Raw genomic sequence first — 54844 nt, forward strand, 5'->3', positions numbered from 1 at the left:
ACCCGTCCTCCCGTTCGTTCGTCGTCAGCCGATCAGACCAGCACCATGCCGTCTTCCGGCGTGGCGTCGGACGGGCTGTCGTCCGGACCGAACAGGATCTCGTTGTGGGCCTTGCCGCCCGGGATCATCGGGAAGCAGTTTTCCTTCGGATCGACGGCGATATCGATGATGCAGGGGCGGTCGGTGACCGTCAGCATCTTCTCGATCACCTGATCGACCTCGGCCACCGTGGTGGCGCGCAGGCCGACGCAGCCCCAGGATTCCGCCAGCTTCACGAAGTCCGGCAGGGCTTCCGAGTAGCTCTGGGAGTAGCGCGAGCCGTGCAGCAGTTCCTGCCACTGGCGCACCATGCCCATATACTGGTTGTTCAGGATGAAGATCTTGACCGGCGCGCGGTACTGCACGGCGGTGCCGATCTCCTGCATGTTCATCAGGAAGCTGGCCTCGCCCGACACGTCCACCACGATGGCGTCCGGGTGGGCCAGCTGGGCGCCGATGGCGGCCGGCAGGCCGTAACCCATGGTGCCGAGGCCGCCCGAGGTCATCCAGCGGTTCGGCTCGTCGAAGGGCAGGAACTGGGCCGCCCACATCTGGTGCTGGCCGACTTCCGTCGTGATGTAATGGTCCTTGCCGCGCAGGGCCTCGCGCAGGCGCTCCAGCGCGTACTGCGGCTTGATGACCGATTCGGTGCGGTTGTAGTTCAGGCAGTTGCGGGCGCGCCAGCCGTCGATCTTGCCCCACCACTCCTTCAGCGCGGCCTTGTCCGGCGACTTGGCGCGCGCCTTCCAGATGCGCAGCATGTCTTCCAGCACGGCACCGCAGTCACCGACGATCGGAATGTCGACGGCGACATTCTTGTTGATCGAGCTGGGGTCGATATCGACATGGATCTTCTTGGAGCCCGGCGAGAAGGCCGACAGCTTGCCGGTGACGCGGTCGTCGAAGCGGGCGCCGATGTTGATCATCACGTCGCATTCGTACATGGCGAGATTCGCCTCGTACGTGCCATGCATGCCGAGCATGCCCAGCCACTGGCTTTCGGACGCCGGGAAGGCGCCCAGCCCCATCAGGGTCGAGGTGATCGGGAAGCCGGTGGCCTTGACGAACTGGGTCAGCAGCTTGGCCGCGAAGGGACCGGCATTGATCACGCCGCCGCCGGTGTAGAAGACCGGCCGCTTGGCGTTGGCGATCAGTTCCACCGCCTCTTCGATGCGGGCCAACTCCGGCTTCACCTGCGGCCGGTAGGTCTTGTGCTTGACCTCCGCCGGCGGGACGTAGGTGCCGTCGGCAAACTGCACGTCCTTCGGGATATCGACCAGCACCGGGCCGGGACGGCCGCTGCGCGCGACATAGAAGGCCTCATGCAGGGTGCGGGCCAGATTGTCGACGTCCTTGACCAAGTAATTGTGCTTGGTGCAGGGACGGGTGATGCCGGTGGTGTCGGCTTCCTGGAAGGCATCGTTGCCGATCAGGTGGGTCGGCACCTGGCCCGACAGGCAGACCAGCGGGATGCTGTCGCACAGGGCGTCCAGCAGGCCGGTCACCGCGTTGGTGGCGCCAGGGCCGGAGGTCACCAGCACGCAGCCGACCTTGCCGGTCGAGCGCGCATAGCCCTCCGCCGCGTGAACCGCGGCCTGCTCGTGGCGTACAAGGACATGCTTGAGGTCGTTCTGCTGGAACAGCGCGTCGTAAATGGGAAGTACGGCGCCGCCGGGATAGCCGAAGATGATGTCAACGCCCTGATCCTTCAGGGCCTTGATGACGATCTGGGCGCCGGTCAGCTTCTGTTCGGACATCGCTCACGACCTTCTCATGTGGGCGCCTCCTCTAAGGCACCCGGTTCCTTGGACTTGTCACCGGCCATGGCTGCTGGGCTATGCCGCCGGAACAACGGCTTAGCCCCGATGGCAGGGGCCGGGAGCGGCAAATTAGTCAAAAGCCCGGTCGCAGGTCAACCCATTTTGCGAATGTTCGCAAAGTTTTTTTGCCGCAGTTTTTCCAAATGTTGCGCATTGGCTTTGCAACATCGGCTCTGCGCCGCTTGGCCCCACCGGATACGGAAACGGCGGCCGCACCGAAGCGCGGCCGCCGTTCCGAAGAGACGACGATCGGGAAAGCCGAAGCCGTCAGGCGGCGGTCTTCAGCAGCCCGCACAGCCGGCGAATGCCCTCGCGGATCTGGGCCGGCTTGGTGACGGAGAAGGCCAGACGCAGCGTGTTCCTGCCCGAGCGGTCGGCGTGGAAGGCCGAACCGGGGACGAAGGCGACATTCGCCTCCTTGATGGCACGGGCCAGCAGTTCGGTGCCGTCGACGCCCTCCGGCGCCTCGATCCAGACGAACAGGCCGCCTTCCGGCTTGGTCCAGGTCACGCCCGGCGGAGCGAACTCGTCCAGCGCCGCCAGCATGGCGTCGCGGCGTTCCTTGTACTGGGTGCGCAGCAGCTTGATGTGGCTGTCGAAGATCTGCGAGACGACGTCATGCATGACGATCTGGTTGATCGTGCTGGCATGCAGATCGGCCGCCTGCTTCATCAGCACCAGCCGGTTCACCACCTCGGGCGCCGCGTTGACCCAGCCGACGCGCATCGCCGGCACCATCGTCTTGGAGAAGGTGCCGCCGAAGATGACGTTGGTCAGCTTGCCGCCGTTGCGCTCGCAATCCAGCGCCGCCAGCAGAGGCAGATGTTCGCCGTCATAGCGCAGCTCGCAATAGGCGGTGTCCTCGATCACCGGCACGCCGGCGGCCTCGCAGGCGTCCAGGATGGCGTGGCGGCGGGCCAGCGTCACCGTGGTGCCGTTCGGGTTCTGGAAGTCGGGGACGAGGTAGAAGAACTTCGGCTTCTGCGCCAGCGCCTCGGTCAGAGCCGTCATCTCCGGCCCTTCCTCGTCCATCGGGATCGAGAGGTAGGTCGGCTCGTAGGGCGAGAAGGCCTGGAGCGCGCCGAGATAGGTCGGCCGGGTCACCACGATCTTGTCGCCGGGGCCGATCAGCAGCTTGCCGACGAACTCCAGAACCTGCTGCGATCCGTTGGTGATGAGAACGCCGTCCAGCCCGACGTTGACGCCCTTGCCGCCCATGTAATCGCAGATCCATTCCCGCAGCGGCGTGTAGCCTTCGGTGATGGAGTATTGCAGGGCGGCGCCGGCACCGGAATTGGATTGGAAGATCTTCTCATAGGCACGTGCGATGGCGGCGTTCGGGAACAGGTCCGGATCGGGAATGCCACCGGCGAAGGAGATGATCTCCGGACGGTCGATCAGCTTCAGCAGTTCCCGGATTTCGGACGCCGTCATGCCGCCCACGCGGCCCGCGAACACATGGCCCCAATCAACCGACACGGTGCTTCTCCTTCGGATCAGTAATTTAGTATCGTTCTCAGGCGGTCGAGCATTGCATTTCGTACCGCGAGGGAACAAGGCAGCTCGATGGTATGACAGCTATGCTGTCCTGTATGACTTACCAGCATATCGGGTGTTTTGCCAACAATCTGATGACGGAACCACGTCACCTGCCGTTTGGCATAGCGGCGGGTCGATTGCTGGGCCAGCGCAATGGCCTCGGCGAGTGGGATTTCACCATGCAGGACGCGGCGCAGTTCGGGCACTCCCAAGGCTTTCAGCACCGGGAGGTCGGCGGCGAGCCCCTGCTCCCGGGCGAGGGCGTCCAATCGCCGCACCTCCTCCAGCGCCCCCTGCTCCATCATCAGGTGGAAGCGCCTGTCGCACTGGGCGTACAGGTCGGATCGCGGCGGATCGAGCACCAGAATGGTGAAGCGCAGATCCTCCGGAGCGCCCTGGGCGGTCCGGCTCTGCCAATGCGACAGTGGATGGCCGGTGGCCTCCAGCACCTCCCAGGCCCGGGTCAGCCGGGTGGTGTCGCCGGGGTTCAGCTTGGCGGAGGTCGGATCGCGGGCGACCAGCTCGGCACGGAACACCTCGCCGCCGATGGCCGTCAGCCGGGCATGGGCGGCGGTGCGCACCTCGCCCGGGATGGGCGGCACCTCGCTCAACCCCTGCATCAGGGCACGCAGATAGAGGCCGGTGCCGCCGACCACCACGGGCAGCCTGCCCTCTGCCTTGGCCTCGGCGATTTCCGCCAGCGCCATCTCGCGCCAGCGTGCCGCTGACCCGCGTTCCGCCGCCGGGAGCACGCCATAGAGGCGGTGGGGCGCCCGCGCCAGGTCCTCGGCCGGCGGCCGGGCAGTCAGCACGTCGAGGTCGGCGTAGAGTTGCATGCTGTCGGCATTGATGACGGTGCCGTCGAACGTCTCGGCGATGGCAAGCGCCAGCCCCGATTTGCCCGACGCGGTCGGGCCGCCGATGACAACGACATCGGTGACGGGAGGGGGGAGGGGGGTGGTGAGGCCGCTCATCCCCCTTCCATGGCGTCGCGGCGTCCGTATTGCAACTCCCATCCGCGCGCCGACGCCGAAGCTTCGTTGGACCCGGCCCCGCGCCTGTGGTAGGCAGCGCGCAAAGGCCCTCTTTTCCTCGGGATACCCGCCGATGAACGCCGTCGCCACGCTGATCGCCCCCCGCACCGCCACGCTCGACGAGACCGCCGTCCAGACCGCCAAGGCGGCGCTGGTCGGGTTGGGCGCCGATGCCGGGGCACCGGACTGGCTGGCGCCGGGCACTGCCTGCGACCTGCCCTTCGGCAATCTGGCGCCGGAACAGGCGGAGGCGGCGATCCGCCATGCCCTGAGCGGGGCCGCCCTGGACATCATCGCCCAGCCGGCGGCGACGCGGCGCAAGCGGCTGCTGGTCGCCGACATGGAATCGACGATCATCGAGCAGGAGATGCTGGACGAGCTGGGCGACTATGTCGGGCTGAAGGACCACATCGCCGCCATCACCGCCCGCGCCATGAACGGCGAGATCGACTTCAAGGAGGCGGTGCGCGAGCGGGTCGCCCTGCTGAAGGGCCTAAGGGAAACGGTGATCGACGAGGTGTGGCAGCGCGCCACCCTGATGCCGGGCGCGGCCCAACTGATCGGCACGATGCGCGCCAACGGCGCCGTCTGCGTCCTGGTGTCGGGCGGCTTCCGCTGCTTCACCGGCCGGGTGCGCAACTGGATCGGCTTCGACGACGACCGTGGCAACGAGCTGGAGGTGGAAGACGGCGTGATGACCGGCAAGGTGATCGAGCCGATCCTCGACAAGGACAGCAAGCTCCAGGCTCTGATGGCCTATGCCGGCGAGCATCGCGTCCCGGTGACGGAAACCATGGCGGTCGGCGATGGCGCGAACGATCTGCCGATGCTGCTGGCCGCCGGGCTGGGCGTTGCCTTCCATGCCAAGGCGGTGGTGGCCGCCGAAGCCCGCGCCCGCATCGACCATGGCGACCTGACCGCCCTGCTCTACGCCCAGGGCTATCGGGCGACGGAGTTCGTCGGATGAGCGACCGTCCCCATTCTCACGCCCACACGCCACGCACGTAAGGCGTCAGCTGCGTGTCCATCAGGATGATGTGGCGGACCAGCCAGTCGGCAGTGAATTTGTAAAGCTGCGCGGCGTTCTCGTGGGTTGGGTCGATGGAGAAGCGGTTGGAAAGTTCGCTGACCATCCTGACCGCGGAGCGGTGCATGGCGACATGCTCCTCGAATTTCGGATAGCGGACGATCTGCATGATCCGCTCTTCGCGGGCGAAATGCTCCTTGGTGTATTCCAGCAGCTTGACCAGAATCTTGGCGACGCGCACCGGCTGGAACCGCTCGGCAGCCAGCGCTGCGTCGAGTTCATTCAGATACTCGATCAGGTGCTTATGATCGTCGTCGATGGACGGTTGGCCGACGCTCAGCTGCCGTCGCCATGTGATGGCGCCCATGACCCTGCCGCCTCCCCCCTTGCCGGCACCTTGTTAGCCCGGATTATGGCTGGTGTTACCATTGCGCCAAAACGGCCGGCGGCGTCACACGGCAATATGACGCACCCGCAGGAGGCAGACCGGAACGAAACAGGGCGGATGCGTCGCCGCACCCGCCCCCTCCGCAACCGTAACTCAGCTGGCTCGAGGCCAAAGCCGGATGCCGCCGGCCTCAGCCGACGATCGAATAGCCGCAATCGACATAAGTGGTGTCGCCGGTGATGCCCTTGGCGCCGTCGGTCGCCAGGAAGGCGGTGGTGTAGCCGACCTCCTCGATCGTGACCAGACGGCCTTCGGGGGCGCGCTCGGCGGCCTTGTTCATCAGCTCGTCGAAATGGGCGATGCCGGAGGCGGCGCGGGTCTTGATCGGGCCGGGGGAGATGGCATGAACGCGGATGCCCTTCGGGCCCAGTTCCGCCGCCAGATAGCGCACGCTGGCCTCCAGCGCGGCCTTGACCGGGCCCATGACGCCGTAATTGTCGATGACACGGTTGGCGCCGAAATAGGACATGGTGAACAGCGATCCGCCGTCCTTCATCAGCGGCTCTGCATATTTGGCCATGCGGATGAAGGAGTGGCAGGACACGTCCATCGCCTGCTGGAAGCCTTCGCGCGAGCAGTCGACGACGCGGCCGTGCAGATCCTCCTTCGGAGCGAAGGCGATGCTGTGCAGCGCAAAGTCGAGCTTGCCCCACTTCTCGCCGATCTTGTCGAACATGGCCTTAAGCTGGCCTTCGCCGGTGACGTCCACCGGCTCGAAGATTTCGGCCTCCAGCTGCTGGGCCAGCGGCTCGACGAACTTCTTGGCCTTGTCGTTCAGATAGCTGACCGCAAGGTCGGCACCCAGCGCGCGGAAGGCGCGGGCGCAGCCCCAGGCGATCGACTGGTCGTTGGCGATGCCAAGGACGAGCCCCTTCTTGCCTTCAAGCGTGGCGGCGGCGGGAATGATCGTGGTCATGGCGGACTGTCCTGCGGTCGATGTGACGGGAGGAGCGGCCGCAACCGTGGCGGCCTTTCGCCGGGCTGGGGGACGCGGCGTTCCTTGTGCAGTGCACCATAAACGAATTACCCCGGGTCCGCAACGTGCATTGGGCGCGATCCCCGCATGCATCCCAATCATTGCGCAACATTGCCTTAGGCACGGTCAGTAAAAGCCGAAGTCACCAGAATTCTGTCTTTCATTGATCCACATCAAAACGGCCCGACAGCGCGGGACTGGCGGACCGTTTCTTGATGACATTTCCGTTATGGCATCAGGCCGCTTGCCCGATTGCCCGTTTAACGCGCAACCCCGGGCGTGAAGGAGGGCGGGTCGCTCGCCGGGAAGGATTCCTGGGAGGCTTCATCAACGATCTCCTCCTCGCAGGCTTCCTTGTAGATGTCGCCGGGATGGCGGGAATAGGGATCGATGCCATGTTCGACATCCTGCGCCGGGATCGCCGCCCGGTCATTGTGCGACCAGTCGGCCAGCATCGACTTGCCAGGGCAATAGCCGGTCAGGCCGCGCGCCACCAGCGCACCGCCCGCCAGCGCCATGACCGCGCCGGTCCAGTTGGGACGGCGCAGGCCCAGAACCGCCAGCACCGCGCCGCCAGCCAGCGAGGCAAGCCGTTCGTTGTGGCCGACATTGATCCCGTAGCCGCCGCCGGGGCCCCCATCGGACCAATGGATGCGGTCGTTGAGGCCGCGCAGATTGCGCCGAGCCGTGTCGGTGATGGAAGAGAGTTCCATGTCGGTCCTCCTTGAATGCGGGTCCCGGTCGGGGATCGTCCGCCATCGGATCGTTATCGCGTCACTGTTGGGAAACCGGCGGCTGGGAGGTGCCGTTCCCCGACGGCGTCTGCGAACTGCTGTCCGGCATCGCCGACGAGGCCCCACCCTGCCCCATTCCGGCACCGGACGTGGCGCCGCTGGAGCCGGCGGCGCCGCGCGCCTGCTGCAATTCCTGGTTCAGTCGCGCCACCTCCTGCGACAGGCGTTGCACTTCCTGGCGCAGCGGTGCGGCCGAAGCGTCGCCGTTTCCACCGACCGAGCCGGCAATGGCGGCCAGCGTCGCCGAATCCCGCATCCAATAGGGGGCGACACCGTAATAGGTGTGCACCGCCATCGCCCATTGGCGATCGTTCATGTTCGGGCGGTTCTTGTCGTCGAAACGCGGCGCATTGGTCAGCTTGTCCTTCGGCACATTGAGGACATAGCCGTCGCCCGATGGGGTGAACAGAGCCCACGGAACCGCAAAGTCGGCCTCGCCGATCCCGAGGAAGCCACCCAGCTCGACCACGGCATAGGCGACCCGGCCGGTGCCGGGATCGATGATCAGTTCCGAGATGCTGCCGAGATCCTTGCCGTCCGGGCTGCGCAGCTTGGCGTTCTCAAGATCGTCGGCGGCAATCGCGCGCGGGTGGGCGATGGAATCCTGCAACGCCGCCGCTTCGCCCAGGATGACCTGACAGGCAGGGGCGTTGCCCTTCTGTGCGGCTGATTGCGCCGCCTGCTGCAACGCGCGGAGCTGTGCGATTTCCTGCGGGGTCACCGGAGCGGCGGAGCCGGGGCCGGCAGCCTCGAGAGCCGCCGCCTGCTGTCCCAGCCGGTCGAGCCCGGCCGCGCAGTCGTCGGCCGCCAGCGCGGGCGCGGCGAAGGACAGGGTTCCCAGCGCGGCCAGCAGCAGGGCCGTTGCGGGGGTGGGGCGCGTCATAAGGCATCCTCCGGCTTGAATCGTCTCATGCTGCATGAACAGCATGGTCAAGCCGGAGGTTCCCAAAGCGTTCCTCGGCTCGTCAGCCCGGAAGGGGCAATCCGCCGCGCTGGACGATAAAGGACTGGATGGCGTCCAACCCCTCGCCCGCCTTGACGTTGGCGAAGACGAAGGGACGGTCGCCGCGCATCCTGCGGGCGTCGCGGTCCATCACCTCCAGGCTGGCGCCGACCATCGGGGCGAGGTCGGTCTTGTTGATGACCAGCAGGTCCGACCGGGTGATGCCCGGCCCGCCCTTGCGCGGGATCTTGTCGCCGGCCGACACGTCGATGACGTAGATGGTGAGGTCCGCCAGTTCCGGCGAGAAGGTCGCCGCGAGGTTGTCGCCACCCGATTCGATGAAGATCAGGTCGAGGTCAGGAAACTTGGCGTTCATCTGGTCGACGGCGGCGAGGTTGATCGAGGCGTCCTCGCGGATCGCGGTGTGCGGGCAGCCCCCGGTCTCCACCCCCATGATCCGTTCCGGCTTCAAAGCACCGGAGCGGGTGAGGAACTCCGCATCCTCCTTGGTGTAGATGTCGTTGGTGATCGCCGCGACCTCCCAATCGTCGCGCATGCGCTTGCACAGCGCGTCGGTCAGCGCGGTCTTGCCGGAGCCGACGGGACCGCCGATGCCGACGCGAAGCGGACCGGCGTGGCTCTTTTCGATAGCGGGGAGAGCGCTCATGAGCGGAACAGCCTCGTATATTGGGTTTCGTGGATCATCGAGGTCCAGTCGACGGCCATCGCCCGGCCGCCGAGATCGTCGAGCGGGGCCGTCAGCGCCGCGTCTGCCGCCAGGTGCGTGATGGGGTCGAGGGCGGCCAGCGCCCGCTGCCCGTCGGTCTGACCGAGCGGGACCAGACGGACGCCGGCCGATACGAGGTTGGCGGCGAAGGCATGCAGATAGGCGGTCAGCGCCGGCCCCTCCGCCACACCGATCAGCGCGGCGGCCAGCGCCACCGCGACCGCGTAGGCGACCGGCCGTCCGGTGGCGGCGATCACCGCATCCCAGCGCGCCAGCCCGTCGAGCGGCCATGCGGCGCGGATCGCCAGCAGGAAGGCCTGCCCCTGTGCCCGCGATTCGAGCGCGGTCTCGGCGGAGGCGCGCAGGATGTCGGCCCGCTCCACCGCCCAGGCGAAACCGGCCTCGTCGCCCGCCAGAACCGCACGATGGGCGGCGGCGAACTGCATGCCGTCGGTCCGCCCGGCACCATGGCGCAGGATGCCGTCGAGCCAGACGATCAGCGTCGTGCGGTCCCGCACCAGCCCCTGCTCCACCGCCGCCTCGATGCCATGGCTGTAGGAGAAGCCGCCGACCGGGAAACTGGGCGACAGCCACGCCAGCAGGCGCGTCAGGGCATGGGTGGAAACGCAGTTCAACTCAGTGCGAATGACCATGCCCGCCGCCATGCGAATGACCGCCATAGGCGCCGCCTTCCGGCATGAAGGGTGCCATCACATCGCGCACCTCCGCTCCCAGTCCGCGCAGCATGTCCTCGATCACATGATCGCGGCGCAGGCGGATGGTGTCGCCGGCGATCTGCACCGGAAGATGACGGTTGCCGAGATGCCAGGCAACGCGGGCGAAGGCCTCGACCGGGCCGGGCACGCGGACTTCCATCAGCTCCTCGGGTGCGGCGACCACGCGCAGAAAGTTTCCGTCGGTCAGTTCCAGCCCATCGCCGTCGTCCAGCGCCACCGCGCGCGGCAGGTCGAGCAGGAAGGCGCCGCCGGCATCGTCGGTCATCGCCATGCGGCGGCGGAAGCGGTCGTCGAAGGCGAGCGTCACGGTGCCGGCCGCCTGCTCGACCGGCCAATGGCCACGGGCATGCACTCGGGTGGCGCGGCGGGTGGGGTCGGTCATCAGCTAAGCCGTTCGAAGGGGGTCGGGTGGCCGAAGAAGCGGCCGGCCAGTTCGCTGACCAGAACCGCGTCCCCGGTGGTGAAGAAGCGCAAGCCCCGCTCGGCCGGATCCGGGCGATATTCGGGGTGGCGGTCGAAATACTGCTCCAGCGAGCGGGCGGTCAGCGTCGGCTGGGACAGGATCTCGACCCCCGGCGGCAAGGCGCGGGCGAACAGGTGGCGGACCAGCGGATAATGGGTGCAGCCCAGCACCACCGTGTCCAGCGGCTGGCTGCCCATCTTGTCCAGCAGCACGCGGACATAGCCGGCCACCGCCGGCTCGATCTCTTCGTCCGACGCGCCGCGCTCGATCAGCGGCACCAGATCGGGGCAGGCCTGCTGCACGACGCGGACCGAGGGGGCGCGTTTGCCGATCTCCCGTGGGAAGGAGCCGGAATTGACCGTCGCCGCCGTGGCGAAGATGCCGACGCTGCGCGGCTCGGCGAGATGGTCGGGCGGGACGGTGTCGATCATCCACGCCACGCGGGTGATCGCCTCCACCATCGGCACCAGCACGCCCAGCACGTTGCGACCGGGATGGGCCGACGGCAGCCATTCCTGCTGCAACCGGCGCAGCGCCACCGCCGCAGCGGTGTTGCAGGCGATGACGACCAGCCGGCAACCCTGGGCAAACAGCCGGTCCATCCCAGCGATGGTCAGCCGGTAGATGTCGTCCTCGCTGCGCGGGCCGTAGGGAGCGGCGGCATGGTCGCCGAGATAGACGAAGGGCCGGTCGGGTGCGGCGTCCACCAGGGCGCGCAGCACCGTCAATCCGCCATGTCCTGAGTCGAATACACCGATCACGAATAGACCCTGCCTAAGACTCCTTCTCCCCCCTGGGGAGAAGGGTGGGATGAGGGGGTTCGGCGCAGCCGAAGAAGCCTCCGCCACGCATCCCCCTCACCCTAACCCTCTCCCCGGGGGGAGAGGGGATTAAAAACGTGCCTCAGAACAGGAAATACCGCTGCGCCATCGGCAGGACGTCCGCCGGCTCGCAGGTCAGCAGCTGCCCGTCCGCGCGCACCTCGTAGGTTTCCGGATCCACCTCGATGTGCGGGGTGGCGTCGTTGTGGATCATGTCCTTCTTGCCGACGGTGCGGGTACCCTGCACGGCGATCAGCTCGCGGTGCAGGCCGAGCTGGCGGCCGACCTCCAGCTCCAGCGCCTTGGCGCTGACGAAGGTCACGCTGCTGGCCTGCATCGCCCGGCCGAAGGCGCCGAACATCGGGCGGTAATGCACCGGCTGCGGCGTCGGGATCGAGGCGTTGGGATCGCCCATCAGTGCCGCGGCGATGGTGCCGCACTTGATGACCATGTCCGGCTTCACCCCGAAGAAGGCCGGCGACCACACCACCAGATCGGCCAGCTTGCCGACCTCGACCGAGCCGACGACATGGCCGATGCCATGCGACAGCGCCGGGTTGATGGTGTATTTGGCGATGTAGCGCTTCACACGGAAATTGTCGTTGTCGCCGGTCTCCTGCGGCAGCCGGCCACGCTGGAGCTTCATCTTGTGCGCGGTCTGCCAGGTGCGGATCACCACCTCGCCCAGTCGTCCCATCGCCTGGCTGTCCGACGAGATCATCGAGAAGACACCGAGGTCGTGCAGGATGTCCTCCGCCGCGATGGTCTCGCGCCGGATGCGGCTTTCGGCGAAGGCGACGTCTTCCGGGATCCGCGGGCTGAGGTGGTGGCACACCATCAGCATGTCGAGATGCTCGTCCACCGTGTTGATGGTGAAAGGCCGCGTCGGGTTGGTCGAGCTGGGCAGGACATTGGCGAGGCTGGCCACCCGGATGATGTCCGGCGCATGGCCGCCGCCGGCCCCTTCGGTGTGGAAGGTGTGGATGGTGCGGCCCTTGAACGCCGCGATGGTGTCCTCGACGAAGCCCGATTCGTTCAGCGTGTCGGTGTGGATCGCCACCTGGACGTCGAGCTGGTCGGCGACGGTCAGGCAGGTGTCGATGGCGTCCGGCGTGGTGCCCCAATCCTCGTGCAGCTTCAGCCCGCAGGCACCGGCGGCGATCTGCTCCAGCAGCGCGTCAGGACGGCTGGTGTTGCCCTTGCCGAAGAAACCGAGGTTGATCGGCAGCCCTTCGGCGGCCTGGAGCATCCGCTCCATGTGCCAGGGACCGGGCGTGCAGGTGGTGGCCGAGGTGCCGGCGGCCGGGCCGGTGCCGCCGCCCAGCATGGTGGTGACGCCGCTGTTCAGCGCCTCGTCGACCTGCTGCGGGCAGATGAAGTGGATGTGAGCGTCGATGCCGCCGGCGGTGACGATCTTGCCCTCGCCCGCGATCACCTCGGTTCCCGGACCGACGATGATGTCGACGCCGGGCTGGATGTCGGGGTTGCCGGCCTTGCCGATGGCGGCGATGCGCCCGCCGGTGATGCCGATATCGGCCTTTACGATGCCCCAGTGGTCGATGATGAGGGCGTTGGTGATGACGGTGTCGACGGCTCCCTGGTGACGCGAGCGCTGGGACTGCCCCATGCCGTCGCGGATCACCTTGCCGCCACCGAACTTCACCTCCTCGCCATAGACGGTGTGGTCGCGCTCGACCTCCACGATCAGGTCGGTGTCGGCCAGCCGGATGCGGTCGCCGGTGGTCGGGCCGTAGAGGGCCGCATATTCGGCCCGGTCGATGCGGTGCGCCATGTTCCTTCGCCCTTCCTGTCGGCCCGTCAGAGGGCGCCGTTGACCTTGCGGTTGAAGCCGATCACCACCCGGTCGCCGCCATAGGCGACGAGCTTCACAGGACGGGTCTGGCCAGGCTCGAAACGCACCGCCGTCCCGGCCGGAATGTCGAGCCGGAAGCCGCGCGCCTTCTCGCGGTCGAAGGTCAGCGCGCTGTTGGTCTCGTAGAAATGGAAGTGCGAGCCGACCTGGATCGGCCGGTCGCCGGCATTGGCGACGTCCAGTTCGATGGTCTCGCGGCCGTCGTTCAGCACGATCTCGCCGGCCGCCGGGAAGATTTCACCGGGTTTCATGGGCTGTTCCCCTCAACGGATCGGCTGGTGGACGGTGACGAGCTTGGTGCCGTCGGGGAAGGTCGCCTCGACCTGGATGTCGTGGATCATGTCGGCCACGCCGTCCATCACCTGCTCGCGGGTCAGCACGGTGGCGCCGTCGCGCATCAGCTCGGCGACTGTGCGGCCGTCACGCGCGCCCTCCACCACGTAATCGGTGATGAGGGCCACCGCCTCCGGATGGTTCAGCTTGACGCCGCGCTCCAGCCGCCGCCGCGCCACCATCGCCGCCATCGCGACGAGCAGCTTGTCCTTCTCGCGCCCTGTCAGGTTCATCGGGGGATTGCCCTTTCGCCACCCTGTTCTTTGCCGGCGATTATGCCACGCCGGAACGGCACGCCAAGTGCGTCGTATGACGTAGAGGGTTGAAAGTGCTTGCGGCATGGCTTGAACGCCGCGGTCAGACCTCCCACAACCGCGGCAGGCGGGTGGGCAATCCCGCCGCTTCGGCACGAAGGCCGGACCACAGAGCGGCATAGGCGCGGCGGACCGCACGGGCCTCGCCGCCGAGAATGCGGACGATCAGCAGGCCATCCAGCGCGGTGGCGCCGATGCGGGCACCTTCCGCCGGCTGGGCCAGCGGCTCGGCCAGCACACGGACGGCGTCGAGGTGACGCGCGGCATCGGGGGCGGCATGCAGCAGGGTGGCGCAGGCGGCGGCTCCGCCGAAGCCGGCGGGGTGGGCCAGCGCCTCGGCAATGTCGTCCTCCAGATGCAGGGCGTCGGCCCAGATCAGGCGGCCGTCGCGGGCGACCTCCCAGGCGTCGCGGATCAGGCCACGGGTGACCGTCTCACCGAAGGCGGCGCGGCCGAAGACCAGCATCTCGCCGGCGATGGCGCGGCCGTCGCCCGACAGGTCGATCCGGGTCAGGCGGCGCAGGCGGGAGCCCTCGAAGACGATCGCCTCCTGCGGCATCCATTCCAGCCAGCCGCCCTCCTCCACCGACAGGACGGTGTCGATGCGGCAATCGGCGCCGGTGGAGCGGTAGACCTTCTCGGCCGCCTGGGTGGTGACCAGGGCCCTGGCACCCGGCCCGACCGACAGGTCGATGTCCATGCGGTCACCGCCGACCATGCCGCCCGAGGTGGTGGCGAGCACTGCGATGGGAAGATCGTCGCGGCGCGGAGCCGGCATCAGCACCCGCAGCGGGTCATGGTGGTAAAGCGTCGCCAGCCGGGTCTCGCCATGACGATGGTCGAACCGGACGGTCGCGGCGCCATGGACGGCGACCTTCTTTTCCTCGAACGCCGAGTTTTCCGGCCTGTCGGCCACCGCCACCTGAACCAAGCGCCCGCTCCCCAACTGGATCATGCGGGCGCCAGTCTGCCGGAAGCTGAGGCGTTCAGGCAATGCGTACTGTTCAGCCTTCGCCGGTGAAGCAGCCGTTGCGGGCGGCGACCACCGCCACCTGGGTGCGGTTGCGCACGCCAAGCTTCTGCATGATGGCGCGCACATGCACCTTCACCGTGCCTTCCAGCACGCCCAGGCCACGGGCGATCTCCTTGTTGGAATGGCCGGCCAGCAGCAGCTCGAACACGTCACGCTGGCGGTCGGTCAGCCGGTCCAGGATGTCGTCGTTGCCGCGTGGCCCCTCGGCCAGCGCCCCGTTCAGCACGGCGCGCGGCAGCGGCAGGAAGATGTCGCCGCTGAGCGCCAGCGAGATGGCATGCTCCAGCACCTCCGGCGGGCTGGTCTTAAGCACATAGCCGCGGGCGCCCATGCGGACGCTGTCGACGATGTCGGCAACCTCGTCGGAATTGGTGAGGATCAGGACCGGCACCTCGCCCAGCGTCTCCTTCAGCCGGCGCAGCCCGGCGATGGCCCCGCCCCCCCCGTCATCCTCGTCCGGGCGCGGTGGGCCCGGGTCGTACAGGACCAGAGCCAGTTCGGGAGTCTGCCGGCCGATGGTCAGCGCTTCATCCAGCGATCCGGCCTCCAGCACGCGCGTCCCGGGATAGATCTCGCCGATGGACAGGGCGAAGCCGTGGCGGACCATCGGCTGCTCGTCGACCACCAGAAAAATCCGCGTGGGATTGCCCGCGCTACGCGAACCACCGCGCGCTTGAAGCTCGAACTCCATCGTGTCCCCTTATTCTCAGCGGACCGCTCCTCAGTAGGGCCAAGAACACCAAAAAGCCCCAATGGGAAAGCGGTTCATTCGCGCCGCTCCATGGCGCAGCTACCCCTAAATATCGAATGAATGGATCTGCGTTCATTTTCCCGCCAAATCCGATCTATTGGCTGTGACTTTCCTGGTCTCACCTTGCGCTGTTGGTTAATGAACCGTATAAATCATCCCGGCATGAAGCGTAAAGCCCGCTGTTCCGAACAATATTGTTCTAATTTTTTATGTTCGGAGTCCGTGTGGACCGGGCCGACCGGTCCGGTCCTTTTCCTGGACCTTCAGGCGCGGAGCAAAAGGGGGGATCGCCGCCGCCCGGCGAAGGGCGGCTCAGCGGAGGATGATCGATGACGACATGGAATGTGATGCTGGTTGACCACGACCGGCTGTTTTCGGCGGCCCTGGCAACGTTGATTGGCGGCGGCCCCTTCAAGGTCAGCGCCCACGCGGCCAGCGCCGAGGATGCGCTCGACCTGATCGCCGACGGCGAGGAGCCCGACCTGATCGTGCTCGCTCTCCAGGACGGCATGCCGGAGGAGATCGCCGGCATCCGGCGGCTGCGTGACGGCACGTCCGCCCGGATCGCCGTGCTGGCCGACACCATCGCCGACCGCAGCCTGTCGCAGTCCCTGAAGGCCGGGGCCGACGCCTATCTGAACAAGAGCATGTCGAGCGAGAGCCTGTTGCGTTCGCTTCGGCTGGTGATGCTGGGCGAGGTGGTCTATCCCACCCACGTCGCCGGCCTGCTGATGGCCGCCGCCAACGAACGCCCGCAGCACAGCCCGCCCCACATCGCCATACCGCCCAGCGGCGACCTGTCGAAGCGCGAGGTGCAGATCCTGCGCTGCCTGCTGGCCGGCCAGTCGAACAAGGCGATCGCTCGCAACCTGCACATCACCGAATCGACGGTGAAGATGCATTTCAAGAACGTCATGCGGAAGATCAACGCCCAGAACCGCACCCAGGCGGCGGTTTGGGCGATCCAGAACGGGCTATCGCCGCTGGTGTCGGCGTAGGGGGCGGTTAGTTGCAGTTGGGTTGCCCCCTCCCTTCCCATGCGAGGGGTTAGAGGGGGCAAAACCACGCCCCCTATTCCGCCGCGTGGCGATGGCCCGCATGGCGGCCTTCGCCGAATTCCTCGATCATCTTGCGGCAGAAAGCCGGAATGTCGTCGGGCTTGCGCGAGGTGACCAGACCATGGTCGGTCACCACCTGCTCGTCGACCCAGTCGGCACCCGCGTTACGCAGGTCGGCCTGCAAGGACGGCCAACTGGTCATCCGTTTGCCGCGCACACCGCCGGCATCGATCAGCGTCCAGGGGCCGTGGCAGATCGCGGCGATGGGCCGGTCTGAATTCACGAAACTCTTCACGAATTCGATCGCCTTCGGCTCCAGCCGAAGCGCGTCCGGGTTCATCACGCCACCCGGCAGCAGCAGCGCGTCGTAGCGCCCGGCATCCGCCTGATCCAGCGTCACGTCGACATCGATCCTGTCGCCGCGGTCATGGTGGTTCCAGCCCTGAATCTGCCCACCCTGTGGGGCCACCACATGCACGGTGGCACCGGCGTCGCGCAGCGCCTTCACCGGATCGGTCAGTTCCACCTGTTCAAAACCGTCGGTGGCAAGCACGGCCACGGTCTTTCCATCAAGCTTCTGAGCTATCTTCTGAGCCATTGGGGGCCTCCTTCACTGTCGGTCACACCGCAGCAACCGGATTACCCCTGGATGGTTCCCTGGGAACTGTCCCGCAATTCCTATGTTGATTGTGACATACGAGACACACATCAGCGATGGGAGCCCTAACCATGAGGTTCCAGGCACTGTTGGCCGGCCTTGCGCTGGCGGCGACCCTGTCCTTCGCCCACATCGAGTCGGTCCGGGCGGCCGATCCGCGGGCCGGTGACGATCTGGTCGGGCTCGAGGTAACCGGCCTGCTCGGGGAAGAACTGGGCCAGATCGTTTCTGTTTCGCCGAGCGCGGATGGCAAGGATATCAGCATTCTGGTGGAAGCCAGCGGCATGCTGGACGTCGGCCACCGCTTCTTCACCGTGCGCCGTTCACAACTGTCGCCGGGCGAGGACGAGGATACAGTGACCTACAAGAAGACCGCGCAGGACGTGATCCGCCGCCTGCATGCCGACACCCAGGTCGCGGAGCGCTGACCGCAGCGCTCCGCCCTATGGCATCAAGCCGGTTCGTCGGGATGGCAGGGTTTGCAGCCGGTGGGCCAGGGCTCGCCCAAATCCTCAACCACCATGCGCCAGGACGCCGCATCCAGGCGAACGCAACCGCCGCCGGCGAAATGCAGGGCCACACCGCCCTCCACCGCCTCCATCGACAGCAGCTCCATGATCCGGCCGCGGTCCTTCAGGTCGAAGCCGCGCAGCTTGGCCCCGGTCACGCCGTCCACCCGCAGGCCGCAATGGACCCGCTCATAGGGAGCGAGATCGTCGTCGTCGGCGGCGGGGCCGGGACGCTGACGGTCGGCGGCCTCCCAGCGGAAGCGGTTGACGACCATGACGAACCGCTTCTCGTCGGGCTGGAAGCACATGTCACCGACCGGCAGGATGGCGTCCTGCAGGCAGGCGGAGACGACCTTCAGATCCTCCTCGTCTTCGGCAAGCAGGCGGATCGGGGTCATGGCTGAGGCCGTCATGTTCGGGGGCACCTCTCGGGAAAGGCCAACCTTATCGGGATGGCGGGAGGGGCACCTCCCGCCGCTTACTCGTCGCCGCCGTGGATGCGTTCGATCTCCGCACCACAGGCCGCCAGCTTCTCCTCCACCCGCTCGTAGCCGCGGTCGAGGTGGTAGACGCGGTTGACCATCGTCTCCCCCTCCGCCGCCAAGCCGGCGAGCACCAGCGACACCGAGGCGCGCAGGTCCGTCGCCATCACGGGCGCGCCGGTCAGCCGCTCCACGCCCCGCACCAGGGCCGACGAGCCGTGGACCGTGATCCGCGCACCCATGCGGGTCAGCTCCGGCGCATGCATGAACCGGTTCTCGAAGATCGTTTCCGTGATCATCGCCGCGCCCTTCGCCGTGCACATCAGGGCCATCATCTGGGCCTGAAGGTCGGTGGGGAAGCCCGGGAACGGCTCGGTCATCACATCGACGCCGTGCAGTTCACCGTTCGCGCGCGACACGCGGATCCCGTTCTCGATCTCCTCGAAGGCGACGCCGGCCGGGGCCAGCGCCTTGACCGCCGCTTTGATCAGATCGAGACGGGTGTTCATGATGTCAAGACGGCCGCCGGTGATGGCCGCGGCCATCGCATAGGTGCCGGTCTCGATGCGGTCGGCCACCACCATGTGGCGGGCGGCATGCAGCCGGTCGACACCTTCGATCACCAGCCGGTCGCTGCCGATGCCGGTGATCTTCGCGCCCATCTTGACCAGGCATTCGGCGAGGTCGGTCACCTCCGGCTCGCGCGCGGCATTGACCAGGATGGTGGTGCCCTTGGCCAGCGTGGCGGCCATCAGCAGGTTCTCGGTGGCACCCACCGATACCTTGGGGAAGACGTATTCCGCACCGCGCAGGCCGCCGGCCGGAGCCTTGGCGACGATGTAGCCCGCCTCGATCCGGATGTCGGCGCCCATCGCCTCCAGACCCTTGATGTGCAGGTCGACCGGACGCGCGCCGATGGCGCAGCCGCCCGGCAGCGACACCTTCGCCTCGCCGCAGCGGGCCAGCAACGGCCCCAGCACCAGCACGCTGGCGCGCATCTTGCGCACCAGATCATAGGGGGCGGTGGTGTTGGTGATGTCGCGCGCGGTGAAGTCCACGGCGCGGCCGGCGCAGTCGCCGCCCGCTCCGGCCATGTGGATCGCCACGCCATGCTGCAACAGAAGATTGCAGAGCGTGTTGATGTCGGCCAGGATCGGCAGGTTGGTCAGCGTCAGCGTCTCATCGGTGAGCAGCGACGCCGTCATCAGCGGCAGGGCGGCGTTCTTGGCGCCACCAACGGTGATGGAGCCGTTCAGCGGGCGGCCGCCGCGGATGCGGATCTTGTCCATGGACCTGTTTCTTTCACGGATACGCTTGCGGAGCGTTCGGAGTTAGGAGTGCTCAGAGCCGGGGCAGCGTAACGCCCTTCTGGCCCATGTATTTGCCGGACTTGTCGGCGTAGGACACCTCGCACACGCTGTCGCCCTTCAGGAACAGGAACTGGCACAGCCCCTCGTTCGCATAGACCTTGGCGGGCAGCGGGGTGGTGTTGGAGATCTCCAGCGTGACGTGGCCTTCCCACTCCGGCTCCAGCGGGGTGACGTTCACGATCAGGCCGCAGCGGGCATAGGTGCTCTTGCCCAGGCAGATGACCAGGACATCGCGCGGGATGCGGAAATACTCCACCGTACGGGCCAGCGCGAAGCTGTTCGGCGGGATGATGCAGACGTCGGTCTTGCGGTCGACGAAGCTCGAATCGTCGAAGCGCTTCGGGTCGACGATGGCGTTGTCGACGTTGGTGAAGATCTTGAACTCGTCGGCGACCCGGGCGTCGTAGCCGTAGGACGACACGCCGTAGGAAATCACGCCTTCGCGCTTCTGGGTCTCGACGAAGGGCTCGATCATGCCCTTGGTCTCGGCCATCTCGCGGATCCAGCTGTCCGGCATGATGCCCATCGCGGGGGTACTCCTTGGCGTGTCGATTGAATGGAGGGGTCGTGAAGGCTGGTTTGTAGCCGAGCACGGGGCGAGGCTCAAGAAAAGCCGGGCCGCATGGCGCGCATGGACGGTTCTTTATCACGGCGCTGGTCTTCGCCGCCGCGCCGTCTAAGCTCGGCTCCCATGAACCAGATGATTCAGAGCTTCACCCTGTCCGTGACGGACACCCCCGCCCCGGCCGACCTCGCCGGAGTCTTCGACGGCCTGCGCGCCTACAACGAGGCCTCGCTCGGCCGTGCCTATGACCGTCGCGACCTCGTGGTGGTCGCCCGCGACGCGGACGGCACGCTGAAGGGCGGACTGGTCGGCTACACCAACTGGGAATGGCTGTATGTCGACCTGCTGTGGGTCGACAACACCACCCGTGGCAGCGGCCTCGGCGGCCGGTTGATGGCCGCGGCGGAGGCGGAGGCGAAGACGCGCGGCTGCCGCTGGTCGCGGCTCTACACCTACGACTTCCAGGCGCCGGGTTTCTACCCGAAGCAGGGCTATCAGGTGTGGGCGGAGATGGAAGGCTATCCGCCGGGGCACAAGCAGATTTGGTTCAGGAAGGATCTGGCCTGACCGGGAGCGCCCTCTCCCGGGTCGGGAGAGGGACTATTCCCCACGCAGCCGGGCCTGTTCCTTGCGCTTGCGCAAATTCTCGCGCAGGCGGGCGGCAAGGCGCTCGTCGCGGTCTTTCGCCGCCGGCTTCGGCTTCACCGGTGCCGGCGGCGTGTTCATCGTGTTGGCGGTGTCGTCCATCGGCGCGGCTCCGCCCCGGACCTCAGTGATCGGAGTGATGGAGGATCTGGTCGCGCAGGCCGGTGTCGTACTCGACGCCGGTGGCGGTCAGGATCGCGGCGCCGGGGGTGCGCTTCACGATGCCCTTGCGCTCCAGGATTGTCCAGACCGCGTCGTTCTGCAGACCGGTGGCATCCTTGGCGGCGACCACGGCATGGCCGAGGTGGAAGTGGTTGCCGTGGGCGTGCGGCAGCGAGGTGATCTGGAAACCACCCCCCTCGCCTTCGGCCGGCGTGTTCTCCAGCCGGGCGATTTCCTGCAGCAGGGTCAGGGTGCGCAGCTGAAGCGGGTTCAGGTTCAGCGGATTCTTCTTCGGGGGCATCGATGGTCCCATCGGTCCTGATGTGTCGCGGTCGCGCAGTAGACCGGCAGGGCGGAGCGGCTGTCAAGCATGCGAACCGGTCACAGGACCCGCGTGGATGGAGGCTGGCGCGCCAACCGCCACTGGGGCATAAGACCGGCGGACCATCGTCATAAGGGTGTCGGACCATGACCATCCTCGTAACCGGGGCCGCCGGCTTCATCGGATCGCATGTCGCGGCGGCGCTGCTGGACCGCGGGGAGAACGTCCTCGGCATCGACAACCTGAACGACTATTACGCGGTGGCGCTGAAGGAGGCGCGGCTGGCCCGGCTCACCGGCCGGTCCGGCTTCCGCTTCATCAAGGCCGACATCTCCGACCGCGCGATGGTGGAGGGATTGTGGCCGCAGCTCAACGATGTGACGGGCGTGGTCCATCTGGCGGCACAGCCGGGCGTGCGCTATTCCATTGAGAACCCCTATGCCTATGTCGATGCCAACGTCACCGGTCAGGTGACCCTGCTGGAGGCGGCTCGGCGCATGCCGGGCTTGCGGCATTTCGTCTATGCCTCGACCTCGTCGGTCTATGGCGCCAACCGCAAGATGCCCTTCTCGGTGGCGGACCGCGTCGACAGCCCGGTGTCGGTCTATGCCGCCACCAAAAAGGCGGCGGAGATGCTGGCCTTCACCTACAGCCACCTTTACCAGATGCCGATGACCGGCCTGCGCTTCTTCACCGTCTACGGTCCGTGGAGCCGCCCGGACATGGCGACCTGGCTGTTCGCCGACGCCATCACCGCCGGCCGGCCGATCCGCGTCTTCAACGGCGGCCTGATGAAGCGCGACTTTACCTATATCGATGACATCGTCGCCGGCGTGCTGGCCGCCCTCGACCGCCCCGCCCCGGTCGATGCGGAGACCGGCGCTCCGCACCGTGTCTTCAACCTGGGCAACAACCGCTGCGAGGAGCTGATGCGCTTCATCGGCGTGCTGGAACAGGCCCTGGGCCGCGAAGCGGTGAAGGTGATGGAGCCAATGCAGGCCGGCGACGTACCGGAAACCGCCGCCGACATCGAACTGAGCCGTCAGGTGCTGGGCTTCGAACCGAAGACCCCGATCGAGATCGGCCTGCCCCGCTTCGTGGAGTGGTACAAGGGCTATCACAAGCTCTGACCCTCCCCTTCCCTCCACCACCCGAGTCCCCATGACCGTCACCGCCTATTCGTCCGCGCTGATCGCCGTCTTCCTGCTGTGTCTGGCCGTCGGCTGGTATCTGTCGACACGGGTGCTGCGATACCTGCTCGCCAGCAGCATCATGGACATCCCGAACGAGCGGTCGAGCCATCAGGCACCCACCCCGCGCGGCGGCGGCTGGGCGGTGATGCTGACGGTGGTGCCGGTCTTCGCCATCGCCGGGATCGCCTTCGGCCGGCCGCTGGAAACCGGAGCGGTCCTGCTCGGCACGGCGGCGCTGATGGGGGTGTCGTGGATGGACGACCGCCGCACGCTGTCGCCGCTGCTGCGGCTGGCGGTGCAGATGCTGGCTGTGGCGTTCGGGCTGCTGGCGCTGCCGTCCGACCAGCTGGTCTGGCAGGGCTGGCTGCCCTGGGGGCTCGACCGGGCGGCGACCGCCTTCCTGTGGCTGTGGTTCGTCAATCTCTACAATTTCATGGACGGCATCGACGGGCTGGCCGGCAGCGAGACCATCCTGATCGGCGGCGGCGTCGCGTTGGTCTCGCTGGTCATGGGCGATTTCGGGTTGACCGGAGTCGCCGGGGCGGCGCTGGCCGGGGCGGCGGCCGGGTTCTTGACCCATAACTGGCGGCCGGCCCGCATGTTCATGGGCGACGTCGGCAGCATCCCGCTCGGCCATATCCTGGCCTTCCTGCTGGCCTCGCTGGCGGCGCGCGGTGATTGGGCGGCGGCGCTGATCCTGCCCGCCTATTACCTGACCGATGCCACCATCACTCTGCTGCGCCGCCTGCTGCGCGGCGAGAAGATCTGGCAGGCCCACCGCGAGCATTTCTACCAGAAGGCCGCCAAGGGCGTCGGCCGGCACGACCGCGTGGTGCTGACCATCATCGCCTACAGCCTCGTCCTCGTCGCAGCGGCCCTGGCCGCCGGCAGTTTGGGGGCCTGGACGCTGGCGCCCGGCGCCGTCACCGTGGGCTTGCTGCTGGCGACGCTGACGCGCATGTCGAAGGCCTGATCCCCATGACCACCGCGCTCCTAGACCTGTCCGTCGTCCTCTATCACCCCGATCCGGAGCTGCTGGCCCGCTCGCTCGACACCATTGCCGCCGCCACCGGCCGGCTGGCGGAGAGTGCCGGCGTGCAAACCAGGCTGTGGATCATCGACAATGGCGCGCCGGAAGGCAGCGACGCCGGCTCCAACCCGTTCCGGGTGCTGCTGGACCGCTACGCGGCGCCCGGCCGGCCGCCGGCGATGCTGATCGCCGGACACGGCAATGTCGGCTATGGCGCCGGGCACAATCTGGCGATCCGGCAGGGCGACGCGCCCTATCACCTGATCCTGAACTACGACATCCTGCTGGAAGCGGACGCGCTGCTGGCCGGCTGGCGCTATATGGAGGCCCACCCGCGCACCGTGCTGCTGACCCCCAAGGTGTTCAGCCCATCGGGGGAGCAGGAGTTCCTGTGCAAGCGGCGGCCGACCGTGCTCGATCTGGGCCTGCGCGCCTTCGCTCCGACCGCGGTCAAGCGGCTTTTCGCCAAGCGGCTCGACCGCTACGAGATGCGCGACGTCACCCGCGATGCCATCGTCACCGGGCTGGAGCAGGTCAGCGGCGCCTTCATGCTGTTCCGGCGCGAGGCGCTGGCACGGCTGGGCGGCTTCGACGACGGCTATTTCCTGTATTTCGAGGATTTCGACCTGTCGCGCCGGGCTATGGCGCTGGGCGAGATCGCCTATGTCCCGGATGTCCGCATGGTGCATTTCGGCGGCAAGGCGGCGCGTAAGGGCGGCGCGCACATCCGGATGTTCGCCCGCTCCGCCCTACGCTTTTTCAACACCCACGGATGGCGGCTGGTCTGAGCGACGCGACAGCGGGCAGCCCGGCCGCCCGCGCGTCTTCAGCAGCAGCGGATTCCAGGCGATCATGCCGGCAACCTCCCCCAGCGTCGCCTTGCGCTGGCGTTGGATCGACCGGCGTTTGGCGATCATGCGCGGCAGTCCGCAAAGCGCGTCGCGGATGCCGCGGCCGATGGCGCCGGTGCGCCCGCTGCCCAGGCTGCGGAACACCAGATAGACCACCAGCAGCGAATGGCCGGCGAAGGCCAGCGGCAGCAGAGGCAGCGGCATGTTCTTCACCATCGTCCACACCAGATTGCGGACTCCGTGATACTGGGCGAAGGTGCCGTACTGCTTGGAAACGCCGCTGCTGACATGCTCCACCACCGCGTCGCCGACCTGCACCGCAGGCCCGCCGGCGAGCCGGATGCGGAAGCCGAGGTCGACATCCTCGCAATAGCAGAAGTAATCCTCGTCGAAACCACCGACCGCCTCGAAAAAGTCGCGCCGGTACATGGCGGCGGCGGCACAGGGCGAGAAGACCGCGCCGCTGTAATAAGGCGGCTTCAGCATGCGACGGTAATTGACCCGCCAGGCGAAGCCGAAGATGGAATACTGGTCGCCCTCGCCGTCGATCATGCGGGGGTCGTGCGAGAAGAGCTGGGTCGATCCGAACATCGCCACGTCGGGCTGCGCCTGGGCGGCGGCATGCAGCCGCTCCATCCAGTCGCGGCGCGGAAAGGCGTCCGGGTTCAGCGTGACGATCCAGGGGACGGTGGCGCCGGCGGCGCCGATGTTGTTGGCCTTGGCGAATCCGACATTGCTGTCCATCCGGACCATGCGGAAGCGCGGATCAGCCGGCAAGGCGATACCGTCAACGTCTTTTGAGGCATTGTCGACGATCACCACCTCGAAGGCAGGATCGGTCTGATCGAGCAGACAGCCAATGACGCGATTGACGAAGTCGGCGCAATTAAAGCTGACGATGATGATCCGGCTGTGCCGATCATTTGCACCGTCGACGATGTGTGACATGTCTTGGTAGCGTCCTTATTCACGCGTCCCTTTCCAGCTTATAGCCATTCCTACACCCGACCGAAAGCTGGAAAAGGGTCTTGGGGCTTTGCGCCATGGCGCCACCCGGCCAAACCGGAAACTAAGGCATGCTGTTCTCCCTCATACGAAATCAACCCGGACCATCCTGCACATGCGCGTTCTCCTGACCGGCGCCACCGGCTTCGTCGGTCGCCACACCGCCCCGCTGCTGGCCGCCCGCGGACATGCGGTGCGCGCAGCCCTGCGCAGCCGCAAGGATGGCCCGTGGGAGCCGGCAATGGTCGGCGACATCGGTCCCGACACCGACTGGACAGCTGCGCTGGCCGGCGTTGACGCGGTCGTCCATATGGCGGCCCGCGTCCATGTCATGCGCGACAACGCCGCCGACCCGCTGGCGGAGTTCCGCCGCGTCAACACCGCCGGAACCGTCCAACTGGCGGAGCAGGCGGCAGCGGCCGGTGTAAAGCGCTTCGTCTATCTCAGCAGCATAAAGGCGATGGTGGATGAAAGCCGGCCCACGCCGCTGGACGAGAAGACGACGCCGGCCCCGACCAGCCCCTATGGCATCTCGAAGCTGGAGGCTGAACGGGCACTGGCGGCGATCTCCGCCCGCACCGGCATGGAGGTGGTTGTGATCCGCCCGCCGCTGGTCTATGGCCCCGGTGCCGCCGGCAACATGCGGGCATTGGTGAAGCTGGTGGCAACCGGTCTGCCGCTGCCGCTGGGCGGCATCCACAACCGGCGCAGCCTGATCTATGTCGGCAACCTCGCAGACGCGGTGGTGACGGTTCTGGAGCATCCGGACGCCGCCGGCCAAACCTTCCTGGTTCAGGATGGCGAGCCGGTGTCGACCGCCGATCTGGTGCGGGCCATCGCCGTGGCGCTGGCCCGGCCGGCGCGGCTGATCCCGGTGCCGCGCGGCCTGATGGCGCTCGGCGCGGCGCTGACCGGCACGCGCGCGGTGTTCGACCGGCTGGCCGGCACGCTGACGGTGAACGACGGACCCATCCGCAAAAAGCTCGGCTGGCGCCCGCCGCATGACCTTGCGTCCGGGTTGCGCGCCACCGCGGAATGGTTCAAAGCTTCCCGCGGCTGATCGCGACGGCGAAACAAGCCGGACGAATGAACAAGGTTTAGCGGCATGCGTATCCCGTCCGCACGGGCATTCCTGGTGTTCCTGCACGATCTGGTGATGACCGGGGTCGCCCTGGCCGTCGCCCTGTACCTGCGGGTGGGTGGGTCCGCCTTCGGTCTGTATTTCGACGCGCTGACCATCGCGCTGCCGGTGCTGGTCGGGGTTTCGGCGGCGGTCTTCCTGCTGTTCGGACTGTACCGCGGCATCTGGCGCTATGCCTCCATCCCCGACCTGATGCAGGTGGTGCGCGCCGTCACCGTCGCGGTCCTGTGCTTCGTCCTGGCGATGTTCCTGCTGACGCGCGCGGAGCTTCTGCCGCGATCGCTGCCGCCGATCCTGTGGCTGGTGCAGATGCTTCTGCTCGGCGGGCCGCGTTTCGCCTACCGCTTCATGAAGGACCGCCGCTTCAGCTGGGCCGAGGCGGTGGAAGGCGTGCCGCGCATCCCCGTGCTGCTGCTGGGCGTCGGCGATGCGGCGGAGCTGTTCATCCGCTCGCTCGACCAGCCGGGCCAGTCAGCCTATCGCGTCGTCGGCATCCTGGACGACAAGGGCCGGCGGGTCGGCCATGCCGTGCGGGGCGTCCCGGTTCTGGGCGGCCCGGATGATCTGGAACAGGTGGTCCAGGCGCTGGACCGCAAGCATGAGCGGCCGCAGCGGCTGATCGTCACCAAGGGCGATGCCGAACTCAAGGGATCGACCCTGCGCAGCCTGCTTGACCGGGCGGAGGCGCTTGGTCTGGTCCTGTCGCGCCTGCCCAGCCTGACCGAGTTCAAATCGGCGCTCGGCGAAGGCAAGGGTGTCGAGGTGCGGCCGATCGCGCTTGAGGATCTGCTGGGCCGGCCGCAGGCCGTTCTCGACCGCGGCGCCATTTCCGGGCTGGTCGGCGGCCGGCGGGTGATCGTCACCGGCGCCGGCGGCACCATCGGCAGCGAGCTGGTCCGCCAGATCGCGGCGCTGGGACCGGAACGGCTGATCCTGCTCGATGCCGGGGAGTTCAACCTCTACAGCATCGAGATGGAGGTGCGGGAGAGGTTCCCCGGCCTCGACCCACGCCCGGTGATCGCCGACGTGCGCGACCGCGACCGCATCATGCGCCTGTTCCAGGAGGAGCGCCCTGCCCTGGTCTTCCACGCCGCGGCACTGAAGCATGTGCCGCTGGTGGAGGCCAACCCGTGCGAAGGCGTGCTGACCAACGTCATCGGCACCCGCAACGTGGCGGACGCGGCGCGTGCCGCCGGCTGCCTCGCCATGGTGCTGATCTCCACCGACAAGGCGATCCGCCCGACCAGCGTGATGGGTGCCGCCAAGCGCTTCGCCGAGACCTATTGCCAAGCCTTGGACGTCCTGCCGCCGCGCGACGGGACGGAGCATGCCACCCGCTACATGACCGTGCGCTTCGGCAATGTGCTGGGCTCGTCGGGCTCGGTCGTGCCGCTGTTCACCCGGCAGCTGGCGAAGGGCGGTCCGCTGACCGTCACCCACCCCGACATGCGCCGTTACTTCATGACCGTGCGCGAAGCGGTGGAACTGGTGCTACAGGCCTCCGCCCACGGCGCCACCCGGGCTGAGGACCGCGGCAAGATCCTGGTGCTGGACATGGGCGAGCCGGTGAAGATTGCCGACCTTGCCCGCCAGATGATCCGGCTGGCCGGCTACCGGCCGGGCGTCGACATCGAGATCGCCTACACCGGCCTGCGCCCGGGCGAGAAGCTGTTCGAGGAAATCCTGACAGCGGCGGAGGCGCCGAGCCGCACCGAGGCCGACGGCGTCTTCCTCGCCTCCCCCCGGCTGATCGACTATGCGCTGATCAACCGCGCAGTGGGCGAACTGGAGGCCGCGGCACGGGCGGGTGACGGCGAGCGGGTCCTGTCGATCCTCGGCACCGTGGTGCCCGATTTCCGCGCCGAAGCGGTGCTGCCGCCGGCCGCGACGCAGGCGTGATCGGTACCGGATCGGGAAGCTCGTTCCGGGCACGAAAAAAAGTGAGTGACGAGGTGATTTTAAGCGCTTGCATCCCCAAAAGGCCTGTGGCATAACCCGCGCCACTTCGGGGGGCGGTCAAGCCTGAACGCCTCACCCGGACGCGTCGCCCCGGCGATGGTCGGTTATCGGGGCTGCCGTAGCTCAGTGGTAGAGCACTCCCTTGGTAAGGGAGAGGTCGAGAGTTCAATCCTCTCTGGCAGCACCATTCTTCCGATCTTGTCATCAGGCGCCTGCATCTGGCGCTGCCGTAGCTCAGTGGTAGAGCACTCCCTTGGTAAGGGAGAGGTCGAGAGTTCAATCCTCTCTGGCAGCACCATTTCCCTCATTCACTCCCCCTTTAAAATCCCCTCAAAAATCAGCGCATCGCTTCCTTGACCTTGCCGCCGAAAGGCCGCAAGAAACCCGCGCATTTTCACAGCCGGTGAAAACTCGGTACACTGCTTCTCAGCTGTGAATTTTCGGGTGCGGGTTCGTTTCGGGAGGATGTCACCATGGCCGGCAACAGCTTCGGCACGCTTTTCCGCTTCACCACCTGGGGCGAGAGCCACGGTCCGGCCATCGGCGTCGTCGTCGACGGTTGCCCGTCGCTGATCGACCTCGTTGCGGAAACCGACATCCAGCCCTGGATGGACAAGCGCCGCCCCGGCCAGTCACGCTACACCACCCAGCGCCAGGAATCCGATCAGGTGAAGATCCTGTCCGGCGTGTTCGAGGGCAAGACGACCGGCACCCCGATCTCGCTGCTGATCGAGAACACCGACCAGCGCTCCAAGGATTACAGCGACATCGCCGGCAAATTCCGCCCCGGCCATGCCGACTACACCTACTGGCAGAAATACGGCATCCGCGATTACCGCGGCGGCGGCCGCTCCTCGGCGCGGGAAACCGCCTGCCGGGTCGCCGCCGGTGCTGTGGCGCGCAAAGTGCTGGGTTCCGCCATCCAGGTGCGCGGCGCCCTGGTGCAGATCGGTCCGCACCGGATCGACCGCAGCCGCTGGGACTGGGCGGAGATCGACAACAACCCCTTCTTCTGCCCCGACCCGGTCGCCGCCACCCAGTGGGCCGAGTATCTCGACGGCATCCGCAAGAGCGGCTCGTCGGCCGGCGCGGTGGTGGAACTGGTGGCGTCCGGCGTGCCGGTCGGGCTGGGCGACCCGCTCTATGACAAGCTCGACAGCGACCTCGCCTGCGCGATGATGACGATCAACGCGGTCAAGGGTGTCGAGATCGGCAACGGCTTCGCCGCGGCCGAACTGACCGGCGAGGAGAACGCCGACCAGATGCGCATGGGCGCCGACGGCCAGCCGCAGTTCCTGTCCAACCACGCCGGCGGCATCCTGGGCGGCATCTCCACCGGGCAGGACATCGTCGTCCGCTTCGCGGTGAAGCCGACCAGCTCGATCCTGACGCCGCGCCGGACGGTGGACACCGCCGGCAACGACACCGACATCCTGACCAAGGGGCGCCACGATCCCTGCGTCGGCATCCGCGCCGTGCCGGTGGGCGAAGCGATGATGGCCTGCGTGCTGGCCGACCACCTGCTGCGCCGGCGGGCCGAGCGGCGGGAGTGACCGGCCCATGCCCGCCCGCCGCAGACAGCGCCTGATCCTTGCCCTGGTGGCCCTGCTGGTCTCCATTCCCGGCGCTGTTCCGGCGGCCGTGGCGGACGACAGGCCTTTCCGGGAATTCGACGAGAGCTTCAAAAACTGGAAGCTCTACTGCCAGCTCTGGACAGGCACCCGGCAGGTGGAGTGCGAACTGTCCACCCGCGGCATCAATGACCGTACCGCCCGGTTGGTCTGGCTGCGCTCGACCGATCGCTGGCGCGAGGGGCTGCGCTTCCGCGTTTCCGCCGACTCGCTGGACTTGGACAGGCTGGTGCGGGTCTGGGCCGACCGGGCAGTGTTCAAACCCGATTCCCCCTGCAAGGCCTTCCGGTTCGAGACCAACACCTGCGCGGTGAGCGATCCCGACATCAACCGACGTATGGTGGAGAAGATCGCTCCGGCGCCGGAGGTCTCGATCGTAGGCCAGTCGCCGGCCGGCGAGAAGACGGAGGTCAGATTCCCGCTTTCCGGCTTCCGCGAGGCGGTGGAGCGCAGCGAGGCCATTCGGGCGCTAGCGGGCAGACCGTGGGCGACGAGCGCCGGCGGCAACTGATCCCTATATAGCGACCCGCGAGACAAGAACCGACGGACCTCCCATCCAGTGACCGACAGCCATTTCCCCGGCAAGGACGCCATCCTCGCCTTCATCCGGTCCAGCACCACCCCCGTCGGCAAGCGCGAGATCGCCCGCGCCTTCAAGCTGTCCGGATCGGCCGACCGCGAGATGCTGAAGGATTTGCTGCGCGAGCTGGAGGCCGATGGCGCCGTGGAGCGCGGGCGCAACAAGCGCATGGCCCCGCCACAGTCGCTGCCCGCGGTCGCGGTTCTGCTGGTCACCGGCGTCGATGCGGACGGCGAATTGGCGGCCCGGCCGCTGACCTGGACCGGCGAAGGGACTCCGCCACGCATCTTCCTGCTGCCGGAAAAGAAGTCGCGCGGCGAGGACAAGCCGCTGGCGGTCGGCGACACGCTGCTGGCGAAGCTCGCCCGCATCAACGACCGGCTCTATGAGGCGCGTGTCATCCGCCGGATAGACGGGGAGCGCGAGGGCCGCATCCTCGGCGTCTACCGGCCAGCCGCCGACGGCGGGCGCATCCACCCGACCGACCGCCGCCACAAGACCGAATTCCTGGTGCTGCCGCCCAACCGCGGCGACGCCGAACCCGGCGATCTCGTCTTCGCCGACATCCTGCCGGCCGGGCGCGCCGGCCAGCCGCAGGCCCGCGTGGTGGAGCGGCTGGGCTCCACCGACGAGCCGCGCGCCTTCAGCCTGATCGCCATCCATGCCCATGGCATCCCCACGGTCTTCCCGCATGCCGCCCTGCGCGAGGCGGAACTGGCGGCGGTGCCGGCGCTGATGCAGCGGGAGGATCTGCGCGACATTCCGCTGGTGACCATCGACGGCGCCGACGCCCGCGACTTCGACGATGCCGTGTGGGCGGAGCCGGACGGCGATCCGGAGAATCCGGAGGGCTGGCACCTGATCGTCGCCATCGCCGACGTGTCCTATTATGTGCGCCCTGGATCGGCGCTGGACCGGACGGCCTACGAGCGCGGGAATTCGGTGTATTTCCCCGACCGCGTCGTGCCGATGCTGCCGGAGGCGCTGTCCAACGGGCTTTGCTCGCTGCGGCCGGGGGAGGACCGCGCCTGTCTGGCCTTCCACCTGTGGATCGACCGCAACGGTGTGCTGATCCGGCATCGCCTGGTCCGCGGCCTGATGCGGTCGGCGGCGCGGCTGACCTATGAACAGGTACAGGATTGCCACGAGGGCCGGCTCGACGAGGTGACGGCGCCGCTGGCCGACAGCGTCATCGCCCCGCTGTTCGGCGCGTACGCCCGCCTCGCCGCCGCCCGTGCGAAGCGCGGCACACTGGAACTCGACCTGCCCGAACGGCGCGTGCACATCGACCAGCGCGGCCGGGTCGCCGAGATCGCCCGGCGGGAGCGGCACGACAGCCACCGGCTGATCGAGGAGTTCATGATCGCCGCCAACGTCGCGGCGGCGGAGGTGCTGGAACGGCGGACCATGCCCGGCCTCTACCGCATCCACGACCGTCCCTCGATGGAGAAGATGGAGGCGCTGCGCGGCTTCCTTGCCGAAATCGGCCACCCGCTGGCCAAGAGCGCCGACCTGACGCCGGACCACTTCACCCGCATCCTGCGCAAGGTCGAGGGCACGTCTCACGCGCCGCTGGTCAGCGAGGTGATCCTGCGTGCCCAGGCACAGGCCGCCTATAGCCCGGACAACATCGGCCATTTCGGGCTGGCTCTGCACCGCTATGCCCATTTCACCTCACCGATCCGCCGCTATGCCGACCTGATCGTCCACCGCGCCCTGATCCGCACGCTGGGGCTCGGCGTCGGCGGGCTGGATGACGAGACGCTTGGGCGGCTGGCGGAGATCGGCGAGCATCTGTCCGGCACCGAACGTCGTGCCGCCACCGCGGAACGCGATGCGGTCGATCGCTACACCGCCGCCTTCCTGGCCGACCGGCTGGGGGAACGCTTCAGCGGCCGCATCTCCGGGGTCAGCCGCTTCGGGCTGTTCGTGCGGCTGGACGAGAGCGGTGCCGACGGGCTGGTCCCCGCCAGCAGCCTGCCCGACGACAGGTACGAGCACGACGAGGCCGCACACGCTCTGGTCGGGCAACGTACGGGCCGCACATACGGGCTCAGCAGCCCGGTCAAAGTGGTGCTGGTGGAGGCTGATCCGATCGGCGGCAGCACGCTATTCCGATTGGCCGACTCGATGTGAGAAGCGGGTCGCCGCCACACCGTTGCATAATGGCAACGCCCGAGCTCGGGGGCTGATATATGATCGACTCGCGGCCAAGCCATGGTTTGCCCGCACCTCCGCCATACCAGCGTGACCTTGGCGACACAGGTCGGGACAATCCGCAACATTGTGGTGAGGCCCGCAATTTTGTCCCGCCCGCCCTCCTGAACGAAGGTGTATCTATCACCCATCCGGGATCGGGAACATCCTCGTCCGGTCCGGCTGCAGGAAAGGGAGGCCGCGGTTAGCCCCATGGCCCAGTTCGATCACAGCGTGTGCGATCAGGATGCACAATCCCACGTGCCGTCTTTTCCGATCCCCCTGATGTCGGGCATGGCGGGTCTTTTCCGCCGTTCTTTCCGCCATCTGGCCTTCCAGTTCTCCGCCGCAGCACTTCTCGCCACCACCGCTCTCGCCGGGACGCCGCAGGCCGCGACCAACGCGCCGCTGCCGGTGATCGAACAGGTCTTCTCCGTCGGTTTCGCCAAGATCGCCGAAGTCTATCTGGAACCGGTGTCCTTCAACCGACTTGGCATGGATGGGCTGAAGGGTCTGACCGCACTTGACCCGTCGGTGACGGTGGAGCGTGCCGGCAGTGCCGTACGCCTGTACGTCTCGGGCGCCCTGGCGGCGGAGTACGGTGCGGCTGCCGACGGCGATGCCGGCGGCTGGGCGGTTCTGACCACCCGAATCATTGACCGCGCCCGCAGCTATTCCCCAATTCTGGCGAAAGCGACGCCGGAACGGCTGTACCAAGTGGTGTTCGACGGCGTCACCGCCGATCTCGACGGCTATTCCCGCTACACCGGCGTCCAGCGCGCCAGCAACGAACGCGCCCAGCGCGAGGGCTATGGCGGCGTCGGCCTGTCGCTGGACACCACGTCCAATGGTCGCGTCATCGTGCATGACGTCATGCCGCACAGCCCGGCCGAGCGCGTCGGCATCGTCGACGGCGACCAGCTTCTGGCGATCGACGGCGACATGACCACGCGGATGACGGCGGCGGACATGCGGGAGCGGCTGCGCGGCCCCACCGGCACGCTGGTCACGCTGACCGTCGCCCGCGACAATGGGCCGCCCCGCCGCCTGCCGTTGCGTCGCGAGCGGGTGGTGCCGAACACCGTGACCTATTCGATGTCCGGCGACGTCGGCATCGTCAAGCTCGACCGCTTCAACGCCACCACCGCCTCCAGCCTGCGCTCGGCAGTGACCTCGATCCGGCAGGCGGCAGGCCCGACCTTGCAGGGGATGGTTCTCGACCTGCGCGGCAATCCGGGCGGGCTGCTGGACCAGGCCGTCGCGGTCGCCGACCTGTTCATCCGCCGCGGCCGGATCATCTCCACCGAAGGGCGCAACCCGGAAAGCCGCCAGCGCTTCGACGCCAATCCCGACGACCTGCTGGACGGGCTGCCGCTGGTGGTGCTGGTCGACGGCCGTTCCGCCTCGTCGGCGGAGGTGGTGGCGGCGGCGTTGCAGGACTCGGGCCGTGCGGTGGTGGTGGGGGCGTCCAGCTACGGCAAGGGCAGTGTCCAGACGGTCAACCGCCTGCCCAACGACGGCGAGCTGTTTCTGACCTGGAGCCGCATCTACACCCCGGCCGGCTATACCCTGCACCGCCAGGGCGTCCAGCCAACCGTCTGCACCAGCCGGGCCGGCCAGACCGATCCTGAGGCGCTGCTGTCCGACCTGCGCGAGGGCCGCCTGCGCCCGGCGCAGGTGGCGAGCTGGCGGTCCAAGGCGGCCGACGACGAGCATGCGCTGAACGCCTTGCGCGAGGCCTGCCCCTGGAAGGAGCATGAGCCGGAACTGGACCTGAAGGTCGCCATGCGCCTGCTGGCGGAGCCGGGGCTCTACCAGCGCGCCGTGGCCACCGCCGTGGTCAACACCGTGGCGGAGCGCTGACCACCGTTTCGGGCGGCGTCCTTGTGGCAATCGCCGGCGGACGCTGATTTCACCGCCCATAGGGCTTGACATTGCGGCGTCAGACGGTATTTTCCGCCGCTACGACGCCGCCCCGCCGGGCCGGCGGGGCACGGATTTTTTGTCGGGATCGAGATCATGGCCAAGCAGAACACCGTCCTCATCAAGCTGGTGAGCACGGCAGACACCGGTTTCTTCTACGTCAAGAAGAAGAACCCGAAGAAGACCACCGAGAAGCTGTCGTTCCGCAAGTACGACCCGGTGGCGCGCAAGCACGTCGAGTTCAAGGAAGCCAAGATCAAGTAAGTCTTGTCCGACACTGAGCTGTGCTTCGAATGAACAAGGCCGCCTTTCTGGCGGCCTTTTCGTTTTTTGGGCTTATGCACGGGCAATGCCTTTGCAGATGCGGCGTCCGGTCGCAGCCGCTATTTGCGGTGACCGCCACCCCACGGATGCACGCATTCCAAATGGAGCGCTCCGGGTGGACACTCTCCGAAGAGATCCGGATTTCGGAGGGACCGCCCGTGCCCGACACACATCCCATCCCGAGCGCAGCCCAGGCCGCGCAATCCCTTGCCGACCAGTCCCTTGCCGAACGCCGGCAGGCCCTTGCCACACGCTTCCAGAAGGCGCGCGCCCGCACCGCCGAACTGGTCGCCACCCTGTCGCCGGAAGACCTGATGGTGCAGACCGTTCCAGACGGCGCACCGGCAAAATGGCACCTCGCCCACACCAGCTGGCTGTTCGAGGTCGCGGTGCTGATCCCGTTCAACCCCGGCTATCGCCCTGCCGACTCGGTCTTCCTCGACCTGTTCGCGGCCAGCGGCAATGGCGGCCCCCCGCCGCCCCGGATGCTGTCTCGCCCAACGGCGGCCGAGATCATGCGCCACCGCGATCAGATCAACGCCGCGGTGCTGCACCTGATCGATGGCATCGACGATGCTCTGTGGAACCCGACCGAATCGGCGCTTATGATGACCATCGCCCATGAGCGGCGCCACCAGGAGCGACTGCTCCTGCACATCAAGCACGCGCTGTGGAGCAACCCGCTTCGTCCGGCCTACGAACAGCCCCCCGATCATCCGCATCTGGGCGCCCCGCCCGACGGCTGGCTGGAGCAATCCGGCGGTCTCGTCGAGGTCGGCCGATCAGAGCCGCTGCCTGGATTCGACCATGAAAGCCCACGCCACCGCGTCTGGCTGGAGCCCTACCGGCTGGCGGCCCGTCCGGTGACCTGCGGCGATTTCCTGGCTTTCATCGAGGCCGGCGGCTACCGCGACCGTTCCCTTTGGCTGTCCGACGGCTGGGAAATCGCCAGGGCCGAAGAATGGAGCGCACCGCTCTATTGGGAGCGCGGCGCCTCCGGGTCAGGCAATGACTGGCAGGTCTTCACCCTCTACGGCATGCAGCCGCTCGCCCCCGACGAGCCGGTCTGCCATGTCAGCTGGTACGAGGCCGACGCCTATGCCCGCTGGCTCGGCAAGCGTCTGCCGCGGGAGGCGGAATGGGAAGTGGTCGCCGCCGGCTGCGGCAGCATGGGCAACCTGCTGGGCACCGGCCACCGACATCCCCGCGCCGGCACGTGCCACGGTACCGGGCCCTGGCAGATGTGCGGCGACGTTTGGGAATGGACCGGCGATGCCTTCACGACATATCCCGGCTACCGTCGCCCCCATGGCGGGGACAAGGGAGTCCCGGACGAGGCCGTCAATGGCCGGCTCGCGAGCAACCGCATGGTATTGCGCGGCGGCAGCTGCCTCACCCCCTTCGACCATGCCGGCCCCTGGACACGCCATTACCTGCGGCCGGAGTCCCGGCTGTCGATGAGCGGGTTCAGGCTTGCGGAGGATGCGTAAGTGACACCCGCGCGCCGCCGCCGGCGATCAGCGCCCGTGCCTGCCCCTGGGTGACGATCCCGCGATCCGTCAACCGGGATATCAATGCCACGGCAAGTTCGGCCTGGAACAGCGCTTCTCCCTGCGGACCTTTACGCGAATGACGGGGCAAAGCCAAAGCGTCCGCCAGACGGTCCGGCGACGCGCCTGCCAAGGCCGGGTCGAGGGCTCCCGCCAGCGCGCCGAGGTCGAGCGATGGGGGCAACGCCGGATCGGCAATACCACCCTGGGCTGCCGATCGTGCCAGTGCCGCAAGGCCTAGGTCGACACCGATACCGACGGCGATGCAATTGTGCAGAGCCTCCTGGATCGCCGGCCACACCGCAGCGAACGGGCGTTCGCCCGCCACCATGGCGGTGTCGATTCCGTGACGGGCCGTTGCCGAGGCCGGCACCGGATCGACGGGATCGATCAACAGGGTGAGCGACACCGTCGGAAAGATCCGCGATCCGACCAGCCGGACAGTGCCGACCGCGATCACCGGACCGTCGTCAGGCTCTTCACCCGCCGTCGCCACCCAAAGCGCCACGAATGGCAGTGCGGCCAGCGGCTCCTCGTCGCCGAGCGGGGTGGCAAGCTGGGCTGGGCGCAGGCTGAGCGTGCGCTTGCCGCTGAGACCGGCGGCATGGGCCATGCCGCGGGCGGGGAAGGACAGCAGCGTCCCGGCGCTCAGCCCCAGATCAGCCACCCGCGCCGACAACTCGCCATCTTCCGTCCGGCGCAACACGGCAGTGACGGGAGCACCGCTGCCGCGCGCCCGCTCCATGGCGCGGGCCAGATCGTCGCGCTGCAGGGACTTGCCGATGTCGGCCCCCTCCTCCACCGCCAGCAGACGGGCGGCGGCGGGATTCAACTGCTCCACCCGCCCCTGCTCGTCGAGGATCAGCAGCGGATCGTCGGACAGCACCAGCGCCGCCCGCAAGGCACGGTCCATGCGCCCACCGCCCAACGGACCATTCCCCAGCGGGCCATCAGCCAGCCCATTCCCCCCGCCACGGGCGAGACTCGCCGCCTCGGCCAGGCGCGCCAATTCGCCGCCCCGCCCGCCGGACAGGGGTTCAAGGTCGATCCGGGAACGGGCGCCCGACAGGCGGTCGGACAGGCGGCCGAGATCGCGGAAATGGCGCGACAGGCGCGAAAAGACGAACCACACCGACAACAGGCCGAGTCCGCAAATCGCCAGACCGCGGGTGAAGGCGGTGCGGTCATCCGCCGCCAGCTGGGTGATCTCCACACCCAGAAAGACCAGCGCGGCGGCCGCCACCGCCAGCCCCAACATCACCACGCGCCAAACGCCGCCCTTCATCGGGCCGTCTCCCCGTCATTGTGCCCGGACTCTAGCGGGCGAAACGGAAACGGAGAAGGCGCGCGCGTGTTCAGTTCATGACGATGTGCCACGCATGGGCGAGACGCGATCGAGTCGGCCACTGCCCGTTCGAGTGACCACGGACAGGAACGGTTCGGGGGATGGAATGATAGGGGCGCTCGGATCAAGCCTGACGACGATGTCGATGAACAAGTCCTTGAGGTCGCCCGAGTCGAGGCAGTTTGCCCCACTTTTGTCCCGGCTCGACTTCGCCTCCCAGGCGTTTTCAAAGTCGAGATCACGCTTCCTGCGAGCCGCAGTGGGGTTTCCCCTTTCTTGCCGCTCGCGCGAATTTGGATTACCGCCTTTGCGTAAAATACATAACAACTTGCGCCGCGATTTTTGCTGTCGCTCTGCTGCATTTCCTGGTTTGCCTGCTTGTCGGATGATGCTAAGAGTAATGCATCCAATCAAAACACCCCTTTCCGCATAGGCAATTGCTTGGGAGGCCGGCAATGACTTTGGTCTATCGTCCCCTGCCCTATGGCGGGCACGAAGACCGGCGGACGGGTCGTCACCTGCTTCTGGTGGTCGCCCTGATCCTTGCCATTCCGACCGCGCTGGGTGCCGGCTGCACCGTCGATGCCCTGCGCAGCTATGCGGTGGAAGCCCGACTGTCACAGGCGGTCGATGCCGCCGCGCTGGCCGGCGGGCGCGTGATGTTCGATTCGCAACGCGATGGGCACATCCGAAGTTTCTTCGACAAAGCCTTTCCCAACGGATTCCTGGGCTCGAACCTGTCGCCCCTGACGATTGCCGAAGATGCCGCCGCCGGCACCCTGACGGTCAGCGCCCATGCCACCGTCAACGCCATCTTCCTCCGCCTGTTCGGCAAGAAGGAAGTGACGGTGGAAGCGCAATCCATCGTTCGCCGCAGCCAGCACGTCCGCAGCAAGCTGCAATAATCCCCCGCTCCTGAGCATGTCGCATCGTCGATTCGCGATGCTCGCATTCGCGGAATGCAGCCCGCCGTCTTCGCAACTGCGGTAGAAGGGACGCAGCGCGCCCCTTCCCTCGGAGTCCGCGATGCTCGGAACCCTGACGCTCCTGCTTCTTTGCCAATTGGCTGGTGAGTTGGCCGCCCGCCTGCTGCATATGCCGATTCCCGGCCCGGTGCTGGGCATGCTGCTGCTGTTTGCCGGCCTGCTGCTGCGTGGCGGCGTGCCGGACACTGTGCAGGACACGGCGGGCGGGCTGCTGCGCCACCTCTCCCTGCTGTTCGTGCCGGCCGGCGTCGGGGTGATGGTCCATGTCACCCGCCTGGAGACGGAGGCGCTGCCAATCGTCGTCGCCCTGTTCGGCAGCACGCTCTTCGGTATCGCGGTAACGGCGAAGCTGATGGCTTTCCTGCTGAGCCGCACCGATCCGCGTTTGGAGGAGGAGCAAGCGGCAGAAGAGCCGGCCAAGGGAGACAGGGCATGAGCGCCGACCTTCACCAGATCTGGGTCTATCTGTCGGCAAGCCCGCTGGCCGGGCTGACGCTGACGCTGGTCGCCTATCAGATCGGCTTGTGGATTTTCGAGAGGCTGGGCCGGCGCCCGGTGCTGAACCCGGTGCTGATCGCCGTTGTCCTGATCGCCGGCACGCTCAGCCTGTCGGGCATCGACTACCGCACCTATTTCGACGGCGCGCAGTTCGTCCATTTCCTGCTGGGTCCGGCCACCGTGGCGCTCGCCATTCCGCTCTACAACCAGTTCCAGGAGGTCCGTCGCTCGGCTCTGGCGCTGGTGGTGGCGCTGCTGGCGGGGTCGGCGGCTTCGGCGCTGAGTGCCGTGGCGTTGGTCTGGGCGTTCGGCGGCAGCAAGGCGACGATCCTGTCGATGGCGCCGAAATCCGTCACCTCCCCTATCGCCATGGGCGTGTCGGAGCAGATCGGCGGACTGCCGTCGCTGACTGCGGTGTTCGTCATCATCACCGGGATCGTCGCCGCCAGCCTGGGCACCTGGGTGCTGAACCTCGTGCGGGTGAAGGACTGGCGCGCGCGCGGTTTTGGGATGGGTGTGGCGGCGCACGGCATCGGCACCGCCCGCGCCTTGCAGGTCAACGAGGTGGCGGGCGCCTTCGCCGGGCTGGGCATGGGGCTGAACGGGCTGGCGACGGCGCTGCTGCTGCCGACACTGTACCATTTGTTTTGGGGCTGACGCCCGGGCTGATCTGGGGCAGGCACCGGGCGATGGTTGGTGCATCCCGCAGTCCGTTTTTCGCCAATCCAGGCTTGACAGCCATGCCGCACCTGCGCACAGTGCGCCCCATGAACACCATCGACCGTCAGAACGCCCTTCTTCGACTTCTCGGCCCGGCGCTTTAAGCGTCCGGGTTTGTCGCGTTCGCACACCATTTCCATCGGTCGAAGTGTCTGTTCCATGAGCGATGTTTTCAAAGGCGCCTCCATCGGCGTCGCCCGGCCGGGGCCGGGACTGCGACTTAGCAGCGGTCGCTGAGCCACATCCGGCGGCTCCGCGGCCGTACCCCTCGCCGGTCCCTCCGCCTTTCAAAATCCGATCCGCCGCCCCCGCCCGCACAGAACAGCGAGAGCCCGGGGCCGCCACTGGAGCCGAACGACGCCATGAGCACCGCGACCCAAACGAACGCTGGTATCCCGACCCTGCCGAAGTCCCCGTCCAAATACGCCCCCTTCCCCCAGGTGAAGCTGACCGACCGCCAGTGGCCGTCGCGCACCCTGGACAAGGCGCCGATCTGGTGCTCGGTCGACCTGCGCGACGGCAACCAGGCGCTGATCGAGCCGATGGGTCCGGACCGCAAGCGCGCCATGTACGAACTGCTGCTGCGCATGGGCTTCAAGGAGATCGAGGTCGGCTTCCCCGCCGCGTCGCAGACCGATTTCGACTTCTGCCGCGAAGTGATCGAGCAGGGCAAGATCCCCGACGGCGTCACCATCCAGGTGCTGACGCAGTCGCGTGAGGAGCTGATCCGCCGCACCTTCGAGGGCATCAAGGGCGCCAAGCGCGCCGTTGTCCACCTGTACAACTCCACCTCCGAATTGCAGCGCCGTGTGGTGTTCGGGCTGGACCGCCAGGGCATCATCGACATCGCCGTCGCCGGCACCAAGCTGGTCAAGCAACTGGCCGCCGAGACGCCGGAGACCGAGATCGTTCTGCAATATTCGCCGGAGAGCTTCACCGGCACTGAACTGGACTTCGCGGTCGAGATCTGCGAGGCGGTGATGGAGACCTGGGGCGCCACGCCCGACAACAAGGTCATCCTGAATCTGCCGGCCACGGTCGAGATGTCGATGCCCAACGTGCATGCCGACCAGATCGAGTGGTTCTGCCGCAACCTGAAGAACCGCGAATCGGCGATCATCTCGCTGCACCCGCACAACGACCGCGGCACCGGCGTGGCCGCTGCGGAAATGGGCCTGCTGGCCGGCGCCGACCGCGTCGAAGGCACCCTGTTCGGCAACGGCGAGCGCACCGGCAACGTCGACGTCGTCACGCTGGCGCTGAACATGTTCACCCAGGGCGTCGACCCGGAATTGAACATCGACGACATCAATGAGATCGTCCGCGTTTCCGAATACTGCACGCAGCTGCCAGTCCATCCGCGCCACCCCTATGCCGGTGAACTGGTCTTCACCGCCTTCTCGGGCTCGCACCAGGACGCCATCAACAAGGGGCTGAAGGCGCTGAGCAAGTCCAACACCGGCAAGTGGGAGGTCCCGTACCTGCCGATCGACCCGCAGGACCTGGGCCGCAGCTATGAAGCGGTGATCCGCATCAACAGCCAGTCCGGCAAGGGCGGCATCGCCTATGTACTGGAGAAGGACTACGGCCTGCAGATCCCCCGCCGCCTGCAGATCGAGTTCTCCAAGGTCGTCCAGCGCGTCGCCGACGAGACCGGCAAGGAGCTGTCGCCCGCCGACATTCACGCCGCCTTCAAGGCCGAGTATCTGGACGCCGACACACCGCTGGAACTGGTCGAACATTCGACCGAGCCGCGCGGCCCCAACTCCGGTGCCCGCGCCATGAGCGTGGTGATGCGCCGCAACGGCGAGATCATCACCACCAAGGGCAAGGGCAACGGCCCGATCGACGCCTTCCTGGACGCCCTGCGCCAGGGCTGCGGCACCGACCTGCACGTCGTCGACTACCGCGAGCACGCCATCGGCTCCGGCGAGGACGCCCAAGCCTGCGCCTATGTCGAGGTGAAGACCGGCGAAAAGACCCTGTTCGGCGTCGGCATCGACGCTGACATCGTCACCGCCTCGCTGCGGGCTCTGGTGAGTGCCGCCAATCGGGCGACGCGGTAAGCAGCACTGCGGCCCTCTCCCGCCTGCTCTCACGAGCGGAAGGAAGAGGGCCATTAACTTGCCCCCACGCGCCTCCCCGCCTATAAGTCCCCACGAAACGCGTCGAGCAACAGCGGACAGCGCTATGATCGTGGTCACCGGCGGGGCCGGCTTCATCGGGTCCAACCTTGTCGCGGCTCTGGCTGCGCGCGGCATCACCGACGTGGCGGTCATCGACCGCTTCCGTGACGGCGAAAAGTGGCAGAACCTCGCCAAGCGCGAGGTCGCCACGCTGGTGCCGCCGGAACAGACGCTGGCCTTCCTCGACCAGCATGCCGCCGAGATCGACACCGTCTTCCATCTTGGCGCCATCTCCGCCACCACCGAGCGGGACGTCGACAAGATCGTCGCCAACAATGTGGCGCTGACGCTGGACCTGTGGCGCTGGTGTTCCTGGCGCGGCTGCCGGCTGATCTACGCCTCCTCCGCCGCGACCTATGGCGACGGTTCCGCCGGGTTCGACGATGACGGTTCCTGCGACGGGCTTGCGCGGCTGCGGCCGCTGAACGCCTATGGCTGGTCCAAGCATCTGGTCGACCGCCGCGTCGCCCGCGCCGTCGCCGGCGGCGACCTCGTGCCGCCGCAATGGGCCGGGCTGAAATTCTTCAACGTCTACGGTCCCAACGAAGCCCACAAGGGCGACATGATGAGCGTGGTCGCCAAGCTGCACCCGCAGCTGACGGCCGGCGAGCCGGCGCGCCTGTTCAAGTCGCACAAGGACGGCTTCGAGGATGGCGGCCAGCTGCGCGACTTCATCCATGTCGACGATTGCGTCGCCGTGATGCTGTGGCTCTACGATCATCCCGAGGTCAGCGGCCTGTTCAATGTCGGCACCGGCAAGGCGCGCAGCTTCAAGGATCTGGCGCTGGCGACCTTCGCCGCCCTGGGGCTGCCCCCCCGGATTGAGTACTTCGATATGCCCGGGCATCTGCGCGGCAAATACCAATATTTCACGCAGGCGACGACGGATCGCCTGCGCGCCGCCGGGTTCGACCAGCCTTTCACCGAGCTGGAAGAGGGTGTCCGGCGCTATGTGCAGGATTTCCTGTCCCAGCCCGACCCGTATCGCTGACCGGAGTTCCCATGCTCGCCACCCTTCCCGTCGTGGCCTTCCCCACCATCGACCCGGTCGCCTTTTCCCTCGGCCCCATCGTCGTCCGCTGGTATGCGCTGGCCTATCTCGCCGGCTTCGTGCTGGGCTGGCGCTATTGCCTGGGGCTGGCGCGGCTCGACCCCGACCGGCGGCCGAACCCCGAGGAGTTCGACGACTTCCTGACCTGGGCGGTGATCGGCACCATCCTGGGCGGGCGGCTCGGCTATGTGCTGTTCTACAACCTGCCCTATTATCTGGAAAATCCGCTGGACGCCGTGCAGGTCTGGCATGGCGGCATGTCCTTCCATGGCGGCATGGTTGGCGTGCTGACCGCGATTGCGCTGTTCTGCTGGCGCCGCGGCATCTCGCCCTTCGTCTTCGGCGACATCATCGCCGCTTGCGCCCCCATCGGCCTGTTCTTCGGCCGCATCGCCAACTTCATCAATGGCGAGCTGTATGGCCGACCGGCACCCGATTTCGCCTACGCCATGGTCTTCCCACGCGATCCGCTCCAGGTGCCGCGCCACCCCAGCCAGCTTTACGAGGCTGCGCTGGAGGGCGTGGTTCTGTTCATCCTGCTGGCGATCGCCATCCGCAGCCCGGCGCTGCGCAACCGGCCGGGCACGATCGGCGGGCTGTTCCTGATCGGCTACGGCCTGTCGCGCATCACGGTGGAGTTCTTCCGCGAACCCGATCCGCAGCTGGGCTTCCTGTTCGCCGGCGCCACAATGGGACAGCTGCTGTCGCTGCCGATGGTGGCGATCGGCCTGTGGCTGGTCCTGCGCGGCCGGCGCCATGCCATCCCGGCCTGACGCCATGGCGGAGGAAAGCGCCGGCCCGGATACGCTCGCCCATCTGCTGGCCCGCCGCATCGTCATGGATGGCCCGATCAGCGTCGGCGCCTTCATGGCGGAGGCGCTGGGCCATCCGCGCTTCGGCTATTACATGCGCCGCGACCCGTTCGGCAAAGGCGGCGACTTCACCACCGCGCCGGAAATCAGCCAGATGTTCGGCGAGCTGGTCGGGCTGTGGTGCGTCGACAGCTGGGCGCGGCTTGGCGGTCCCGGCCCCTTCCATCTGGTGGAGCTGGGTCCGGGGCGCGGCACTCTGATGGCCGACGCGCTGCGGGCTGCGGCGGTGCTGCCGCTGTTCCGCGACAATGCGACCGTCCATCTGGTGGAGACCAGCCCGGCCCTGCGGGAGCGGCAGCGCCAGACGCTCCAGCCAATAGTCGGCGATGCAATCCACTGGCACGATCGGCTGGAGGATGTGCCGGACGGCCCGACCATTCTGATCGCCAATGAGTTCTTCGACGCCCTGCCGATCCGTCAGGTGCAGAAAACGAACTATGGCTGGTTCGAGCGGCTGGTCGATGTCGAGCCCGACAGCACGGAGGACGCCCCGCGCTTCCGCTTCGTGCTGGAGGCCTTCGGCAGTTCCGGCAACCGGCTGGTGCCGGAGGCTCTGCGCGATGCGCCGGACGGCAGCGTGGTCGAGGTGTCCCCCGCCTCGCAGGCGGTGGCACGGCTGATCGGCAGCCGGCTGGCCGAGGCCCCCGGCGCGGCGCTGGTCATCGATTACGGGTATGTCCAGGGTCCGGCGGTCGGCGACACGCTCCAGGCGATGCGCCGCCATGCCTACGCCGCCGTGCTGGAGGCTCCGGGCGAGGCCGACCTGACGGCCCATGTCGATTTCGCCGCCATCGCCGGCGCGGCGCGGGAGGGCGGCGCCCAATCCTTCGCGCCGGTCGAACAGGGGGAGTGGCTGACCCGGCTCGGCATCCGCCAGCGGGCGGCCGCCCTGACGGCGAAGGCCAATCCGGCGCAGGCGCGGGACATCCGCGGCGCGCTGGACCGCTTGATCGATCCTGCGCAAATGGGCAGGCTGTTCAAACTGGTGGCGCTCGCCACGCCCGGAGCTTTCGCCGACGCCCCGCCGGCCGGCTTCTGACCGGCGGACGCGCGAACCGGTTAGAGACACAGCACCATAACCGCCATCAAGACAATCCCGGCGGACCGTGCATCGCGGCCACCAGCCCTGTTGGGCGGTGAAGGGCCACAGAACAGGGAAGGACGGCGTTCGTGATCACACTCGGCGCGCTGAACGACATCACGCACATCCGACATGCGTTTTTCACCCGTACCGGCGGGGTTTCCACTGGACTCTACGCCTCGCTGAACTGTGGGCTGGGGTCCAGCGACTCCGCCGCGGCCGTGCATGAGAACCGCGCCCGCGCCGCCGCCCGCATGGAGGTGGCGCCCGGCAACCTCATCACCTGCCATCAGGTCCACAGCCCAACCTGCGTTGTGGTTGAAGAGCCGTGGACGCCGGAGACGGCGCCGAAAGCCGACGCGATGGCGACCCGGCAGCCGGGAATCGCACTGGGCATCCTGACCGCCGACTGCGCACCGGTCCTGTTCGCCGACAGCAAGGCGCGGGTGATCGGTGCCGCCCATGCCGGCTGGAAGGGTGCCAAGGGCGGCGTCATAGAGGCGACCGTCGCCCGCATGGTGGAACTGGGCGCCAAGCCGAACCGCATCGTCGCCTGCATCGGCCCCTGCATCGCCCAGCGCTCCTACGAGGTGGGGCCCGAGTTCCCCACACCGTTCGAGGAGGAGGACGCGCGCAACCGCGACTATTTCGCCCCCGCCCGCAAGCCCGGCCATTTCCTGTTCGATCTGGCCGCTTATGTCACGCGCCGGCTGGGCGACTCCGGCGTCACGGTGATCCAGCGCTGTCCCAACGACACGGTGGCGGAGGAGGACCGCTTTTTCAGCTACCGCCGCTCCTGCCTTCGTGGAGAGCCCGATTACGGCCGCGGCCTTTCGGCCATCGTCCTACAGAACTGAACAGGACCAGGCGGGCGTCCGCTCCATCGATGGTCATGCCGCCTGCGCAGGGCGGCATTCCCCAATGGGGAAAGACCCGACCGTCATGGAACGTTTACACGGGGCCGGCCCTTTGTTATGGTCCGCCCCGTTTTCAAGGGGCGCCGGCGCGCAAGCGGCGAACGTGCCTTGAGCCGTTTCCCTGCAAAGAGAGCCGACCCCGATGAAGGTGCTTGCCGGCAACAGCAACCGTCCGCTGGCCGAGGCGATCTCCACCTGTCTCGGCGTGCCGCTGACGAAAGCGAGCGTGCGCCGTTTCTCCGACATGGAGGTTTTCGTCGAGATCCTGGAGAACGTGCGCGGCGAGGACGTGTTCGTCGTCCAGTCGACCTCGGCTCCGGCCAACGACAATCTTATGGAACTGCTGGTGACGATCGATGCGCTTCGGCGCGGGTCGGCCCGGCGCATCACGGCGGTCATTCCCTATTACGGCTACGCCCGGCAGGATCGCAAGACCGGCCCGCGCACGCCGATCTCGGCCAAGCTGGTCGCCAACCTGATCACCCAGGCCGGCGCCAACCGCGTGCTGACGATGGACCTGCACGCCGGTCAGATCCAGGGCTTCTTCGACATCCCCACCGACAATCTGATGGCCGCTCCGGTCTTCGAGAAGGACATCCGCCAGTCCTTCGAGAGCATCGACGAGATCACCATCGTGTCGCCGGACGTCGGCGGCGTGGTGCGCGCCCGCGCGCTGGCCAAGCGCCTGGACGCCGATCTGGCGATCATCGACAAGCGGCGTGAGCGCGCCGGCGTGTCGGAGGTGATGAACATCATCGGCGACGCCAACGGCCGCCGCTGCATCCTGATCGACGACATCGTCGACTCGGGCGGCACGCTGTGCAACGCCGCTGTCGCGCTGATGGAGGCCGGCGCCAAGTCGGTCCACGCCTTCTGCACCCACGGCGTCCTGTCGGGCGGGGCGGTCGCCCGCGTCGCGGTATCGCCGCTGGAACAGTTGGTCACCACCGACAGCATCCAGGCGACGGAGGCGGTGCGCGTGTCGCGCAATATCCGCCAGCTGACCATCGCCCCCCTGCTCGCCGAAGCCATCATGCGCATCAGCGAAGAGCGGTCGGTGTCGAGCCTGTTCTCCTAAGAACGGCTGTTCTTCAGAAAGGGCCCTTTCCCGGTGGGAGAGGGCCTTTTTTACTGCGTGCTGGCAACTTTCATCCCCCGCCCAGCCCATGGAAGTCGTTCGCCGTCACCTGCCCGCCGGTGGCGGCGGCGATGCGGGCCATCACGGCGGGACGGGGAACGCGGCGGCCATGGCGGTAACGGTTGACCGTCGCCTGACTCGTCCCGATCAGGGCGGCAAAGGCCTCTTCCTTGGTGGCGGTCCGGGTAAGCCAGTCATCGAGCGTCATACCGCAATGGTTTAGACCAGGGCGGCTTCTGCGCGCAACTGGATTTATTCCATCGAGATGGACTTTCCAAAGCCGTTTTGGTATGAACGGCCCATGACCACAATGCGCGAACTGCGGCAGGCCGCCGGACTGAGCCAGGAGAAGCTGGCCGAGTTGGCGGGCACCTCCCAGCCTCAGATCAACAAGCTGGAGACCGGCCAGCGCAAGATGACCGTCGACTGGGCGGTGAAGCTTGCCGGTCCGCTGGGCGTCGAGCCGGCGGTCCTGCTCGGCCTCGATTTGCCGGCGGCCTCGGGGACCGCGGCACGGCCTGCCCGGCCGCCGCTTCCCCCGCTGCTTCGGGCCGCGGCGGTTCCGCAGGTCCCGGCCACCGCGTCGATGCCGGTGCGGGCGGCGGCACGCGGCGGGGTGGACCAGGAGATGTTTCTGGAAGATGGCCCCATCGACTGGATCGCCCGTCCCGACTATCTGAAGAACGCGCGCGATCCGTACGCCATGTATGTCGTCGGCGAGTCGATGATGCCGCGCTTCCGGCCCGCGCAGCTTCTGCACGTCAATCCGCACAAGCCCCCGGCGCCGGGGGCCGGGGTGGTGATGGTCAAATGCAACAAGGCCGTGCTGGTGAAGGAGTTCGTGCGGCGTGGTACCGATGTCGTGATCCTGCGGGAATACCGACCGGCAGACCGCGAATTCTCCGTGCCGCTCGAGGAAATCGACACCCTCCACACCGTGGTCGGCTTGCAGGAGCCCTAACTCCCATACCGTTCCGGTATCAGCTTTTCCTGGCCGATATAATCCATATTGGATTATTCCTTGCCCGACGATGCGCCGGATACGCCAGCGCACCTTCGCCGAACGAGGAGACATCGCCATGCCCCGGCTTTACCCCCGCTTCCATCCCGGCCCGTCGGCTGGTCGGCTCGATAGCTTCAGCGAGCGCGGCGCCCGTGAGCTGGCCCGGCGAATCCGCGCCGCCTGGGCCAACATCGGCTGGGATGTGGAGGTTCGGGTCGAACATATCTCCAGCGAGGACATCGGCGACGGCCGCAGCATCGCCCACTTCACCGTGCGCAGCGACCTGATCAACGGCCTGCCTCAACGCCGGCTGGAACAGGCGACGCAGACTCGGCCGCGCGCCGCCTGATGCGTTTCACTTCAGCCGCTCGTCCAGTTCGACCTGATAGCCGACCGCGAGACGATTTGTCTCGTTCGCCATGCCCACCACCGCCATCAGTTCGCCGAACTGTGCGTCGGTCATGCCCAGCCGGCGCGCCGCCGCCTCGTGCGAACGGATGCAATACTGGCAATTGTTGGTCACGCTGACCGCGACAAAGATCATCTCCTTCACCAGCGGATCCAGCGCACCCGGTGCCATCACCTCCTTCAGGCTGTCCCAGGTCCGCGCCAAGGTCGGCGGGTGATGGGCGATCGCCTTCCAGAAATTGTTCACGTCGGGGACATTGCGCGTCGCCTTGATGTCGTCATAGACGGCGCGGACCTCCGGTGCGGCATCGGCCTGTTCGATGAGGGGAAGCGGCATGGCGATGGGACCTCCTGTGTGGGATGCGTGACTTGCGATAAGGCCGGACATCCTGTCGCAAGGCAACAGCCCGCCTATGTCTTTCCCTCATCCATCGGCCACATTGACCAGTGCTGGTCGCCCTGGTAGTAGAGACTTGCAACAGATCGCGCAAACGTTCGGACAACAGATCCGCCCGGAAGCTGCGGCGCTGAAAGAATTCCATAAGACACGAAATCCATTCGTGCAGCGTTCCCATGCGGCCCGGCCCCGGCACATGTCCGATCCGGTCCGACTGCCGGGAGGAACAGCGTGGAGAGCACGGTACTGGAGGTCGCCCTGTCACATCAGGCGTCACCATCCCGTCAGGACGGGTCCGGCATTGCCAAGGCCCCCGTCCCAATCGATCTGGATTTGGCCGCTTCCGCCCAGGCACTGCGCCTTCTCGCGCGCCTGCATGCCGAGGAACCGACGCCCGCCCTGCTCGAATCGCTGCGCGATGCTCCGGTCGGTCGCGGTCCGCTGGCGCTCGACCGTGACGACGCCCTCCAGGCCGCCGCTCTGGTGGACGAGGTGGTGAGCGACCTGCCGGAACGGATCACCCGCCGTAGCCTCGCCGCGCTGACAGCCGATTTCGCCGCCATCCACCGCACCGGCGAATTGCGCACCTGCCCGACCGAAGGCCCTTGGCTGGACGAGGAGATGCGGGCCGATGCCGCCGCCACCCTACGGCGCTGGCGGACCGGATTGGGAGCGGAGTTGGAGGCGGAACTGCGCCGACCGCCGCTGGATGGCGTGGCGGACGACCATATCGCTGCGGAGCTGACTGTGCTGGCCGCGCTGTTCGACCGCGGGCGCACGCTCGACGCTCTGTGCTTCCTCGACCGACACCTCCTGCCCTGGGCGCCTGATTTCTGCAGCCGGGTCGCCACCCGTTGCCGGGAGCCTTTCTTCGCCGGTATCGCCATCCTGACCAATGCCCAACTCGACGACCTGCGGGATCGGCTCGTTGAGCTTTGCGGACTGCCCCGTCCAGTCGAGGAGGGCGCCGACGCCCGCCGCCGACGCCGCTGGACGGAAGGGCGCTTCCCCCGCGCCTGCACCTGCGACCCGTGACCGGTCGAACTGTGCGCCGTCGAGCCGCGAGCGGCCGGAGTCCGAATGACCGAACCTTGGACGGCCTGAAGTTGAGGACTGGGCACCGAGCCACCCATCCCTGCCGTAAAGTCTGAGTTGCCCGCCCCTCGATGCTTCGTCCATGGTGACCGAGGCGGACCCGCCCCTGCCGCAACTCCGTACTGCCGCCCTGTGCCCTCGGGGGCCGGCATGATCCGCTTTTTTCAATGGTTGGTGATGTCCTTTCGCAACCTCGACAGCCGGACCGACCGCAGAGGGTCATTGCGCCTTCTGCGCCTTCTGCTGGCTGTGTCGGTTGCCCTGCCGCTCGTGCTGTTCGCCGGCATCGGCTGGCGCGAGCGGTGGGAGGCGCAGGAGGAGGTCGAGCGCAGCAGCGGCAAGAACGCACTGATCCTGCACGAACATGTGCTGAAGGTGTTCGACACCATGGCGCAGGTGCTGGACCGGGTCGACGAACGCATCCATGGGCAGACGTGGCGCGAGATCGCCGAGTCGGAACCGCTGCACCGCTACCTGAAGACCCTGGAAGGCGAGCTTGACCAGATCGGCGCCATAGGACTGACCGACCCCGACGGCCATGTGCGCAACTCCAGCCTCGTCTTTCCAGCGCGCAACACCTATGTCGGCGAACGGGCGGACTTCCGCGAGCAGCGGGAACGGGACTCCGGTCTGCTCATCGCCGGGCCGGTCGCCGATCCCGCCACCGGCAAGCCGAGCTTCGGCATCAGCCGGCGCCGCAGTGGTCCGGACGGTTCCGCTGGCGGTTTCGACGGGATGATCGCCGCGATCGTCAATCCCGATTACTTCGCCAGCTTTTACCGGCGGATCATCGGCAGCGACGGGGAATCCATCGCGCTGATCCGTGACGACGGCGTGATGCTGATGCGGTTCCCGACGCTGGACCCGACGCGGCCGAATGCGGCGCTGCCCACCCTGCCGGCCGACCGCGGACTGCGTGCCGAAATCCAGCGCCAGCCGGACGAGGGGATTTTCCGCACCGACGCCAGCCATGTGCAGGGGCTGGATCGCGTGTTCGCCTACAAGCGGGTCGGCACCTTTCCGATCTATGTCGTCTACGGGCTGGACCAGACGCAGGTCACCCGCGCCTGGTGGCGAAACATGGCGCTGGACGCCGCCTTCGTCGCGCCGGCGACGCTGGCCCTGGCGCTGATCGCCTGGCTGGCCTACAGCCGCGCCGCCTCCGAACATGCTGCGGTCCGCCGCTGGGCGGACGAGGTGCGCAACCGCGAAAGGCTGGAGGAGGCGCTGCGCCAGAGCCAGAAGATGGAAGCGCTCGGCCAGTTGACCGGCGGGGTGGCGCATGACTTCAACAATCTGCTGACCGCGGCACTCGCCAACCTGCATCTGCTGGGCCGCCATCTGCCCGCCGAGGGCCAGCGTTTCCTGAGTGGAACACGGACCGCGCTGGAACGGGCGGAGAAGCTGACACGGCAACTGCTGTCCTTCTCGCGCCAGGATGCGGTCAATCTGACCGTAGTCGATCTCGGCGACAGCCTGCGCGGGATGGGGGACCTGCTGGAACGCTCCTTGCGGGCAGAGGTCACGCTTGAGTGGGACATCGCCACCGCACCGATGGCGGTCGCGGTCGACCCGGTGCAGCTGGAAATGGCGGTGCTGAATCTTGTGCTGAACGCCCGGGACGCCATGCCCGGCGGTGGCCGCATCCGGATCGCCGCAGCCCCGGGCCCGGAGCCCCGCACCGCCCGCATCGAGGTCTCCGACACCGGCGCCGGCATGCCGGCCGATGTGATTGCCCGTGCCTTCGATCCCTTCTTCAGCACAAAGGGGGTCGGCAAGGGAACCGGGCTCGGCCTGTCGATGGTCTATGGCTTCGCCCGCCAGTCCGGCGGCAGCGCCGCCATCGACAGTCAGCCCGGCGAGGGCGCGCGTGTGCGCATCGACCTGCCGCTGACCGACCTCCGGCCGGAAGCGGCGCGCCCCCTACCGCCGGCGCCGGCCGCGGATCCACGCCCGCTGCGCGTTCTGGTGGTCGAGGACAATCCGCTGGTGCTGATGGCGACGGTGGAGGGACTGACCCAGGAGGGTTTCACGGTCGAAACCGCCGAGGACGGCGTCACGGCGCTGAGGCTGCTGGAGACCGACCGGAACTTCGATCTGGTGGTGTCCGACGTCGTCATGCCGGGCGGCGTTTCCGGCGTCGACCTCGCCCGGCACATCCGCGAGAACTGGCCGCAGCTGCGCGTTCTGCTGGCGTCCGGATACAGCCCGGAATCGCTCGCCACGATGGGCGCGGACACCGCGTCCGTCCTGGCCAAGCCCTTCACCCCGGACCAGTTGGCGGCGCGCATCCGCTCCCTGACCCGGGCATGACCGGCGGGGGTGTCAGGTGAGCGCGCTGACGAACATCGGCGTCCACATCGCCATGCACCAGACCAGACCAAGGCACAGGCCCCGGGTCAGATCGTCGAATGTCGGCTGCTCCAGACGGTTCAGCTTCCACATCGCGTTCAGTTCCCCCGGCGTCAACGGCCGGCTCCCGACATCGGCATCAAGATCGGAATCAAGATCGGCAACGGACTGAACGGTGCTGCGATCGCTCTGTTCACGGCTGGCGGCTTCGCGCCGTTCGGGGTCGCGTGACGGCATGGCTGAGGCCTCGCATCGATAGCGGAATGCCCAACAAGTTTGTGCCCACCGCAGTCGGCGACCAGCCTTTCTTCCGTCAACAGGGAAATTTTGTCGGCATACGAAAAAAGGCCGCCATCCGCTGGACGGATGCGGCCTTTTCGCCAAGCTTCCGGCCGGATCGGCCGGAAAGGATCACTTGCCGGGACGGATCACCGGGGTGAGCTGGTCGCCCCAGTTGCCGGTCTCGTTGTGGTAGCGGGCGGTGCGCATCAGCTCGACCGTCACGCCGGCCTCGACCGCCTTGACGACGGCGTCGTTCAGGCGATGCAGGTTGTTGGCGACGATGCGGATGGCGCTTTCCTGCTCCGGCGTCAGTTCAGACCGGTCATCCGGCGGCGCGTCCTTGAAACCCGACATGCGTTGTTCCTTCCCCTGGATTGGGACCGCCCCGGCGGGACCGGCTGCGGTCCAGAACTTGGTCATGATCTTGCCCGGCCTTGCGGCCCGGTATCCATCATGTACCACATTGTGTGCGCCGCGACAAAGATCACGACGCGCCAAGCGCTTGCGACCATTGGCCTCTTGCAACCGACGAACAGCCCCCATCGCCATCCGCAGGCCAGCGCCCACAGGATGGCTTTTCCCAAGGCTCGGCACTTCCAGCCTGAGTGAAGCGGCTGACGCTCCGACGGTGCGTTGTCGCTGACCGGTGGTGGACGGAAACCATATCGGAAGCACCGCCACCGGTTGTTTTCTTACAAAAAGAAGAAATAATACTTCAGTGTCGCAACAACCTCTTGGGTTAACTCAATGGTTGACGACTCTCGATTGCGATGCACAGATTTCATCACGATTAAATTTTTCCCGCATGGAGATCATCTTGAAGAACGTTGCCGCCAAGGCCCTGCTCGTTGCGTCCTCGCTGTTTCTGATGCATGGCGCGGCGTTCGCCGGGCAGCAGGACTTCACGATCGTGAACAAGACCGGCTACCCGCTGAAGCACATCTACGTTTCGGAGAACAACAACAACAGCTGGGACGAGGATATCCTCGGCCGCGACGTCCTGAACGACGGCGAGTATTTCGAGGTTGCTTTCGCGAAGGCCGAGAAGACCTGCAAGTGGGACATGAAGGTCGTCTATGACGATGGCGAGTCGGCGGTGTGGCAGGGCCTGAACCTGTGCCAGATCTCCAAGCTGACTCTGAAGTGGAACAAGAACACCGGCGTCACCTCGGCACAGAGCGAGTAATCCGTCACCGGAAATTGTCGGTGCTGCGGTTCATCAGGTGGATGAAGACGTCTTCCAGCGTCGGTTCCGTCGCGGTGATCCGCAGCTCCGGCTGCCTCGTCCCCAGTCGCCCCGACTCCAATGGGACCGACCAGGGGGCGAGCGCCCGATCCAGGGCAGCGGCGTCGGTGCCGCTGACATGCAGGCGGCTGCCGAAGACAGCGACCATCTCCACCCCCGGCTGACCGTCCAGCGCCGCGGCGATGCGGTGCAGGCCGTTGCCTGCCACCAGACGGGTGTGCAGTCCCGATCCGGCGATCACCTGATCGACCGTTCCGTGCGTCATCAACGTGCCATAGGCGATGTAGGCGATGCGGTGGCAGCGTTCCGCCTCGTCCATGTAGTGGGTGCTGACCAGCACCGTCAGCCCTTCCCCGGCCAGCCGGTGGATCTCATCCCAGAATTCCCGCCGCGCCTTGGGATCGACACCCGCCGTCGGTTCGTCCAACAGCAACAGCTTCG

The 54844-nt window shown here is 67.2% G+C and carries 58 protein-coding genes and 2 tRNA genes (1 of these 60 running past the window's edge); 31 read left to right on the forward strand and 29 right to left on the reverse strand.

Annotation, left to right across the window (positions count from 1 at the left end; genetic code table 11):
- Positions 1 to 32: 32 nt before the first annotated feature.
- The 3 genes from E6C72_RS00830 to miaA form a co-directional block, all read right to left on the reverse strand.
- Positions 33 to 1796 (reverse strand): acetolactate synthase 3 large subunit, encoded by a 1764-nt coding sequence (locus tag E6C72_RS00830; RefSeq protein WP_109444136.1) that lies wholly within the window; start codon positions 1794 to 1796, stop codon positions 33 to 35.
- A 330-nt stretch (positions 1797 to 2126) separates the two neighbouring features.
- Entirely contained in the window at positions 2127 to 3338 is a 1212-nt protein-coding gene (locus E6C72_RS00835; RefSeq protein WP_109444137.1) for a PLP-dependent aminotransferase family protein, read from the reverse strand.
- Between the two features lie 17 nt (positions 3339 to 3355).
- Complete coding sequence (gene miaA / locus E6C72_RS00840) at positions 3356 to 4372, reverse strand: tRNA (adenosine(37)-N6)-dimethylallyltransferase MiaA (protein ID WP_109444138.1); 1017 nt, start codon at positions 4370 to 4372, stop codon at positions 3356 to 3358.
- A 133-nt stretch (positions 4373 to 4505) separates the two neighbouring features.
- Between miaA and serB the strand changes: the two genes are divergently transcribed.
- Positions 4506 to 5399, forward strand: coding sequence for a phosphoserine phosphatase SerB (gene serB, locus E6C72_RS00845; RefSeq protein ID WP_109444139.1), 894 nt, complete (start codon positions 4506 to 4508; stop codon positions 5397 to 5399).
- Between the two features lie 16 nt (positions 5400 to 5415).
- Here the strand turns inward: serB and E6C72_RS00850 are convergent, their stop codons facing one another.
- The 13 genes from E6C72_RS00850 to E6C72_RS31965 all read right to left on the reverse strand — a co-directional run bounded on the left by E6C72_RS00850 (position 5416) and on the right by E6C72_RS31965 (position 15546).
- Positions 5416 to 5826, reverse strand: a complete 411-nt coding sequence (locus E6C72_RS00850) for a bacteriohemerythrin (protein WP_109444140.1) — start codon at positions 5824 to 5826, stop codon at positions 5416 to 5418.
- Between the two features lie 211 nt (positions 5827 to 6037).
- A complete protein-coding gene (gene fabI, locus E6C72_RS00855) occupies positions 6038 to 6823 on the reverse strand; it encodes an enoyl-ACP reductase FabI (protein ID WP_109444141.1) in 786 nt (261 codons plus the stop codon).
- Between the two features lie 320 nt (positions 6824 to 7143).
- A complete protein-coding gene (locus tag E6C72_RS00860) occupies positions 7144 to 7596 on the reverse strand; it encodes a DUF2892 domain-containing protein (protein WP_109444142.1) in 453 nt (150 codons plus the stop codon).
- Between the two features lie 61 nt (positions 7597 to 7657).
- Complete coding sequence (locus E6C72_RS00865) at positions 7658 to 8560, reverse strand: PRC-barrel domain-containing protein (protein ID WP_109444143.1); 903 nt, start codon at positions 8558 to 8560, stop codon at positions 7658 to 7660.
- A gap of 82 nt (positions 8561 to 8642) precedes the next feature.
- The gene (gene ureG / locus E6C72_RS00870) at positions 8643 to 9287 is read right to left on the reverse strand and encodes an urease accessory protein UreG (protein WP_109444144.1); all 645 of its coding nucleotides are present in this window, start codon (positions 9285 to 9287) and stop codon (positions 8643 to 8645) included.
- A complete protein-coding gene (locus E6C72_RS00875; protein WP_109444145.1) occupies positions 9284 to 10027 on the reverse strand; it encodes an urease accessory protein UreF in 744 nt (247 codons plus the stop codon). The genes ureG and E6C72_RS00875 overlap by 4 nt, the downstream gene beginning before the upstream one ends.
- The gene (locus tag E6C72_RS00880) at positions 9984 to 10466 is read right to left on the reverse strand and encodes an urease accessory protein UreE (protein ID WP_109444146.1); all 483 of its coding nucleotides are present in this window, start codon (positions 10464 to 10466) and stop codon (positions 9984 to 9986) included. The genes E6C72_RS00875 and E6C72_RS00880 overlap by 44 nt, the downstream gene beginning before the upstream one ends.
- Entirely contained in the window at positions 10466 to 11395 is a 930-nt protein-coding gene (gene murI / locus E6C72_RS00885; RefSeq protein WP_371298427.1) for a glutamate racemase, read from the reverse strand. The genes E6C72_RS00880 and murI overlap by 1 nt, the downstream gene beginning before the upstream one ends.
- 55 nt (positions 11396 to 11450) lie before the next feature.
- The gene (gene ureC, locus E6C72_RS00890; protein ID WP_109444148.1) at positions 11451 to 13160 is read right to left on the reverse strand and encodes an urease subunit alpha; all 1710 of its coding nucleotides are present in this window, start codon (positions 13158 to 13160) and stop codon (positions 11451 to 11453) included.
- Positions 13161 to 13186: 26 nt separating this feature from the next.
- Positions 13187 to 13492, reverse strand: a complete 306-nt coding sequence (locus E6C72_RS00895) for an urease subunit beta (protein WP_109444149.1) — start codon at positions 13490 to 13492, stop codon at positions 13187 to 13189.
- A 12-nt stretch (positions 13493 to 13504) separates the two neighbouring features.
- On the reverse strand, positions 13505 to 13807 hold the full coding sequence (locus E6C72_RS00900) for an urease subunit gamma (protein WP_109050871.1): 303 nt from the start codon (positions 13805 to 13807) through the stop codon (positions 13505 to 13507).
- A 124-nt stretch (positions 13808 to 13931) separates the two neighbouring features.
- Positions 13932 to 14843 (reverse strand): urease accessory protein UreD, encoded by a 912-nt coding sequence (locus E6C72_RS00905; protein ID WP_247876077.1) that lies wholly within the window; start codon positions 14841 to 14843, stop codon positions 13932 to 13934.
- A gap of 49 nt (positions 14844 to 14892) precedes the next feature.
- Positions 14893 to 15546, reverse strand: coding sequence for a response regulator transcription factor (locus E6C72_RS31965; protein WP_247876078.1), 654 nt, complete (start codon positions 15544 to 15546; stop codon positions 14893 to 14895).
- Between the two features lie 455 nt (positions 15547 to 16001).
- Here E6C72_RS31965 and E6C72_RS00915 point away from each other — a divergent pair, with 455 nt between their 5' ends.
- Positions 16002 to 16670 (forward strand): response regulator transcription factor, encoded by a 669-nt coding sequence (locus E6C72_RS00915; RefSeq protein WP_109444152.1) that lies wholly within the window; start codon positions 16002 to 16004, stop codon positions 16668 to 16670.
- Between the two features lie 73 nt (positions 16671 to 16743).
- On the opposite strand, the gene E6C72_RS00920 is transcribed toward E6C72_RS00915, so the two are convergent.
- Positions 16744 to 17328 (reverse strand): type 1 glutamine amidotransferase domain-containing protein, encoded by a 585-nt coding sequence (locus E6C72_RS00920; RefSeq protein ID WP_169055114.1) that lies wholly within the window; start codon positions 17326 to 17328, stop codon positions 16744 to 16746.
- 131 nt (positions 17329 to 17459) lie between these two features.
- Between E6C72_RS00920 and E6C72_RS00925 the strand changes: the two genes are divergently transcribed.
- Complete coding sequence (locus E6C72_RS00925) at positions 17460 to 17816, forward strand: hypothetical protein (protein ID WP_109444153.1); 357 nt, start codon at positions 17460 to 17462, stop codon at positions 17814 to 17816.
- Between the two features lie 23 nt (positions 17817 to 17839).
- Here the strand turns inward: E6C72_RS00925 and E6C72_RS00930 are convergent, their stop codons facing one another.
- The 3 genes from E6C72_RS00930 to dcd form a co-directional block, all read right to left on the reverse strand.
- Positions 17840 to 18310 (reverse strand): DUF2948 family protein, encoded by a 471-nt coding sequence (locus E6C72_RS00930; protein ID WP_109444154.1) that lies wholly within the window; start codon positions 18308 to 18310, stop codon positions 17840 to 17842.
- A gap of 65 nt (positions 18311 to 18375) precedes the next feature.
- Complete coding sequence (gene murA / locus E6C72_RS00935; RefSeq protein WP_109444155.1) at positions 18376 to 19668, reverse strand: UDP-N-acetylglucosamine 1-carboxyvinyltransferase; 1293 nt, start codon at positions 19666 to 19668, stop codon at positions 18376 to 18378.
- Positions 19669 to 19720: 52 nt separating this feature from the next.
- Positions 19721 to 20275 (reverse strand): dCTP deaminase, encoded by a 555-nt coding sequence (gene dcd / locus E6C72_RS00940; RefSeq protein ID WP_014248468.1) that lies wholly within the window; start codon positions 20273 to 20275, stop codon positions 19721 to 19723.
- A 165-nt stretch (positions 20276 to 20440) separates the two neighbouring features.
- Between dcd and E6C72_RS00945 the strand changes: the two genes are divergently transcribed.
- Positions 20441 to 20881 (forward strand): GNAT family N-acetyltransferase, encoded by a 441-nt coding sequence (locus tag E6C72_RS00945; RefSeq protein WP_247876079.1) that lies wholly within the window; start codon positions 20441 to 20443, stop codon positions 20879 to 20881.
- Positions 20882 to 20914: 33 nt separating this feature from the next.
- On the opposite strand, the gene E6C72_RS31660 is transcribed toward E6C72_RS00945, so the two are convergent.
- Together E6C72_RS31660 and E6C72_RS00950 are read right to left on the reverse strand one after the other, a co-directional pair.
- Entirely contained in the window at positions 20915 to 21061 is a 147-nt protein-coding gene (locus tag E6C72_RS31660) for a hypothetical protein (RefSeq protein WP_169055112.1), read from the reverse strand.
- A gap of 22 nt (positions 21062 to 21083) precedes the next feature.
- Positions 21084 to 21422, reverse strand: coding sequence for a hypothetical protein (locus E6C72_RS00950; RefSeq protein ID WP_109444156.1), 339 nt, complete (start codon positions 21420 to 21422; stop codon positions 21084 to 21086).
- A 167-nt stretch (positions 21423 to 21589) separates the two neighbouring features.
- Between E6C72_RS00950 and E6C72_RS00955 the strand changes: the two genes are divergently transcribed.
- The 3 genes from E6C72_RS00955 to E6C72_RS00965 are packed head-to-tail and all read left to right on the forward strand — an operon-like array spanning position 21590 to position 24454.
- The gene (locus E6C72_RS00955; protein ID WP_109444157.1) at positions 21590 to 22573 is read left to right on the forward strand and encodes an SDR family NAD(P)-dependent oxidoreductase; all 984 of its coding nucleotides are present in this window, start codon (positions 21590 to 21592) and stop codon (positions 22571 to 22573) included.
- Between the two features lie 31 nt (positions 22574 to 22604).
- Positions 22605 to 23609, forward strand: a complete 1005-nt coding sequence (locus E6C72_RS00960; protein WP_109444158.1) for a glycosyltransferase family 4 protein — start codon at positions 22605 to 22607, stop codon at positions 23607 to 23609.
- 5 nt (positions 23610 to 23614) lie between these two features.
- Entirely contained in the window at positions 23615 to 24454 is an 840-nt protein-coding gene (locus E6C72_RS00965; protein WP_109444159.1) for a glycosyltransferase family 2 protein, read from the forward strand.
- On the opposite strand, the gene E6C72_RS00970 is transcribed toward E6C72_RS00965, so the two are convergent.
- Entirely contained in the window at positions 24416 to 25465 is a 1050-nt protein-coding gene (locus E6C72_RS00970) for a glycosyltransferase family 2 protein (protein WP_109444160.1), read from the reverse strand. The two genes, E6C72_RS00965 and E6C72_RS00970, sit on opposite strands and share 39 nt — an antisense overlap.
- A gap of 172 nt (positions 25466 to 25637) precedes the next feature.
- On the opposite strand from E6C72_RS00970, the gene E6C72_RS00975 reads away from it, so the two are divergent.
- From E6C72_RS00975 to egtB, 10 genes are all read left to right on the forward strand, one after another.
- Positions 25638 to 26582: an SDR family oxidoreductase gene (locus tag E6C72_RS00975; RefSeq protein ID WP_109444161.1), complete on the forward strand. Its 945-nt coding sequence runs from the start codon at positions 25638 to 25640 to the stop codon at positions 26580 to 26582.
- 45 nt (positions 26583 to 26627) lie between these two features.
- Entirely contained in the window at positions 26628 to 28562 is a 1935-nt protein-coding gene (locus E6C72_RS00980; protein WP_109444162.1) for a nucleoside-diphosphate sugar epimerase/dehydratase, read from the forward strand.
- A 172-nt stretch (positions 28563 to 28734) separates the two neighbouring features.
- Positions 28735 to 28809, forward strand: a tRNA-Thr gene (locus E6C72_RS00985).
- 36 nt (positions 28810 to 28845) lie between these two features.
- Positions 28846 to 28920, forward strand: a tRNA-Thr gene (locus E6C72_RS00990).
- A gap of 175 nt (positions 28921 to 29095) precedes the next feature.
- A complete protein-coding gene (gene aroC / locus E6C72_RS00995) occupies positions 29096 to 30175 on the forward strand; it encodes a chorismate synthase (RefSeq protein WP_109444163.1) in 1080 nt (359 codons plus the stop codon).
- 7 nt (positions 30176 to 30182) lie between these two features.
- A complete protein-coding gene (locus E6C72_RS01000) occupies positions 30183 to 30764 on the forward strand; it encodes a hypothetical protein (protein ID WP_109444164.1) in 582 nt (193 codons plus the stop codon).
- Between the two features lie 48 nt (positions 30765 to 30812).
- The gene (gene rnr, locus E6C72_RS01005; protein WP_109444165.1) at positions 30813 to 32969 is read left to right on the forward strand and encodes a ribonuclease R; all 2157 of its coding nucleotides are present in this window, start codon (positions 30813 to 30815) and stop codon (positions 32967 to 32969) included.
- A 354-nt stretch (positions 32970 to 33323) separates the two neighbouring features.
- Positions 33324 to 34892: a S41 family peptidase gene (locus E6C72_RS01010; RefSeq protein ID WP_247876080.1), complete on the forward strand. Its 1569-nt coding sequence runs from the start codon at positions 33324 to 33326 to the stop codon at positions 34890 to 34892.
- A 156-nt stretch (positions 34893 to 35048) separates the two neighbouring features.
- Positions 35049 to 35216 (forward strand): 50S ribosomal protein L33, encoded by a 168-nt coding sequence (rpmG, locus tag E6C72_RS01015; RefSeq protein WP_012974790.1) that lies wholly within the window; start codon positions 35049 to 35051, stop codon positions 35214 to 35216.
- Between the two features lie 218 nt (positions 35217 to 35434).
- On the forward strand, positions 35435 to 36766 hold the full coding sequence (gene egtB / locus E6C72_RS01020) for an ergothioneine biosynthesis protein EgtB (protein ID WP_247876081.1): 1332 nt from the start codon (positions 35435 to 35437) through the stop codon (positions 36764 to 36766).
- Here the strand turns inward: egtB and E6C72_RS01025 are convergent.
- Positions 36744 to 38111, reverse strand: coding sequence for a PAS domain-containing protein (locus tag E6C72_RS01025; protein WP_109444167.1), 1368 nt, complete (start codon positions 38109 to 38111; stop codon positions 36744 to 36746). The genes egtB and E6C72_RS01025 overlap by 23 nt on opposite strands.
- Before the next feature lie 515 nt (positions 38112 to 38626).
- On the opposite strand from E6C72_RS01025, the gene E6C72_RS01030 reads away from it, so the two are divergent.
- The 9 genes from E6C72_RS01030 (at position 38627) to E6C72_RS01070 (ending at position 47560) form a co-directional block, all read left to right on the forward strand.
- Complete coding sequence (locus E6C72_RS01030; protein WP_109444168.1) at positions 38627 to 39076, forward strand: pilus assembly protein TadG-related protein; 450 nt, start codon at positions 38627 to 38629, stop codon at positions 39074 to 39076.
- A 121-nt stretch (positions 39077 to 39197) separates the two neighbouring features.
- Entirely contained in the window at positions 39198 to 39593 is a 396-nt protein-coding gene (locus E6C72_RS01035; protein ID WP_109444169.1) for a CidA/LrgA family protein, read from the forward strand.
- On the forward strand, positions 39590 to 40312 hold the full coding sequence (locus E6C72_RS01040; RefSeq protein ID WP_109444170.1) for an LrgB family protein: 723 nt from the start codon (positions 39590 to 39592) through the stop codon (positions 40310 to 40312). The genes E6C72_RS01035 and E6C72_RS01040 overlap by 4 nt, the downstream gene beginning before the upstream one ends.
- A gap of 425 nt (positions 40313 to 40737) precedes the next feature.
- Positions 40738 to 42441, forward strand: a complete 1704-nt coding sequence (leuA, locus tag E6C72_RS01045; protein ID WP_109444171.1) for a 2-isopropylmalate synthase — start codon at positions 40738 to 40740, stop codon at positions 42439 to 42441.
- Positions 42442 to 42565: 124 nt separating this feature from the next.
- Complete coding sequence (gene rfaD, locus E6C72_RS01050; RefSeq protein ID WP_109444172.1) at positions 42566 to 43552, forward strand: ADP-glyceromanno-heptose 6-epimerase; 987 nt, start codon at positions 42566 to 42568, stop codon at positions 43550 to 43552.
- Between the two features lie 11 nt (positions 43553 to 43563).
- On the forward strand, positions 43564 to 44385 hold the full coding sequence (gene lgt, locus E6C72_RS01055) for a prolipoprotein diacylglyceryl transferase (RefSeq protein ID WP_109444173.1): 822 nt from the start codon (positions 43564 to 43566) through the stop codon (positions 44383 to 44385).
- Positions 44369 to 45523, forward strand: coding sequence for a class I SAM-dependent methyltransferase (locus tag E6C72_RS01060; protein ID WP_247876082.1), 1155 nt, complete (start codon positions 44369 to 44371; stop codon positions 45521 to 45523). The genes lgt and E6C72_RS01060 overlap by 17 nt, the downstream gene beginning before the upstream one ends.
- Positions 45524 to 45654: 131 nt before the next feature.
- Positions 45655 to 46422, forward strand: coding sequence for a peptidoglycan editing factor PgeF (gene pgeF, locus E6C72_RS01065; RefSeq protein ID WP_109444175.1), 768 nt, complete (start codon positions 45655 to 45657; stop codon positions 46420 to 46422).
- A 202-nt stretch (positions 46423 to 46624) separates the two neighbouring features.
- A complete protein-coding gene (locus tag E6C72_RS01070; RefSeq protein WP_109444176.1) occupies positions 46625 to 47560 on the forward strand; it encodes a ribose-phosphate pyrophosphokinase in 936 nt (311 codons plus the stop codon).
- A 70-nt stretch (positions 47561 to 47630) separates the two neighbouring features.
- Here E6C72_RS01070 and E6C72_RS01075 read toward each other — a convergent pair whose 3' ends face one another.
- A complete protein-coding gene (locus E6C72_RS01075; RefSeq protein ID WP_109444177.1) occupies positions 47631 to 47828 on the reverse strand; it encodes a helix-turn-helix transcriptional regulator in 198 nt (65 codons plus the stop codon).
- Between the two features lie 93 nt (positions 47829 to 47921).
- Between E6C72_RS01075 and E6C72_RS01080 the strand changes: the two genes are divergently transcribed.
- Both E6C72_RS01080 and E6C72_RS01085 read left to right on the forward strand, forming a co-directional pair.
- Entirely contained in the window at positions 47922 to 48581 is a 660-nt protein-coding gene (locus E6C72_RS01080) for a LexA family transcriptional regulator (RefSeq protein WP_109444178.1), read from the forward strand.
- A gap of 118 nt (positions 48582 to 48699) precedes the next feature.
- A complete protein-coding gene (locus tag E6C72_RS01085) occupies positions 48700 to 48972 on the forward strand; it encodes a hypothetical protein (protein ID WP_109444179.1) in 273 nt (90 codons plus the stop codon).
- Between the two features lie 6 nt (positions 48973 to 48978).
- On the opposite strand, the gene E6C72_RS01090 is transcribed toward E6C72_RS01085, so the two are convergent.
- Entirely contained in the window at positions 48979 to 49368 is a 390-nt protein-coding gene (locus tag E6C72_RS01090; RefSeq protein WP_109444180.1) for a carboxymuconolactone decarboxylase family protein, read from the reverse strand.
- 291 nt (positions 49369 to 49659) lie between these two features.
- On the opposite strand from E6C72_RS01090, the gene E6C72_RS01095 reads away from it, so the two are divergent.
- Both E6C72_RS01095 and E6C72_RS01100 read left to right on the forward strand, forming a co-directional pair.
- Entirely contained in the window at positions 49660 to 50463 is an 804-nt protein-coding gene (locus E6C72_RS01095) for a molecular chaperone (RefSeq protein WP_247876083.1), read from the forward strand.
- A 210-nt stretch (positions 50464 to 50673) separates the two neighbouring features.
- Positions 50674 to 52836 carry a hybrid sensor histidine kinase/response regulator gene (locus E6C72_RS01100; RefSeq protein WP_247882062.1) on the forward strand — a complete coding sequence of 721 codons (2163 nt, stop codon included), beginning with the start codon at positions 50674 to 50676 and terminating at the stop codon, positions 52834 to 52836.
- Positions 52837 to 52848: 12 nt separating this feature from the next.
- On the opposite strand, the gene E6C72_RS01105 is transcribed toward E6C72_RS01100, so the two are convergent.
- Together E6C72_RS01105 and E6C72_RS01110 are read right to left on the reverse strand one after the other, a co-directional pair.
- Positions 52849 to 53112 (reverse strand): hypothetical protein, encoded by a 264-nt coding sequence (locus E6C72_RS01105; protein WP_109444182.1) that lies wholly within the window; start codon positions 53110 to 53112, stop codon positions 52849 to 52851.
- 174 nt (positions 53113 to 53286) lie between these two features.
- On the reverse strand, positions 53287 to 53511 hold the full coding sequence (locus E6C72_RS01110; RefSeq protein WP_042443767.1) for a hypothetical protein: 225 nt from the start codon (positions 53509 to 53511) through the stop codon (positions 53287 to 53289).
- A 463-nt stretch (positions 53512 to 53974) separates the two neighbouring features.
- On the opposite strand from E6C72_RS01110, the gene E6C72_RS01115 reads away from it, so the two are divergent.
- On the forward strand, positions 53975 to 54343 hold the full coding sequence (locus tag E6C72_RS01115) for a hypothetical protein (protein WP_247876085.1): 369 nt from the start codon (positions 53975 to 53977) through the stop codon (positions 54341 to 54343).
- A 4-nt stretch (positions 54344 to 54347) separates the two neighbouring features.
- On the opposite strand, the gene E6C72_RS01120 is transcribed toward E6C72_RS01115, so the two are convergent.
- On the reverse strand, positions 54348 to 54844 hold the 3' portion of the coding sequence (locus E6C72_RS01120; protein WP_109444183.1) for an ABC transporter ATP-binding protein. 478 nt of this gene lie beyond the right edge of the window; the window shows 497 of its 975 coding nt (coding positions 479–975); its start codon lies off the right edge, out of view — the gene reads right to left on this strand; it ends in the stop codon at positions 54348 to 54350.

This window comes from Azospirillum sp. TSH100, from assembly GCF_004923295.1.
GTDB lineage: Bacteria > Pseudomonadota > Alphaproteobacteria > Azospirillales > Azospirillaceae > Azospirillum.

Excerpts from the sequence above, each read along its gene's own strand:
- E6C72_RS00830 (WP_109444136.1), bottom strand. The coding sequence starts at position 1,796 with ATGTCCGAACAGAAGCTGACCGGCGCCCAGATCGTCATCAAGGCCCTG.
- miaA (WP_109444138.1), bottom strand. The coding sequence starts at position 4,372 with ATGAGCGGCCTCACCACCCCCCTCCCCCCTCCCGTCACCGATGTCGTT.
- serB (WP_109444139.1), top strand. The coding sequence starts at position 4,506 with ATGAACGCCGTCGCCACGCTGATCGCCCCCCGCACCGCCACGCTCGAC.
- E6C72_RS00850 (WP_109444140.1), bottom strand. The coding sequence starts at position 5,826 with ATGGGCGCCATCACATGGCGACGGCAGCTGAGCGTCGGCCAACCGTCC.
- fabI (WP_109444141.1), bottom strand. The coding sequence starts at position 6,823 with ATGACCACGATCATTCCCGCCGCCGCCACGCTTGAAGGCAAGAAGGGG.
- E6C72_RS00860 (WP_109444142.1), bottom strand. The coding sequence starts at position 7,596 with ATGGAACTCTCTTCCATCACCGACACGGCTCGGCGCAATCTGCGCGGC.
- E6C72_RS00865 (WP_109444143.1), bottom strand. The coding sequence starts at position 8,560 with ATGACGCGCCCCACCCCCGCAACGGCCCTGCTGCTGGCCGCGCTGGGA.
- ureG (WP_109444144.1), bottom strand. The coding sequence starts at position 9,287 with ATGAGCGCTCTCCCCGCTATCGAAAAGAGCCACGCCGGTCCGCTTCGC.
- E6C72_RS00875 (WP_109444145.1), bottom strand. The coding sequence starts at position 10,027 with ATGGCGGTCATTCGCATGGCGGCGGGCATGGTCATTCGCACTGAGTTG.
- E6C72_RS00880 (WP_109444146.1), bottom strand. The coding sequence starts at position 10,466 with ATGACCGACCCCACCCGCCGCGCCACCCGAGTGCATGCCCGTGGCCAT.
- ureC (WP_109444148.1), bottom strand. The coding sequence starts at position 13,160 with ATGGCGCACCGCATCGACCGGGCCGAATATGCGGCCCTCTACGGCCCG.
- E6C72_RS00895 (WP_109444149.1), bottom strand. The coding sequence starts at position 13,492 with ATGAAACCCGGTGAAATCTTCCCGGCGGCCGGCGAGATCGTGCTGAAC.
- E6C72_RS00900 (WP_109050871.1), bottom strand. The coding sequence starts at position 13,807 with ATGAACCTGACAGGGCGCGAGAAGGACAAGCTGCTCGTCGCGATGGCG.
- E6C72_RS00905 (WP_247876077.1), bottom strand. The coding sequence starts at position 14,843 with ATGATCCAGTTGGGGAGCGGGCGCTTGGTTCAGGTGGCGGTGGCCGAC.
- E6C72_RS00915 (WP_109444152.1), top strand. The coding sequence starts at position 16,002 with ATGACGACATGGAATGTGATGCTGGTTGACCACGACCGGCTGTTTTCG.
- E6C72_RS00920 (WP_169055114.1), bottom strand. The coding sequence starts at position 17,328 with ATGGCTCAGAAGATAGCTCAGAAGCTTGATGGAAAGACCGTGGCCGTG.
- E6C72_RS00925 (WP_109444153.1), top strand. The coding sequence starts at position 17,460 with ATGAGGTTCCAGGCACTGTTGGCCGGCCTTGCGCTGGCGGCGACCCTG.
- E6C72_RS00930 (WP_109444154.1), bottom strand. The coding sequence starts at position 18,310 with ATGACGGCCTCAGCCATGACCCCGATCCGCCTGCTTGCCGAAGACGAG.
- murA (WP_109444155.1), bottom strand. The coding sequence starts at position 19,668 with ATGGACAAGATCCGCATCCGCGGCGGCCGCCCGCTGAACGGCTCCATC.
- dcd (WP_014248468.1), bottom strand. The coding sequence starts at position 20,275 with ATGGGCATCATGCCGGACAGCTGGATCCGCGAGATGGCCGAGACCAAG.
- E6C72_RS00945 (WP_247876079.1), top strand. The coding sequence starts at position 20,441 with ATGAACCAGATGATTCAGAGCTTCACCCTGTCCGTGACGGACACCCCC.
- E6C72_RS31660 (WP_169055112.1), bottom strand. The coding sequence starts at position 21,061 with ATGGACGACACCGCCAACACGATGAACACGCCGCCGGCACCGGTGAAG.
- E6C72_RS00950 (WP_109444156.1), bottom strand. The coding sequence starts at position 21,422 with ATGCCCCCGAAGAAGAATCCGCTGAACCTGAACCCGCTTCAGCTGCGC.
- E6C72_RS00955 (WP_109444157.1), top strand. The coding sequence starts at position 21,590 with ATGACCATCCTCGTAACCGGGGCCGCCGGCTTCATCGGATCGCATGTC.
- E6C72_RS00960 (WP_109444158.1), top strand. The coding sequence starts at position 22,605 with ATGACCGTCACCGCCTATTCGTCCGCGCTGATCGCCGTCTTCCTGCTG.
- E6C72_RS00965 (WP_109444159.1), top strand. The coding sequence starts at position 23,615 with ATGACCACCGCGCTCCTAGACCTGTCCGTCGTCCTCTATCACCCCGAT.
- E6C72_RS00970 (WP_109444160.1), bottom strand. The coding sequence starts at position 25,465 with ATGTCACACATCGTCGACGGTGCAAATGATCGGCACAGCCGGATCATC.
- E6C72_RS00975 (WP_109444161.1), top strand. The coding sequence starts at position 25,638 with ATGCGCGTTCTCCTGACCGGCGCCACCGGCTTCGTCGGTCGCCACACC.
- E6C72_RS00980 (WP_109444162.1), top strand. The coding sequence starts at position 26,628 with ATGCGTATCCCGTCCGCACGGGCATTCCTGGTGTTCCTGCACGATCTG.
- aroC (WP_109444163.1), top strand. The coding sequence starts at position 29,096 with ATGGCCGGCAACAGCTTCGGCACGCTTTTCCGCTTCACCACCTGGGGC.
- E6C72_RS01000 (WP_109444164.1), top strand. The coding sequence starts at position 30,183 with ATGCCCGCCCGCCGCAGACAGCGCCTGATCCTTGCCCTGGTGGCCCTG.
- E6C72_RS01010 (WP_247876080.1), top strand. The coding sequence starts at position 33,324 with ATGGCGGGTCTTTTCCGCCGTTCTTTCCGCCATCTGGCCTTCCAGTTC.
- rpmG (WP_012974790.1), top strand. The coding sequence starts at position 35,049 with ATGGCCAAGCAGAACACCGTCCTCATCAAGCTGGTGAGCACGGCAGAC.
- E6C72_RS01025 (WP_109444167.1), bottom strand. The coding sequence starts at position 38,111 with ATGAAGGGCGGCGTTTGGCGCGTGGTGATGTTGGGGCTGGCGGTGGCG.
- E6C72_RS01030 (WP_109444168.1), top strand. The coding sequence starts at position 38,627 with ATGACTTTGGTCTATCGTCCCCTGCCCTATGGCGGGCACGAAGACCGG.
- E6C72_RS01035 (WP_109444169.1), top strand. The coding sequence starts at position 39,198 with ATGCTCGGAACCCTGACGCTCCTGCTTCTTTGCCAATTGGCTGGTGAG.
- E6C72_RS01040 (WP_109444170.1), top strand. The coding sequence starts at position 39,590 with ATGAGCGCCGACCTTCACCAGATCTGGGTCTATCTGTCGGCAAGCCCG.
- leuA (WP_109444171.1), top strand. The coding sequence starts at position 40,738 with ATGAGCACCGCGACCCAAACGAACGCTGGTATCCCGACCCTGCCGAAG.
- rfaD (WP_109444172.1), top strand. The coding sequence starts at position 42,566 with ATGATCGTGGTCACCGGCGGGGCCGGCTTCATCGGGTCCAACCTTGTC.
- lgt (WP_109444173.1), top strand. The coding sequence starts at position 43,564 with ATGCTCGCCACCCTTCCCGTCGTGGCCTTCCCCACCATCGACCCGGTC.
- E6C72_RS01060 (WP_247876082.1), top strand. The coding sequence starts at position 44,369 with ATGCCATCCCGGCCTGACGCCATGGCGGAGGAAAGCGCCGGCCCGGAT.
- E6C72_RS01070 (WP_109444176.1), top strand. The coding sequence starts at position 46,625 with ATGAAGGTGCTTGCCGGCAACAGCAACCGTCCGCTGGCCGAGGCGATC.
- E6C72_RS01075 (WP_109444177.1), bottom strand. The coding sequence starts at position 47,828 with ATGACGCTCGATGACTGGCTTACCCGGACCGCCACCAAGGAAGAGGCC.
- E6C72_RS01080 (WP_109444178.1), top strand. The coding sequence starts at position 47,922 with ATGACCACAATGCGCGAACTGCGGCAGGCCGCCGGACTGAGCCAGGAG.
- E6C72_RS01085 (WP_109444179.1), top strand. The coding sequence starts at position 48,700 with ATGCCCCGGCTTTACCCCCGCTTCCATCCCGGCCCGTCGGCTGGTCGG.
- E6C72_RS01090 (WP_109444180.1), bottom strand. The coding sequence starts at position 49,368 with ATGCCGCTTCCCCTCATCGAACAGGCCGATGCCGCACCGGAGGTCCGC.
- E6C72_RS01100 (WP_247882062.1), top strand. The coding sequence starts at position 50,674 with ATGATCCGCTTTTTTCAATGGTTGGTGATGTCCTTTCGCAACCTCGAC.
- E6C72_RS01105 (WP_109444182.1), bottom strand. The coding sequence starts at position 53,112 with ATGCCGTCACGCGACCCCGAACGGCGCGAAGCCGCCAGCCGTGAACAG.
- E6C72_RS01110 (WP_042443767.1), bottom strand. The coding sequence starts at position 53,511 with ATGTCGGGTTTCAAGGACGCGCCGCCGGATGACCGGTCTGAACTGACG.